This is a genomic window from bacterium, from assembly GCA_021372515.1.
Taxonomy (GTDB): Bacteria; Gemmatimonadota; Glassbacteria; order GWA2-58-10; family GWA2-58-10; genus JAJFUG01.
Window position 1 is genome coordinate 1 of sequence record JAJFUG010000134.1, and the last position, 49,574, is coordinate 49,574.

36 protein-coding genes are annotated in these 49,574 nt (G+C 65.9%); 18 read left to right on the top strand and 18 right to left on the bottom strand.

The annotated features are described in order from the left end of the window. From LLH00_12950 to LLH00_12960, 3 genes are all read right to left on the bottom strand, one after another. A partial coding sequence (locus tag LLH00_12950) for a PfkB family carbohydrate kinase (GenBank protein ID MCE5272178.1) occupies positions 1–634 on the bottom strand: 634 nt, incomplete at its 3' end. 5 nt (positions 635–639) lie between these two features. Further along, a complete protein-coding gene (locus tag LLH00_12955) occupies positions 640–1,551 on the bottom strand; it encodes a DUF6528 family protein (GenBank protein MCE5272179.1) in 912 nt (303 codons plus the stop codon). An 8-nt stretch (positions 1,552–1,559) separates the two neighbouring features. Next, positions 1,560–3,080 (bottom strand): carboxypeptidase M32, encoded by a 1,521-nt coding sequence (locus LLH00_12960; protein ID MCE5272180.1) that lies wholly within the window; start codon positions 3,078–3,080, stop codon positions 1,560–1,562. A gap of 149 nt (positions 3,081–3,229) precedes the next feature. Here LLH00_12960 and phrB point away from each other — a divergent pair, with 149 nt between their 5' ends. Beyond that, the gene (gene phrB / locus LLH00_12965) at positions 3,230–4,576 is read left to right on the top strand and encodes a deoxyribodipyrimidine photo-lyase (protein ID MCE5272181.1); all 1,347 of its coding nucleotides are present in this window, start codon (positions 3,230–3,232) and stop codon (positions 4,574–4,576) included. Between the two features lie 23 nt (positions 4,577–4,599). Beyond that, positions 4,600–6,285, top strand: a complete 1,686-nt coding sequence (locus LLH00_12970; GenBank protein ID MCE5272182.1) for a cation:proton antiporter — start codon at positions 4,600–4,602, stop codon at positions 6,283–6,285. Positions 6,286–6,405: 120 nt separating this feature from the next. On the opposite strand, the gene LLH00_12975 is transcribed toward LLH00_12970, so the two are convergent. From LLH00_12975 to LLH00_13005, 7 genes are all read right to left on the bottom strand, one after another. Beyond that, positions 6,406–8,763, bottom strand: coding sequence for a DUF4962 domain-containing protein (locus LLH00_12975; protein ID MCE5272183.1), 2,358 nt, complete (start codon positions 8,761–8,763; stop codon positions 6,406–6,408). Positions 8,764–8,829: 66 nt separating this feature from the next. Then, a complete protein-coding gene (locus tag LLH00_12980; GenBank protein ID MCE5272184.1) occupies positions 8,830–9,867 on the bottom strand; it encodes a prolyl oligopeptidase family serine peptidase in 1,038 nt (345 codons plus the stop codon). A gap of 89 nt (positions 9,868–9,956) precedes the next feature. Beyond that, positions 9,957–10,244: a hypothetical protein gene (locus tag LLH00_12985; protein ID MCE5272185.1), complete on the bottom strand. Its 288-nt coding sequence runs from the start codon at positions 10,242–10,244 to the stop codon at positions 9,957–9,959. Between the two features lie 91 nt (positions 10,245–10,335). After that, positions 10,336–12,762, bottom strand: coding sequence for an alpha-L-rhamnosidase (locus LLH00_12990; protein MCE5272186.1), 2,427 nt, complete (start codon positions 12,760–12,762; stop codon positions 10,336–10,338). A gap of 72 nt (positions 12,763–12,834) precedes the next feature. Beyond that, entirely contained in the window at positions 12,835–17,691 is a 4,857-nt protein-coding gene (locus LLH00_12995; protein MCE5272187.1) for a PAS domain S-box protein, read from the bottom strand. A gap of 202 nt (positions 17,692–17,893) precedes the next feature. Then, positions 17,894–19,963 carry a dipeptidyl peptidase 3 gene (locus LLH00_13000; GenBank protein ID MCE5272188.1) on the bottom strand — a complete coding sequence of 690 codons (2,070 nt, stop codon included), beginning with the start codon at positions 19,961–19,963 and terminating at the stop codon, positions 17,894–17,896. Positions 19,964–20,096: 133 nt separating this feature from the next. Continuing rightward, positions 20,097–21,308 carry an anion transporter gene (locus LLH00_13005; protein MCE5272189.1) on the bottom strand — a complete coding sequence of 404 codons (1,212 nt, stop codon included), beginning with the start codon at positions 21,306–21,308 and terminating at the stop codon, positions 20,097–20,099. A gap of 286 nt (positions 21,309–21,594) precedes the next feature. On the opposite strand from LLH00_13005, the gene LLH00_13010 reads away from it, so the two are divergent. The 9 genes from LLH00_13010 (at position 21,595) to LLH00_13050 (ending at position 31,889) form a co-directional block, all read left to right on the top strand. After that, the gene (locus LLH00_13010) at positions 21,595–22,278 is read left to right on the top strand and encodes a metal-dependent hydrolase (protein ID MCE5272190.1); all 684 of its coding nucleotides are present in this window, start codon (positions 21,595–21,597) and stop codon (positions 22,276–22,278) included. A gap of 71 nt (positions 22,279–22,349) precedes the next feature. Continuing rightward, positions 22,350–23,840 (top strand): aminomethyl-transferring glycine dehydrogenase subunit GcvPB, encoded by a 1,491-nt coding sequence (gcvPB, locus tag LLH00_13015; GenBank protein ID MCE5272191.1) that lies wholly within the window; start codon positions 22,350–22,352, stop codon positions 23,838–23,840. Continuing rightward, the gene (locus tag LLH00_13020; protein ID MCE5272192.1) at positions 23,830–24,687 is read left to right on the top strand and encodes a lipoate--protein ligase family protein; all 858 of its coding nucleotides are present in this window, start codon (positions 23,830–23,832) and stop codon (positions 24,685–24,687) included. The genes gcvPB and LLH00_13020 overlap by 11 nt, the downstream gene beginning before the upstream one ends. Before the next feature lie 25 nt (positions 24,688–24,712). After that, a complete protein-coding gene (gene rpe / locus LLH00_13025; GenBank protein ID MCE5272193.1) occupies positions 24,713–25,393 on the top strand; it encodes a ribulose-phosphate 3-epimerase in 681 nt (226 codons plus the stop codon). Between the two features lie 494 nt (positions 25,394–25,887). Then, positions 25,888–26,448 (top strand): NUDIX hydrolase, encoded by a 561-nt coding sequence (locus LLH00_13030; GenBank protein ID MCE5272194.1) that lies wholly within the window; start codon positions 25,888–25,890, stop codon positions 26,446–26,448. A 22-nt stretch (positions 26,449–26,470) separates the two neighbouring features. After that, entirely contained in the window at positions 26,471–27,433 is a 963-nt protein-coding gene (locus tag LLH00_13035; GenBank protein ID MCE5272195.1) for a D-glycerate dehydrogenase, read from the top strand. A gap of 86 nt (positions 27,434–27,519) precedes the next feature. Continuing rightward, positions 27,520–28,407 carry an ARMT1-like domain-containing protein gene (locus LLH00_13040; protein MCE5272196.1) on the top strand — a complete coding sequence of 296 codons (888 nt, stop codon included), beginning with the start codon at positions 27,520–27,522 and terminating at the stop codon, positions 28,405–28,407. A gap of 43 nt (positions 28,408–28,450) precedes the next feature. Next, the gene (locus LLH00_13045) at positions 28,451–29,818 is read left to right on the top strand and encodes an FAD-dependent oxidoreductase (GenBank protein MCE5272197.1); all 1,368 of its coding nucleotides are present in this window, start codon (positions 28,451–28,453) and stop codon (positions 29,816–29,818) included. A 118-nt stretch (positions 29,819–29,936) separates the two neighbouring features. Beyond that, positions 29,937–31,889 carry a hypothetical protein gene (locus LLH00_13050; protein MCE5272198.1) on the top strand — a complete coding sequence of 651 codons (1,953 nt, stop codon included), beginning with the start codon at positions 29,937–29,939 and terminating at the stop codon, positions 31,887–31,889. A 56-nt stretch (positions 31,890–31,945) separates the two neighbouring features. Here LLH00_13050 and aroE read toward each other — a convergent pair whose 3' ends face one another. The 8 genes from aroE to rho all read right to left on the bottom strand — a co-directional run bounded on the left by aroE (position 31,946) and on the right by rho (position 40,845). After that, positions 31,946–32,848, bottom strand: a complete 903-nt coding sequence (aroE, locus tag LLH00_13055; GenBank protein ID MCE5272199.1) for a shikimate dehydrogenase — start codon at positions 32,846–32,848, stop codon at positions 31,946–31,948. Further along, positions 32,845–34,140, bottom strand: a complete 1,296-nt coding sequence (gene aroA, locus LLH00_13060) for a 3-phosphoshikimate 1-carboxyvinyltransferase (GenBank protein MCE5272200.1) — start codon at positions 34,138–34,140, stop codon at positions 32,845–32,847. The genes aroE and aroA overlap by 4 nt, the downstream gene beginning before the upstream one ends. Positions 34,141–34,755: 615 nt before the next feature. After that, a complete protein-coding gene (locus LLH00_13065) occupies positions 34,756–35,901 on the bottom strand; it encodes a prephenate dehydrogenase (GenBank protein MCE5272201.1) in 1,146 nt (381 codons plus the stop codon). After that, entirely contained in the window at positions 35,873–36,271 is a 399-nt protein-coding gene (hisI, locus tag LLH00_13070; protein ID MCE5272202.1) for a phosphoribosyl-AMP cyclohydrolase, read from the bottom strand. Before hisI ends, LLH00_13065 begins: the two co-directional genes overlap by 29 nt. Before the next feature lie 61 nt (positions 36,272–36,332). Further along, a complete protein-coding gene (locus LLH00_13075) occupies positions 36,333–37,775 on the bottom strand; it encodes a glucose-6-phosphate isomerase (protein ID MCE5272203.1) in 1,443 nt (480 codons plus the stop codon). A gap of 144 nt (positions 37,776–37,919) precedes the next feature. Beyond that, positions 37,920–38,948: an endolytic transglycosylase MltG gene (gene mltG / locus LLH00_13080; GenBank protein MCE5272204.1), complete on the bottom strand. Its 1,029-nt coding sequence runs from the start codon at positions 38,946–38,948 to the stop codon at positions 37,920–37,922. A gap of 14 nt (positions 38,949–38,962) precedes the next feature. Further along, positions 38,963–39,430, bottom strand: coding sequence for a Holliday junction resolvase RuvX (gene ruvX / locus LLH00_13085; protein MCE5272205.1), 468 nt, complete (start codon positions 39,428–39,430; stop codon positions 38,963–38,965). A gap of 164 nt (positions 39,431–39,594) precedes the next feature. Continuing rightward, a complete protein-coding gene (gene rho / locus LLH00_13090; protein ID MCE5272206.1) occupies positions 39,595–40,845 on the bottom strand; it encodes a transcription termination factor Rho in 1,251 nt (416 codons plus the stop codon). A 640-nt stretch (positions 40,846–41,485) separates the two neighbouring features. Here rho and LLH00_13095 point away from each other — a divergent pair. The 7 genes from LLH00_13095 to queD all read left to right on the top strand — a co-directional run. After that, entirely contained in the window at positions 41,486–43,204 is a 1,719-nt protein-coding gene (locus LLH00_13095) for a restriction endonuclease (GenBank protein ID MCE5272207.1), read from the top strand. A 99-nt stretch (positions 43,205–43,303) separates the two neighbouring features. After that, complete coding sequence (locus LLH00_13100) at positions 43,304–43,600, top strand: hypothetical protein (protein ID MCE5272208.1); 297 nt, start codon at positions 43,304–43,306, stop codon at positions 43,598–43,600. A gap of 157 nt (positions 43,601–43,757) precedes the next feature. Beyond that, a complete protein-coding gene (locus tag LLH00_13105; protein MCE5272209.1) occupies positions 43,758–44,336 on the top strand; it encodes a zf-HC2 domain-containing protein in 579 nt (192 codons plus the stop codon). Positions 44,337–44,532: 196 nt separating this feature from the next. Then, positions 44,533–45,576 carry a DNA polymerase III subunit delta gene (gene holA / locus LLH00_13110; GenBank protein ID MCE5272210.1) on the top strand — a complete coding sequence of 348 codons (1,044 nt, stop codon included), beginning with the start codon at positions 44,533–44,535 and terminating at the stop codon, positions 45,574–45,576. Further along, positions 45,573–46,622, top strand: coding sequence for an SPOR domain-containing protein (locus LLH00_13115; GenBank protein MCE5272211.1), 1,050 nt, complete (start codon positions 45,573–45,575; stop codon positions 46,620–46,622). The genes holA and LLH00_13115 overlap by 4 nt, the downstream gene beginning before the upstream one ends. Before the next feature lie 6 nt (positions 46,623–46,628). Further along, on the top strand, positions 46,629–49,292 hold the full coding sequence (gene mutS, locus LLH00_13120; protein MCE5272212.1) for a DNA mismatch repair protein MutS: 2,664 nt from the start codon (positions 46,629–46,631) through the stop codon (positions 49,290–49,292). Continuing rightward, on the top strand, positions 49,289–49,574 hold a 286-nt coding region (queD, locus tag LLH00_13125), incomplete at its 3' end, for a 6-carboxytetrahydropterin synthase QueD (protein ID MCE5272213.1). The genes mutS and queD, both read left to right, overlap by 4 nt.

Consider the following 49,574-nt stretch of genomic DNA (forward strand, 5'->3'; position numbering starts at 1 on the left):
CGGGAAGGTCGAGGCCGCTCCAGCCCAGCAGGCTCATGACTTCGAAAACCTCTTGTGCGTTGAGCTTCAGGATATCCGCCCGACGCATGCTCGCGGTCACGGTCTGCGGGCTGTAGCAGCCTTGCCGCAGGTTGAGGTCCAGAAATTTGAGAGCCCCCACTGCGCTGTCCAGGAGTCTGTGCAGTGTTTCCCGGCTTATCTCCGTGCGCTGGACCAGTGTGCCGAAACAGACACAGCGCGCCGTGGCCGCCGCATGCTCCAGCTCGGGGGTGAATTGTATCCGGTCATAGGCCCGGTCCGGCAGGATCGTGAACTCCGGGTTACCCTCGGCGGAGAGAGCCACCTCCACCGCTCCGGTCACCTGCGTGCTGTCGCGCTGGATCAGGCTGGTGTCCAGACCCAGGGCGCGGACCTGTTCCAGCGCCCGGCGGCCCTCGCTGTCGAGGCCCACCCGGCTCACCATGCGGGCATTCACCCCGAGGCCGGCCAGGCGCAGGGCCAGGTTGAGCGGCGCGCCGCCCAGCACCGCGCCGCCGGGTAAGCGGTCCCAGAGCACCTCGCCGTAGGAGAGGACAGTCGGATTCTTACGGCCTTTTGTTATCGTCGCTTTTACCTGGCGCCAGCAGCAGGGCATCGGCGCTACTCCTGCGGGCTGACCCAGCGGGCCTTGTACAGGTGCTGCCCGGGAAGCTCGATCTGTCCGGGCGGGTTCTGCAGCCGCACGACTGAGGTCCACCAGTCGGGGCTGTCGGCGCGGGTCCAGGAAATGCGACCGTTCACCGGGTTCACGCTGATACTTTTCACATCCGCACTGTCGGCCAGCAGGGGGTGCGGCTCGAGGCTCCAGTCATCGCGGTCGAACAGCCAGCAATGATTCGAAGTGCTGACCGCGAGGAACGGTGTCCCCGGCACGGGCTGCATCTCGTGGCCGATCCCCTCGGGCAGGGAGATCAGGGCCTGACGGCTCAGATGATCGAATCTGTTGCCAGAGAATATAAGTTTATATATACGAATATCCTTTCCTGCCAGAGCATACAGTTTCTGCCGAGTGCTGTCCCAGACCACTCCGTGCCCCCAGGGGAGGCTATCCTCAGCCAGAATTCGGCCCGGTGTGGAAAGATCGAACACGAGCAGGCGGTCCCCGCGGCCGGACTCATCCATCGAGGCGGCCACAGCCAGCAGCCCGCCGGGAAGAATATCGGCCGAGTGGGCGTTGGCTACAGTGGCGTAGAACAGGGCCTTGCCTGTCGCGCGCTCCACCAGCGCCACGCCCTCAGCCGATGAGGTGACAACGAATTCCCGTCCACCCTCCACCGGCTTGCAGTCGGAGGTGGTGGCAAATCTGGCCCGTATGGAGTCGGGCAGGCCGCTCGCCTCATCCGCGCGCCAGGACCAGATTTTTTCGGGCGCTCCCGCACCCAGCCGCAGCACGAACACCTCATCCCAGCCGCAGAGAACGATCTCCGGGGCGGCATTCTGCGCCCTTACCCCGGGGGCGGCTGTCGCGGCCAGGGCCAGCGCCAGGACTGAAATCCAGCTCTTGCCAAACATCATTTTCCTCACAGGTCGAGGTTGAACAGCTCGCCGTATTTACGGCTGAGGTAGGCGAAAAACGGCTCCGGGCCCAGGGGCGCGCCGGTCACCACCCGCACCAGCTCGGGGGCGCGGTGGCGCATGCCCTGGCTGTGGACTTTCCGGTGCAGCCAGTCACGCAGGGGCCCGAAATCCCCGGCGCCAAGCCGGCGTTCCAGGCCGGGAAGCTCGCGCTCGGCCGCGGCGTAGAACTGGGCGGCGTAGAGGTTGCCCAGGCAATAGGTGGGGAAATAGCCGATCAGGCCGCTGGCCCAGTGGGTGTCCTGCAGGCAGCCCTCGGAATGGGAACTCACGCTCAGGCCCAGCAGCTCACGGAAGCGTGCGTTCCAGGCCGCGGGCAGGTCGGCCACGCTGAGGTCGCCGCGCACCAGGGCGCGCTCCAGCTCGAAGCGCAGCACGATATGCAGGTTGTAGCTCACCTCATCCGCCTCCACCCGGATGAACGAGCGCCGCACCCGGTTGACCGCGCGCAGGAACATGTCAAGCTCCATTCCCTCCAGGCTGCCGTGGAACACCCCCTTGGCCTTGGGCAGGAAATGGGTCCAGAAAGCCCGCGAGCGCCCGACAATATTTTCCCACATCCGCGACTGCGACTCGTGGATGGCAAGGGAGACCGCCTCGCCGCGCGGAGCGCCCCAATGCTCACGCTCCAGACCCTGCTCGTACAGGCCGTGCCCGGCCTCGTGCAGGATGCCGAAAAAGGCCGGGGCGAAATTGTCCCGCTCGAAGCGCGTGGTGATCCGCACATCTCCCGGGCCGATCGTGGTGCAGAACGGGTGCACCACCTCATCCAGACGCCCGGCGGAGAAATCGAAGCCCATGGCCGCGGCCGCCATTTCGCCGAACACGCGCTGGCGCTCCAGCGGGAAATCCGCCTCCGGAAGCTCGGCGCCCGCTCTGTCGCCGGCCTCCTCTATCCGCGCGACCAACGGGGGCAAACTTTGCGCCAGGGCTGAGAACACGCGCTCCAGGTTGGCCTCGCTCTCGCCCGGCTCGTAGTCCTGCAGCAGGGCCGTGTAGGGCGATTCCCCCGAGCCGTAGCAGGCGGCCTGCTCGCGCTTCAGGGCCAAGATCCGCTCCAGGTGCGGGGCGAAACGCCCGAAATCGCCGCTGCGGCGGGCCTCGACCCAGTCGGCGTGGGCCAGCGCGGTCACACGGGCCAACTCCTCGACCAGGCGCTTGGGCAGCCGTCGGCGGCGCTCGAAACGCAGGCGAATCTCCCGCAGGTTGACCGCCCGGTCCGAAAGCGGGTCATCACCCGCCGCAGCCGACTCGCAGGCGGCCAGAAGGTCGCCGGTCTCATGGGCGGTCAGGCGCTCGTGCGACAGGCGCGCGGTCAGGGCGAGCTGCTCGGCCCGGTGCTGTGCACCCTGGCGCGGCATGCCGGTCTCCTGGTCCCATTCCAGCAGGCAGCTGATCGAATCCAGCAGCGAGGCCTCACGGACAATTTCCAGCAGCTTGTCGTAATTGTTGTCTTTATCTGCCATTACAATGTCCCCGTTCAGGGTGTAGGCTTGATTGGCCGCGGCTGATACACGCGCGGCCCGTTGTGTTTCTCTCTTTTGACAGGCAGGCATCTCCTGAGGTAATATAATGGCAGATGGCTGTCTCTTTCCACCAAAACGGGGGCTGGCCGATGGAAACCGAGCGTATTTTCCGCCTGAACCACGCACGGCCCGGACGCGGACCGGTGATGTACTGGATGAGCCGCGAGCAGCGCGCCGCGGATAACCACGCCCTGGCGGCCGCGCTCGAGCTGGCCCGCGAGCGGCGAGTCCCCTGCCACGTAGCTTTCTGCCTGGCGCCCGCGTTCGCCGGGGCGGGCCTGCGGCATTACGCTTTCATGCTGGAGGGCCTGCGCCGCACAGTCGAGGAAATCAATGAGCACGGTTTGCCGTTTCACCTTCTGGAGGGGGAGCCGGGAGACGAGGTGCCGCGCCTGGCGCGCGAGCTGGAGGCCGGCGCCGTGCTCGCCGATTTCGACCCGCTGAGGCTCAAGCGCACCTGGCAGGCCCGTACGGCCGAGGCCCTGGCTGTCGAGTTCCTGGAGCTGGACAGCCACAATACCGTGCCCTGCCGCTTTGTCTCCGGCCACCAGGAGTGGAGCGCGTTCACCCTGCGGCGCAAGATTACCCGCTGCCTGGACAGTTTCCTGCACGAGCCGCCGCCGTTGACCCCGCAGAACTGGGCGCGGCCCGAGATTCCCGTGCTGGACTGGGACTCCGCGCTGGCGAGGCTGGCCCCGGACCCGACAGTTCCAGTGCTGGCTGAACCGCGGCCTGGAGCGCAGGCGGCGCGGCTCTGTATGGAGACATTCATCCGGGAGCGCCTGCCGCGCTACCACCTGGAGCGTAACGACCCGAACGCCTGGGTGCAGTCGGGATTGTCGCCCTACCTGCATTTCGGCCAGCTCGCCCCGCTGCGCGTGGCGCTTGAGGTGAGCCGCTCAAGCGCGCCGGCTGCGGCGAGAGATGCGTTCCTGGAAGAACTTATCGTGCGGCGCGAGCTGGCCGACAACTATTGCCATTTCAACCCGGACTACGACCGCAGGGAGGGCCTTCCCGACTGGGCGCGCCGCAGCCTGGACCAGCACCGGTGCGATGATCGCGAGTACCTCTACACCCCGGAGGAATTCGAGGCCGCCCGGACCCACGACAGCCTGTGGAACGCCGCCCAGCTACAGATGGTAAAAACCGGCCGGATGCACGGGTTCCTGCGCATGTACTGGGCCAAGAAAATCCTGGAGTGGAGCGAAAGCCCGGAGACGGCCCAGCAGACCGCGATCCGGCTCAACGACAGATATTCGCTGGACGGCCGCGACCCGAACGGTTATGTTGGAGTGGCCTGGAGCGTGGGCGGCCTGCATGACCGTCCCTGGGGACGGCGGCCCGTGTTCGGCACTGTGCGCTACATGAGCCGGGCCGGCTGCGCGCGCAAGTTCCAGGTGGAACGGTTCGTGGAAAGTATATATAAGCTTGTATAATTAAGAAGCGGAAAGGGGCATGTATGGGCGCCTGGGAGACACTGCTCAGCCTGTTGATCCTGTTCGCCGCGGCCCTGGTGCTGGGCACCCTGGCCCAGGAACTGCGTCAGAGTTCGATAGTGGGGTACCTGGCCGCCGGGATGCTGGTGGGCCCGCACGCCCTGGGCTGGGTGGGCGAGGCCGGGGCGGTGGAGGCCATCGCCGAGCTGGGCGTGGCCCTGCTGCTGTTTTCCATCGGGCTGGAGTTCTCGTTCAAGCGCCTGCTGGCCCTGGGTCCGGTGACATTCGTCGGCGGGACGGCCCAGGTGGTGCTGACCGCGGCGGCGATAGCCCTGGTGGGACGCTGGTGCGGCCTGGGCTGGCCAGTGGCCGTGGCCCTGGGCGCGATGGCTTCGCTTTCCAGCACGGCCTGCGTGGTGCGCATCCTGATCGACAACGCCCAGATCGACAGCCTGTGGGGGCGCGGCTCGATCGGGGTGCTCCTGCTGCAGGACATAGCCGTGGTGCCGCTGGTGCTGCTGGTGGCGGCCCTGGGCGGGCAGCATTCGCCGCAGCAGTCGCTGCTGCTGCTGGGCCGCACCGTGCTGCTGGGCGCGGTGATGTTCGCTGCGTTCTACGCCGCAGTCAACTATCTGGTCCCGCGCCTCCTGACCCGCGAGAGTTGGGTGCGCAACCGTGAGCTGCCCGTGCTCCTGGCCATGGTCTCGGCCACTGGCTCGGCCTGGGCCGCGCACGCGGCGGGGCTCAGCCCCTCGTTCGGCGCTTTCCTGGCCGGGCTGCTGCTGGCCGGCTCACCTTACGCCGTGCAGATCCGGGCCGATATCAGCCCCTTGCGTTCCCTGCTGGTGACTCTCTTTTTCGCCGGCATCGGCATGCTGGTCGACCCGGCCTGGGCCGTATGTCACCCGCTGCTCATCCTGGGCACGGCGGCCCTGGTGCTGGCACTCAAGCCGCTCATTGTCATGGCTGTGCTCAAGACGCTGCGCTACAGCGCCGGGATCGGCCTGGCGACCGGCCTGTCCCTGGCCCAGGTGGGCGAGTTCTCTTTCGTGCTGGCCGGGATCGCCGCCGCCGGTGGGCTGCTCCAGCCGGACCTGTTCCGACTGGTGATCTCGGTCACAGTGCTGACCCTGTTTGTCACCCCGTACCTCGTGCAGGCCGCCCCGGTGTTATGCCGCGTGGTCGAGGGCTTCGGTGGCCAGTTCGGGCGGGGGCCTCAGGACGCCGGTGCGGAGGGAGCGGAGGGCCGGTCAGCCACGGAATCCCTCGCCGGGCGGATCATCATAATCGGGTTCGGACCGGCCGGACAGCGCGTGGCCGAGGGACTGTACGCCCGTCACAAGGACGACCTCCTGATCCTGGACCTCAACCGTCGCAACGAGAAGATCGCGCTCAGCTACGGCCTCAAGTTCATGCTTGGTGATGCCAGCCTGCGCGAGGTTCTGGAGCATGCCCATATCGGCCAGACCCGGGCTGTGATTGTGGCCCTGCCCGACCCGGAGACCTGCCGGATGATCATCCACCTGACGCGGACCCTGGCTCCCGCGGCCCGGATTTTCGCCCGCGCGCGCTATCATGTGGTCCAGTGGGACCTGCTGCTATCCGGGGCCGAAGCCGTGGTGAGTGAGGAGGACCAGGTGGGCGAGCGCCTGGCCCAGGAGGTTCTGTCCGCTTTGCACGGCCAGGACCTGCCGGTCGAAAGCGGATAGGGTGGAGAGGGACGCGACGGGATCTGAGACCGGGCCGGCCGGCTCAAAGAAGGCTTATATAAATTATAATAAAAAAGGGCTGCCCGGAGATTCGGACAGCCCCTTGAAAAATTCCGCTGATTATTTTGCCTGCCAGACGATCATCCGCACCACGAACGCAGCCGCACGACGCTTATCTTTGGTCGAGACAGTCAGGTGCCACTGGTTGGGGTAGCCAGGCCCGGGGCTCTCGCTGAACTGGTCGGTCTGCGAGAAAGTCAGTCCCTGAGGCTCCAGGAATTCCACGGTCAGACGCGCGCGGCCCTTTTTCACGGTCACGGTGCGGGCCCTCTCGTCGATCTCCATTTTCTCCAGGGCGTGCAGCAGCCAGTCAAAGCGGACATCTTTGGGCGCCTGGAGGTCATCCAGGATCAGGAACTCGTCCGGGCGACGGTAGAACACCCGGCGCACGAACTTGTCCAGACGGCCGGCGTAGGACGGGGTGGCATCCGCGGCCGCGTAATCCAGCGAGCCCTCCGCCCCCGAGCCGAACGACCACTCGATTATTTTCCCGTTGGCGGCGCGATCACGGCCCGTGGTCTGGCCCTCACCGTCCACCAGCACCGAGTTGTGCGCCCGGGTCTGCCAGGTCCAGGCTTTGTGGTGCGGGTGGCCGTAATGAGGATAATAGCCGCTCTGGATAGCCAGCGCCTCGCCGAACCCTTGGATGTAGAACGAGTTCTGGTCGGCGTAGGTGTGGCTCCAGGCCCCGTGCGGCGAGCTTTTGAGCAGGAAATAGATTTCCTGCGGGTCGGCCGGGTCCTGGTGGAACGCCACCAGGCCGATATCACGGAACACCCAGCAGCGCGGCAGGTCCGCGGGCGGCAGTGCGGCCACGTGGCCGGGGCCCTCATCCAGCCAGAGGAAACTGAATATCCCGCTCGGGACCTCGGTCTCGTTCACCGGCAGTTCCCCGGGCCGGCTCATCTCGGCGCGCCAGCGGAAATAGGGGTTGTCGAACAGCGTGGCCAGATGGTAGAGGTTGAGCTTGTCCGCCGGCCAGTAAGAGCCGATCCCGGTGTCGCCGAACGGCAGCATGGCTCCGAAATACGGGTAGCCGTAGAGCTTGAACCAGCCGTTGTTCCGGTAGAACGGCTTTTTCAGGATATCCAGGCCCGTGGCGCAGCGGATTGCGTCCGCCGACTGGAGCATGTAGTTGAAATACATCATCCAGTAGCTGGGGCCCTCCGAGTAGCCGCCGTCACGCCCGCCCCAAGGCGGGTAGAACGTGGTGACCATGGGCAGGACATAGGCCAGCCACTTGTCCGCTTCGGGACTTTCGCCGTGGAGGACTATGCCCGCCTGCGAGATGTAATTGACCAGCCGGGTCTCGTGACTGGCGAAAGGTTTCAGGTGGTAGGGCCGTTTCTGCCAGCGCTGGTAGGCCTGGTCGGCGCGCAGGGCGAGCATCGCGCGGATACTGTCGCGCTCGGCCGGGGCGAGGCTGCCGTAGATCCAGTCCCAGGCGCGCGCGCCGTTCAGCAGGATCGGCATCGCCACCTCGTCGTTGTACTCCATGTTGCTGGAGCCGTCCGGGTCCCAGGCGGTCAGGTGAAGGAGCCACTCGCGGGCGCGGTCGGCGTACCTGGCCTCGCCGGTGACAAGATAGCAGAACCCCAGGAAATCCAGAGTCTGCCCCATCTTGCGCGCCTGGTCGTAGTAATCGCGCCAGAGGGCGTAGTTGAACGGCCCCTCGGGGAAACGGGGCGGCTCCTGCATCAGCGGGCGGGTGAGCAGCGAGTCGTCGGTGAAGCGCTGGATGCGCTCCCAGAGACGCCTGTGGGGCTCGGAGGAGACTATTAAACTTTTAATACTGTCCAACTGCCCGGCCCGGACCAGAAGGCGCGGGTGGCCGGCGGGGATGCGGGCCAGAAGCTCACTGATTTTCGGCACGGTGTACTCGATCGCCTCGGCGGCCACCGTGAAACGCCGCACCGCCGCGGGCGGGGTCAGGCTGCCGTCCGGCAGCACGCAGCGCCAGCGCCAGAACCACTGGCCCGGCCCCAGGCCGAAGCTGGGGTGGTAGAGCGGCAGCGGCAGCCCGGCCACGAGCCAGGAGCGGCCGCCCTGGGCCGGGAGCGGGTCCGCGCCCGGGGAAGCGGGCACCAGGGGGCCCTGTCCGCGCGCCTTTTCCAGAAGCCCATCGCTCTCCAGGAATTCCGGGTCACGGGAGACCTCGAACACGAAGGCGCGCGCGCTGTCCTCGGGCTGCCAGTTGAACCCCGGCGGGTCGTTCAGCACGGTGTCGCCATCCGCCGGGGCCGGGCGCAGCAGCTCGGGATCAAAGTCCGGCGCGGGGCCGAGGTATTTGAACTCGCCCTGGGCCAGGCGCGGGCCGTCGCCACCGGCCGGGCCGGGTTTACAGCCGCTGCAAACCAGCAGAGCCAGGAAGGATGCGGCTAAAACCAACCGGATCAGGACTGCCGACACGTGCTCCACGCTCCCTCCTTTCGCCGCAACCTCAGAAGGCCGGTATATCGGGAAGCAATATAAAAATTATGACAATCACTTGCTCCAGCGCGCCAGCCAGGCCAGGGCCGCACGGTAGACTATCTCGTGGCCGCCCTCGAACAGGGTCACCCGGGCCGGGCCGGCGCTGCGCCGGAACAGGACTGTCTTTTCTGCATAGAGGCTGTCCGGCTCGGCCTGCCCAGTCAGCTCGGGCGGCAGGCTCTGGTTCGCCACGACAGAGTCGATCTGCGAATCGGTCAGGTATTTCTCGGGAGCGCCGTTCACCCGGGCCAGAAGGTTGAATGCGCGCAGGCTGTGGCTTACAGGCACCGACCCGCTGTGCCCGTCATGTATGCCGGCGTTGATATCCAGCGGCAGAGCGGCGGCCTGAGCGAGCCAGGTGAGAGCTGAGCGCCGCGCGTACTGGCTGTCCACAGCGGCCGAGGAGCCGGGCGCTCCGCCGCAGACCGCGACGAGGTTCCCGGCGTAGCCCTGGTTCGGGTTGCCGGGCGCGGAGCACTGGGCCTGCCAGGCGGCCAACTCGCTGATCGGCACCCAGGCCGAGGCCGCGGTCCAGGTGGACCGGCTGCGGCCGGCCATCAGCAGGGTGAGGTAGCCCCCGCCGGAGCAGCCGACCAGGTAAATCCGGCGGCTGTCCACCTGGGTGTTGGCCTTGGCGTACTCCACCGCGTCCAGGACATCCTGCACCACGGCCTCGCTGCCGCAGGCCTCGGGCTGCACGTTGGGGCCGCGGAAATTGGGGTGGATGAAGACCCAGCCCCGCTCGCGGCAACCCTCCCAGTAATTGATGCTTTCGGCCTGACGGTAGTCGCCGCTCCAGGTGTGAAGGGCCACCAGCAGCGGGTGCGGCCCGGCGCCCTCCGGCGTCCAGAACATAGCCGGCTGCGCGGTCCCGTCCAGGCTGCTCGTGATCGCCACTTCCTGCACCTCGGCCGGCCAGGACGGGGCCTGACTTCCGGCTGTCGAATCGGCGGCGCTGACCGGTGCGGCGGGCTTGTCACCGGCGCCGGAGGAGCAGCCGCACAGCAGTGACAGAATCACAATCAACTCCTTGTACTCAAGTTTGAGCATCACGCGCTTAATCCTCCGTCGTTCCTGAAACAATGATCAACCTGAAATTCGATAGTTACATGGACTCATTCAGAGCAATCCGGACCGGTTCAATCGGGGGTCCAGATTTTTCCGGCGGTCATGAGTTCGCAACGGCTGTCCAGCCTCAACGGGTTGACTGATATGGTGTAAAACAGGAGCCCGCGATAAGCCGTGAGGTATTTGTGTTTGCGGCCGAGAAAGCCGCCGGGGGCTGTGACCACGAGCGGCGAGTCGGTCCGGGCGAGGATCGACTCGAACGCCGCTGGTTCCACCTGAACGATCGCTCCCGAGGCTTTTATCGCCCGTGCGGCGGCGGCAGCAGCGGCGGCAGCGCCGGCAGCGGCTCCATAGCTCATGACAAGCCTCCCTCTGGACACGGAATACAGCCGCGAGGAAAGGATTCGTCCTTTCCCCGCGCGAATTGGCAGCGGCTGCGTGGCTGCAATCTTACTTGTTCTTGCCCGGCAGCTCGATCTTGTTTACACCCGGCACGAGGCCGTACTCCACGCCGTCCCAGACGAACGCCCCGCGCAGCGCGCCGGGCAGCTCGATCGACGCGCTCAGGCCGCGGGCGCCCTTGCGCTCCAGGCTGACCGCGAGCGTGCCCTCCGGGTGCGGCATGCTGGCCTTGACCTGTTTCAGGGGGCCGAGGGCGGGCTCGATCCGCACCGTGCGGAAACCGGGCGAGGCCGGGCGGATGCCGCAGACCGAGGAGAGCAAGCCCCAGGCCGGGCTGGCGCTCCAGGCGTGGCAGTCGGAGCGGGTGGGCTCGGGGGTCTCGGCAAAAGTAGTCAGGCCGTAACGGATCATGTCGCGCCAGGGCTCCAGCCGGGCCACGTAGTCCTGGCCCAGGCCGCAGTGGCGCATGGCCTCGAGCACGTAGAACTGGAAATAGAAAGTCGCCCGGACAACATCCGGCTCGGTGGAGATCCGCTCGAACACCTTTTTCTGCTCCTGCGGCGGAATAATATCGAGCAGGATCGCCAGGGCGTTGGCGTGCTGCGAGAACAGCTTTTTCTCGGGGGTGTTGGCCACGAGGCCGCGCTCGGCGGACCAGCAGGCGGCGTAGGTCGCCCGGGCGACACGCTCGGACAGTTCGCGGTAGTGCGCCGCCTCCCAGTCGCGGCCGAAAGCCAGCGACATCTGCGAGGCGCAGCGCAGGGCGTAGGCGAACTGGAGCGAAACCACGGCCGAGCCGCCCTCGGCCGCCCCGGGCGGCACGCCGTAGGGGTACTGGTCCACCCAGTCCACGAAATTCCACCAGGGCAGCGGCCCCAGCACACCGTCCTGGCCCAGGCGGTTTTCGAACCATTCGAGCACACCCCGCACGCCGCTCAGGTGCGCCTGGACGAAGGCTTCATCCGGGCGGTGCATCCAGTAGTCGTGCAGCATCAGCACCCAGAACAGCGAGAACGGCGGTATGACCTGGGCCACGCGGCTGGGGTAGCGGCTCTGGGTCAGGCCCTCGGGCAGACGGGAGTCGTCGTAATGGTTGATCGCCTGGCGCATCAGACGGTCATCGCCGGTGAGGTAGAGCGAGATGAGCGCCTGGATGCGGGTGTCGCCCACGTACTGGAACTGCTCGTAGTAGGGGCAGTCAAAATAGTTTTCGCCTGCGCACAGACGGGCCGTGCGCCAGGCCACGTTCCAGATCGAGGTGAGCGAGGGGTCGTCGCTGGCGAAAGTAGCGTTGAGCTTGAACGGGTAGCCGGTGAACGGGTTCTTGAGCGAGTTGAGCGTGAGCGGCTCGCCGGCGGTGATCACATCCCTCTGCAGGTAACGGAACGTGCGGAACCAGAGGGTGAAAAAGCGCCTGTCCGCACCGCCGTCCGGCAGGAACTCGTCATAGTTGCCGAACACGTGCATGCCGTCGATCTTGTCCCGGTTGTGCTTGGCGCCGGCGGAATCGACCAGGGCCTCGGCCCAGACCAGTCGGACCAGCGCGCCCTTGCCGCCGGAGACACTCAGCTCGGGGTAGGCATTGGTCAGGTAGCCCTGGTCGATCAGCAGGCTGACCCGGCTGTTGGCCGGAACATTTAAAGGCTTGCCCCCGTTAAGGAAACCCTCGTCCGCGGCGATCCCGGCCGCGCGGCGGATGTGGCCCGGCGCCTCGGGGCGTTTCTCCATGGGCGGGATGGGACGCGGGATGAGGTTCCAGGGCGAGCCGCCGTCCAGCATGCCACGCGGGGCAGGATTGCGGCTGCCCGCCACGACCGGGGCCAGCCAGGCGGAATCATCGAAATCGAGGCCGGTCCAGCCCCAGGGGTGAAGGCCCGCCTCTACGTGGTCGCCCGGGCCCACGACCCGGAAATCGAAAATCCCCTCGGCCTTGTCCAGCGCGGCATCCCAACCGGAGGGGATTGTGGTGAACGCCTTGTCCTGCATCACTTTCCAGGTTTCGGTCCCGCTGTTGACCAGTTGTTCGGCCAGGCCGTCGCCCTGCAGCACGAAAGCACTGCGGCAGGACATCTGGGCCCAGGGCCGCTGCTCGCCGTAGTTCCAGACCAGGGCGGCCAGCACGTTGCGGCCGGCTTTGAGGCGCGGGGCCAGGTCCACCGTCTCGTAACGCCAGTGGTCTGGGTCGCCGCGCGAGGGGCCCTCCGAGACCTCCTCCCCGTTGAGGTACAGGCGGTAGCGGTTGTCGGCGCTCACGTGGACAATGAACTTCTCCGGCACGCCGGCCAGCTCGAAAGTCCGGCGGAAAAGGCTCACCGCGCAGCCCTGCGCCTCCACGCCCGGGCAGGCGATCCAGGACGAGGGCCAGGACTGGTTGAACAGGTCGGGTGCGGTCTGGGCGGCGAGCGGCGTTGAATCGAGCAGACAGAGGAAAGCCAGGGCGGCGGAAAGGCTCAGAAAGCAGGAGGATTTTTTCATCGCTGCGCCTTCGATGGAAAATGTGAGAGTTGGAAGCGGGATAGGCCGGGATGCCTGCTCGGAACCGGTGCTTCAAGGCTCGTACAGGACCCGGTTCATGACAGCTTTCAGTTCCTCGAGACGGTAGGGCTTGGTCATTATACCACTGAAACCGTATTTGCGGAAGTCTGAAAGCACCTGTTCGTTGGAGTATCCGCTGGAGACTATGGCTTTGACTTGAGGGTCGATCTCGAGCAGTTTCTGCACCGCCTCGCGCCCGCCCATGCCGCCGGGGATGGTCAGGTCCATGATGACCGCGTCGAACGGCTTGCCCTGGGCCAGCCGCTGGATGAAAAGCTCCACCGCCGCATCCCCGTCCGCCGCCTGCTCCACCCGGTAGCCCAGCTTTTCGAGCATGCCCTGAAGCACCTTGCGCACCGCGGCCTCGTCATCCATCACCAGTATGGATTCGCCGCGCCCGGCACGGACCGCCGACTTTTCCTCCAAGGCAGTCTGTTTCTGACTGGAGGCCGGGAACCAGAGCTTGAAAGTGGTGCCTTTCTGCAGTTCGCTTTCCACAACAATGACGCCGCCGTGACGCTTCACGATCGAATAGACCGTGGCCAGGCCCAGGCCGCTGCCTTTCTGCTTGGTGGTGAAATAGGGGTCGAAGATGCGCGGCATGAGTTCGGGGGCGATGCCGATACCGCTGTCCGAAAGGCTCATCCGTACATAGCGTCCCGCCTCCAGGCCCGGGACCTGGTTTTTGCGCAGACGGCAGTTGTCCAGGCTGATCCGGATTGTCCCGCCCTTGGGCATGGCCTGGTCCGCGTTGATTATCAGGTTGTTCAGCACCTGGTTGATCTGGCCGGGATCGACCTCCACCGCCCAGAGCTGCGGCTGGAATTTCAGCTCGTAGCTGACACTCGATCCGCTGAGGGCGAATTTCACCGCCTCCTGCACCAGGTCGGCCAGCGAGGCGATGCGCTTGACCGGCTGGCCGCCGCGGCTGAAAGTCAGCAGCTGCATGGTCAGCTCGCGGGCGCGCAGGCTGGAGTTCTCGATCGCGCTCAGCGGCTCGGTCACGCTGTCCTCCGGCTTGACCATCATCCGGGCCAGGGAGGCGTTGCCCAGGATGGAGGTGAGGATGTTGTTGAAATCGTGGGCGATCCCCCCGGCTAACAGGCCGATCGATTCGAGCTTATCCGAGCGCAGGCGCTCCTGCTCGAGCAGCTTGAGCTCGGAGATGTCCTTGAAGCTTTCCACGATCCCCAGCAGCTTGCCCTCCGGGTCGCGGAAAGGCGTGACAGTCAGGATGCAGGGCAGCTTGCTGCCGTCCAGCAGTCTCTTTTCGATCTCCAGCTCGTACTTGTCCAGGCCGGAGCGTATCTTTTCGAGCGGGCAGTTGGCCGTATTGCAGCGGGTGCCGGACCACAGGTCGCAGCACTGCTGCCCGACCAGGTCCTCTATCCTCTGCCCGAAAACCTCGATCCAGCTGCGGTTGACCCGCAGGACCGACTTGTCGGCCCCGATCACCGCAATGGGATTGGTGGCGTTGAAGATCTGGTCCAGCTCGGAGTGCGCCTGGGCCAGTTGAGCCGCGGCTATATGGCGCTCGGTGATGTCGCGCACCAGCGCCAGCACCTGGGTCGGATCGATGGCGACCATCCTGCATTCGTAAAAATGCATCCCATCGGGCATCGCCAGCTCGTACTCGAACCACTCCATGAGGCCGGACTGCAATGTCTGCTCGATTTTACGCATCAGGGTTTCGGCGATATGCCCGGGCATCACTTCACTGATGGATTTTCCAAGGAACTGATCCGGCTGCAGATAGAGCCAGTCCTTGTGTCCCTTGTAATCCAGGAACATGCCCTGCCTGTCCAGCCGGAACATCAGGTCGGGTATGGCCTCCAGCATGGCCCGGCTGCGGGCCTCGCTTTCAAGCAGGAGACGCTGGGCTTTCTTGCGTTCGGTGATATCGCGCACCTGGATCATGATCATATTCCGGCCCTCGAGCTGGAACAGGGTGCCGAAAACCTCCACCGGCACACTGCTGCCGTCTTTCCGGAAATTGGTAATCTCCTGAAGGTGGAACTCGCAATCCTTGAGCAGCCGTTCGAAGTTCTTTTCCGTAAGCTCCGGGTCATGGGTCATCGCGTAGGGTGTCAGGCCGATGAACTCCTCCCTGGAATAACCGTAAAGCTCCAGGGCCGCACGGTTGGCCTCGATGAAGGTCTGGTCCTTCAAATCAAAAACGCAGAGGGCTTCCGAGGAGGTGTCGAACAGCGCCCGGTAGCGGCGCTCCCGCTCGCGCAGCGCCTCCTCGGCGCGCTTGCGCTCTGTGATGTCCCGCGCCTGGGCCAGGATGTACCTGTGTCCGTCGAGCGAAAAGGGGGCGGCATAAATCTCGACCGGGATGCGGGTCTTGTTCTTGTGCAGGTGGATCATCTCGAAGCGGTGGACCTTGTCACTGGCGATTATGTCCTTCATGTGCTGCAGGGATTGCTCCGGCTCCGGGTTCAGGTCCTGGGGCTTTATATCCTCGAGGAATTCCTTTCTGGTATAGCCGAAAAGTTCCTGCCCGGCACGGTTGACCTCGATATAGCGCCCGGTTTCGACGTCGATAATTGAGAGGGCCTCGGAGGAGGTATCGAACAGCACCCGGTACTTGCGCTCGCTGTCGCGCAGGGCGGCCTCGCCGCGCTTGCGCGCGGTGATGTCGCGGATGACGCTCTGGACGGTCCGGGTTTCCAGGTCGATCAGCTTGGAGCTGATTTCCACTTCGATCCGGCTGCCGTCGGCACGCAGGAGCCGGGACTCGATCGATATGCCGCCTTGCAGGCCGATGCCCTGGAGGTGACGCTGGCCGGATTCGCGGTCCGCCTCGGGATGCAGGGAGACGACATGGCGGTCCAGAAGTTCCGCGCGCGTGTAGCCCAGCATGCGGCAGGCCTGGCGGTTGACATCCAGGGTGCGGCCCTCCAGGTCGTGGATGAAGACCGCGTCGTTGGAGTGCTCGAACAGCTCGCGGAAACGTTTTTCGCTGCGGCGCAGCGCCTCCTCGCTCTGACGGATGGCGGTGATGTCGGTGCTGACCCCGAATATCCGGCAGACTTTGCCCGCGGCATTCCGCTCCGCGATCTTGACCGTGTACAGACGGTGAAGCTGTCCCTTGCGGTCCCGCACGTTCTGCTCCAGGACATGTTTGTCTTTCGAGCCCTCGAGCAACTCCCGGTCGGCCTGCCTGGAGTTCAGGCCGTCCTCACGGTCCAGGAAGAACTCATCGGAGTATTTTCCGGTTATCTCCTCCGGCCCGACCCCCAGGAAATGCCTGAAAGTCTCGTTCGCCAGAATGTTGCGGCCCTCTTCATCCAGCACGTAGATCATGCTGGGGTTCATGTCGATCACCTGCCGCAGGAACTGGTGCTGCTCCTCCTGGACCTTATGGGAGCGTATCCGCTCCTCGATCCCCCGGATGGCCGCCAGGTGCACCGGCAGGCCCTGCCAGGTGAAATGCCGGGCGTTTATCTCCACCGGGAACACGGCACCGTCTTTGCGGCGGTGCCAGCGCACCGGGATGACGGTCAGCCTGCTCAACGTGGCGGCGTGGGTTTGGTCCGGCTCACCTGAGAGGTCGAGGTTACGCAGGCGGAGCAGCTCGCTGCGGCTGTAGCCGTACATTTCCACCGCCGCCTGGTTCACCTCCAGTATCCTGCCGTCCACGTTGGAGATCAGGAACAGGGCGTCCGATTCCATCTCGAACAGGGCGCGGTACTTTTCCTCGCTGAACCGGATTTTCTCCGCCGAGCGTTTCTGCTCGGTGATGTCCTCGAACATCAGGGTCCAGCGCAGCCCGTCGTGCACCTCCCGGCCCATGCGCAACTTGAACCGCCGCCCGTTCATGCCCTTGAGCCCCACCTCCACCTCGAACGGGATACGGAAACGGTTGACCCGGAACAGTGACTTGCGGGTCAGGACGCGTATCCCGAAGAAACGGGCCTGGCCGGCGAAGGTGGTGAACCCGAGGTAGGGGCTGCGATCATAGACCGCGTCGGAATCGATAGTCTCCAGCAGTGGCATCTTCCGGCCGGTCTTAAGGTCGGTCATCCAGCGTCTTATCCTCCCGCCCGTGCGCTCGACCACGATCTCGTAATCCCGGTCCGAAGCCAGGACCTCGTGCCGGAGCACCAGGTCGGTGGCCTGGCGCTGGATGCGTGTCTGCGTGTTGTAAAGCGAGGCGACGCAAACCGTGTAGCCCAGGCTGTCGCAGAGCATTTCCTCGTTGCCGAGCGCCCCGCCGATCACCAGGGAGAAGTCGCGCATGCGGTTGTGGGCGTGTCCGGTGTGGATGCGGTAGATCACTTTAATGTCCCGGTCCGGACGGTTCAGGGACCGGTCGAGCATCAGATAGCAGTCCGCCTCGCTCTCCGGGTGGAAACGGTGCTCGAGCTCCATGCGGCCGTCGCGCCGGACCAGGCGCCAGTGGCTCGGGTCGCAGGAGCGCGAGACCCGCCAGTCCCGGCCGATCCGCTCTTTGTCATCCGGGCCTTCGTATTCCACCACCCAGGGCTCGTCGTTCCGGTCGAAGGGCAGGCCGGCCAGGGCCTCGATCTGGGAGAAATGCGCCTCTATTTTCTGGAAATCACCGTCCTGGAGAAGTTCGCTCAGGGGGGCCTTTTTGGCGGCCAGTTCCGAAACCCATTCGCGCAGGGTGCTGAAATTGCCCCAGTAGCCGGTCAGCCGCCATTGGCTGTCGACACTGACACCGGGCATGTTGATTGCGGACAGGAGCGAGTAGTAGTTGCGGGCGAGCGTGTCGCGCTGTTCCTGGGATTGGGCCAGCTCAGTTTCGAGCTGTGCGATGCGATGGTGGGAATTGTCCTGGCTCCGTCCGCCGGGGGCTGAACCGCCTGGCGTCCGGTTGGGCCGGCCTGAGCGAGAGGGCATCTTAAATCCCGATCATTTTAGAGCTATCCGGGAACGGTAAATCCAGAATCGCCCGCGATGGAAACTCAATCTTGGGCTCTTAAAATGTAACTGTTTCAATACGAAAAAGTAAAGACAGGACCCTCTACAAACCGTGGCGGCTCCGGGGCTTAATATCCCCCGGCCGGAACCGTTCCGGCCGGGGGACTGGTCTGCGGGCTTCTCAATTCGTAACGGGCAGGAACGAATAGGTATCGGCATAGTACAGCATCTGGGCCGTGAAATCCTCCGGGTACTCCACTTGCACGTCCACCACGTTCCCGTCCTGCAGCACGGGCTTGAGCAGCGGGTTGATGAAACCCGAATAGGGCGCGATGTTCAGCTTGGCGTAGCGCGCCAGCACCTCCTGGTGCAGCGCCGGGTCCACCTTGACGCCGTAGTTTTCCACCAGGGCCTGCCCGCCGGTGTAGTCGCCCTCGCTCTCAATGCGCTGTATCTCGCGCAGGAGCGCGCCGAACAGCACGCGCAGCTTGTCGTAGTCGTTCACCACGTAGTAGGTCTTGCCGTCCTGGGTGACCGGCTCCACCACCTTGTCCGGGGCGCCTTTTTCCAGCACCCAGCGGCAGACCAGGGCCCGGTTGCGCATGTGGGCCTCCTCGATCTGCTCGCCGGGCTTGACCCGCGCCAGCTGCACCAGCAGGCCGTTGGTGATGTAGTCGTCATAGGCGGCCTTGCCCACCTCCGGCGTGGAGATCACGCCGATCTCGACCATCTTGGGGTCGGGCAGGTAGTACAGGGCCACCAGGTCGGCGCGGGCCTCCTCCAGGGTGCTGCCGTAGTTCTTCAGCGTTTCCTTGGGCTGGCCCACGCCCGGGTTTATCTGCCCGCTGGCGTGTCCGATCACCTCGTGCAGGTCGGTGTGCAGGTTGTCGGCCAGGTCGCCCCACTGGCGCTGGCGCTCGATGCTCTCGGGCCGGAGGTTGAATTCCTCCAGCACGCCGCTGGTGCGGGCCACCTCATCGTAGGCATGGACCAGGTTGCTGATAGTGATGCTCTTGGAGCCGTAGCGCGTCCGGATCCAGTTGGCGTTTGGCAGGTTGATCCCGATGGGCGTGGAGGGGGTGACATCCCCGGCCTCGCCGGCCACGGCGACCACCCGGCCGCTGATCCCGGTGACTTTTTTCTTCTTGTGCTGGTCCAGGATCGGCGAGTGGTCCTCGAACCACTGGGCCTGGCCGGCGATGGCCTCCATGCGCCGGGTGGACTCCCGGTCCTTGAAATAGACCAGCGACTCGTAGGTGGCCCGGAACCCGAGGGCATCGCCGTAGGTCTCGATGAACCCGTTTATCACATCCACCGTGGCGGTGGAGTCCTCGACCCAGAGGATACTGAACTGGTCGAACTGTTTCAGGTCGCCGCTGCGGTAGAACTGTATCAGCGCCTCCAGGGCCTTGCGCTGGCTTTCGTTCTCGGCCACGCCGGCGGCTTTTTCCAGCCAGAACACGATCTTCTCGATGGCCGGGCCGTACATCCCGCCCACTTTCCAGACCCGCTCCTCGATCTGGCCGTTCTCTTTGACCAGCTTGGAGTTGAGGCCCCAGGAGACCGGTTCCGGGTCCTGGGGGTTCATTTTCGCCTTATAGTAAGCCTCGGCCTCGGCCTGGGTCACGCCCTCGTAGAAATTGTTGGCGCTGGAGGTGACCAGGTCCACGCTTGAATCGAGGTTCACCCGCTTGGCCGCCACCGCGGGGTCGAACAGCACCGGGGTCAGGCGCGCGGCGAGTTGGGCCACGCTCTCGCCGTCCTGCAGCGGGAAACCGGCCGGGTCGGAGCCCTCGGCCAGCTCGGCGAAATATTCGGCCGGGAAACCGGGCATGATCTTGTTGTTCGAGTAGTGATGGTGGATTCCGTTGGAGAACCAGACCCGCTTCACGTAGACCATGAAATCCTTCCAGTTCTGGCTCTCGCGGTCACCCTTGTAAGTGCGTACGATGTTCTCGAGGCTGTGGCGCACCGTGAGGTTGTACTTGCAGTTCTGGTCCCAGAGGATGTCGCGGCCGCTCAGGCCGGCCTCGTACAGGTAGTAGACCAGCGCTTTCTGCTGCGGGCTGAGCTGCTCGAAAGCCGGAATCTGGTAGCGCAGGACTTTCAGGTCGGCGAACTGCTCGGCCAGGTACTTGAACTGGGGTCCGGTCTGGGTTGCGGATTGCATACGGTCTTTGTTCTCCCCGCCGCGGCAGGCTGTCAGGGCAAGGACAGCTGTCAGGGCCATGAACGCCACGTTTCTGGTCAGCAAATGTCCTCCTTGAGGAAGGGTTGATGTATGGATGAATAGTACCGTATCCGGCGGCCGGAGTCAATCCACTTGCGCAGTATGGCCTTGGCCTCGCAGCATATGCGGGGACTGCGTGCAGTGTGCGGAAGGTTCAGAACACAAGACGGAGCCACAGCGCGGCGATAAGGAGCGTGGCCAGGGTGACCGGCACCCCCACCCGGGCGTGCTCGCTCCAGGTGATCCGGACCCCGTAGCGGCCGGCCTGGTCGGCCACGATCAGGTTGGCGATGGAGCCGACCAGCAGGAAATTGCCGGCCAGGGTGGAGGACAGGGCCAGCACCGCCCCGGCCTGTGGCTGCGTGGCCGAGGGCAGAAGGAGCATCACCGCGGGCACGTTGGAGACCAGGTTGCTCAGGGCCGCGCTCAGCACGAACAGCCAGCCGGGGGCGGCCGGGTCCATACCCCGCTCGGCGGCGCCCTGCAGAAAGACCTCCAGCCAGCCGCTTTGCTGAAGGGCGTAATTGACCACGAACAACCCGCAGAACAGCACGATCAACTGCCAGTCCACCAGGGCCAGCATCTCGCGCGAGCGCATCCGCCGCGAGCAGAGCAACAGGCCGGCCGCAGCGAGGGCCGCCGCCTCGCGCGGCCAGGGGGCCAGCAGGAAAAAGACCACCAGCGCCACCAGCACGGCCAGGCCCTTGTAGGCCTGCCAGCGGTTGATCGGCGGCCCGTCCACCGGAGCGCCGCCGCCCGGACGGCGCCATTTCTTGCGGTAGAGCAGGTACACCACCGCCCAGACCACGGCCAGGCCCAGGGCCACCGGCGCGAACGCGGTCAGCAGGTAGCCGCGGAACGACAGGTGCAGCACCTGGCCGATCAGCATGTTCTGCGGGTTGCCGATCAGCGTGGCCGCGGAGCCGACGTTGGCCGAACAGGCCAGGGCCAGAAGGAACGGCAGCGGGTCCAGCCCGCGGGCGCGGCAGCATTCGATCAGCACCGGGGCCACCGCCAGGCAGACTATGTCATTGGCCAGCAGGGCGGAAAGCCCCGCCACGGTCAGGATCACCAGGGCCAGGAGCCACGGCGGGCTCACCCGCGCCGCTCCCACCCGCCGCACCAGCCAGGTGTAGAACCCGGCCAGGCGGAACTGCGCCGAAACTATCATCAGCCCGAACAGAAGGGCCATGGTGGGAAGGTCCACCGCCTGCGCGGCCGAGCCGGTGCCCACCCGTCCCAGGGCCAGCAGGGCGATCGAGCCCAGCAGAGCCACCCCGGTGCGGTCGAGCGCCAGCGGCGGTATCCCGCCCAGGAACATCCCCAGGTACACCAGCAGAAAGATTGCCAGGACCGAATAATCCACTGTCGCCCCGCCGCAGGAGAGTATTTCCTGGGCCCGACCCGATCGGGCCGGCCCAGCGGAACATGAATAATATCTTGAAGCGCCCCGCCTGGCAACAACCTGCTTCCACAGTCGGACCGGAGCTCCCGTCCGGCGGTCCCGCCCGTGGCGCGGCCCCGGCGGCGGCTTCGCCTCTCCCTTGAACATATGGGGCCATGGATTTATATTGGAACTCCGGGCTGGCCCCAGGGAGCAGGCAGCTCCCTCGCCCCCCGCACCCCCCAACACAACCAGGGAGCGCCACCCAATGGCAAGCCTTACCTATTACGGACACGCCGCGTTCCGGATCGACACCGGGCGGCACAAGGTTCTGTTCGACCCCTACCTGACCGGTAACCCGCACGCCACGGTCAAGGCGGAGAGCGTGGAGTGCGACGCGATCCTGCTCAGCCACGGCCACAGCGACCACCTGGGCGACACGGTCGCCATCTCGCGCCGCACCGGCGCGCCGGTGGTCACCACCTACGAGCTGGCCGGGTTCCTCGCCGAGAAGGGCGTTTCGGTCCACCGCATGCACATCGGCGGAAAGTACGAGTTCGAGTTCGGCACGGTCAAGCTCACTCCGGCCTTTCACGGCGGCGGAGTGGAGGGGGCCCCGGGGGTCTACTGCACGCCCTGCGGTTTCCTGCTCAAGTCCGAGGGCCACACGGTATATTATCCCGGCGATACGGCCCTGACCATCGAGTTCGACCTGATCGGGCGGCTCAACCACATCGACACTGTCCTGCTGCCCATCGGCGACAATTTCACCATGGGACCGGAGGACGCCCTCGAGGCGGTGCGGATGCTGCGGCCCAAGACAGTGGTGCCCCTGCACTACAACACCTGGGAGGTGATCACCCAGGACCCGGAGGCTTTCAAGCGCCGGGTGGAGGCCCTGACCCCGGCTCAGGTGACCGTGGTCCGGCCCGGCGACACCGTGGAGCTTTGACCCGGGCGGCAAACGCCGGCCCTGAATGTAAACGAACAACTTCAGTCTTTATGGACAGAAACGACCGTGCCATGGATTCCAGCCCGAACAGCACCATTTTCAACCTCTCCCGCGAGGGACGCCGCGGGGTGCGTTTCCCGGAGCCGGATGTGCCGGTGCGCCCGTTGACCGAGCTCCTGCCGGCCTGGGCCCGCCGCGCCGCGGCGCCCGAGTTGCCCGAGGTGGACGAGGTGGACGCCGTGCGGCATTTCGTGCGCCTTTCCACGCTCAACTACCACGTGGACAAGGGCCTCTATCCCCTGGGTTCCTGCACGATGAAACACAACCCCAAAGTGAACGAGGCCGCGGCCCGTCACCCGCGTTTCGCCGGCCTGCACCCGCACACGCCCGCGGCGGCGAGCCAGGGCGCGCTGCAGGTGATGCACGAGCTGGCCTCGTACCTGGCCGAGATCGCCGGGGTGTCGCGGGTGACTCTCCAGCCCTCGGCTGGAGCGCAGGGCGAGTTGACCGGCATGCTGGTGATCCGCGCCTGGCACCAGGCCCAGGGCCATCCCCGCAGCAAGGTGCTGATCCCGGACAGCGCCCACGGCACCAACCCGGCCAGCCTGGCCATTGCCGGCTACCAGCCCGTGGTGCTCAAGAGCGGGCCGGACGGGCTTATCGACCTGGAGCGGCTGGCCGCCCTGACTGACAGCGACACCGCGGCCATGATGATCACCAACCCCAACACCCTGGGGCTGTTCGAGAAGAACCTGCCCAAGGCCGCCGGGATCCTGCACGCGGCCGGGGCCAAGCTCTACATGGATGGGGCCAACCTGAACGCCCTGCTCGGGCGCGCCCGCCCCGGGGATCTGGGGGTGGACGTCCTGCATTTCAACCTGCACAAGACATTCAGCACGCCCCACGGCGGCGGAGGACCGGGCGCCGGGCCGGTGGGAGTGAGCGCAGAGCTGGCTCCGTTCCTGCCCGTGCCGGTGGTGGAAAAGGGCGAGGTGGGCTACTACCTGGACTACGACCGCCCGCAGTCCATCGGCAAGCTGCACGGGCTGTACGGCAATTTCGGGGTGCTGCTGCGGGCCTGGGTCTACATCCGCATGCACGGGGCCGCGGGCCTCAAGCGCGTGACCGAGATGGCGGTGCTCAACGCCAACTACATCAAGAACCGGCTTCTGCCGCATTTCGACCTGCCCTACAGCGGGGACTGCCTTCACGAGTGTGTGTTCAGCGGCACGCGCCAGAAAGCCCAGGGCGTGCGCACTCTGGACATGGCCAAGCGCCTTCTCGACTACGGGTTCCACGCGCCCACGATCTATTTCCCGCTGATCGTGCAGGAGGCGCTGATGATCGAGCCGACCGAGACCGAGAGCCCGGAGAGTCTGGACTCTTTCTGCGAGGCCATGATCCGGGTGGCGGCAGAGGCGCGGGAGAACCCCGATCTGCTGCAGAAAGCGCCCGTCACCACTCCGGTGGGCCGTCTCAACGAGGGCAAGGCCGCCCGTGAGCTGAATGTCTGCTGCCGGATCGACCTGCCGGGCTACGGGGACACGCCGGATGAGCCCTGAGTTTGGCCGTCCCTGGCGTTTCCTGGACAGCGGTCCGGGCGGGGCTGCGTTCAACATGGCCCTGGACGAGGCCATTCTACGCGCGGTGTCAGCGGGAGAATCGCCGCCCGTGCTGCGGGTCTACCGCTGGAGCGGTCCCGCTGTCTCCCTGGGCTATGCCCAGCGCGCCGGGCGCGAGCTGGACCTCGCCGCCTGCGCCGCCGCCGGGGTGAGCGTGGTGCGCCGCTTGACCGGCGGGCGCGCCGTGTGGCATGATGATGAGCTGACCTACTCTTTCGCCGGGCCCTCCGGCACGGAACGCCTGGGAGGCTCCATCAGCGAGAGCTGGTGGCTGATCGCGCAGGCTATCGCCGGGTCGCTGGAGGGCCTGGGCGCACGCACCGACCTGGCCGCCACTGGCTGGCCGCGCAAGGCCGCCTCGCACCCCGGCTCGGCCAACCCCTGCTTTTCCAGCGCCACCCGTCACGAGATCGCATTCCAGGGCCGCAAACTGGTTGGCAGCGCCCAGCGTCGGGTGGAGGGCGCGTTCCTGCAGCAGGGCTCGCTCCTTCTGACCAACTGCCAGGGCCGTTTCCTGGATTTCCTGCCCGCCTGGGTGGATGAGGACTCCCGCGCCCGGATGCGCCAGGCCCTGGAGCAGGGCGTGACCGGCCTTGACCGGGCGGCCGGACGGTATGTATGCTATGAGGAGGCCGCCGCGGCGTTCCACCTCGGGTTCGCGCAGTCGTTCGGGACAGCCCTGGAGCCGGATACGCCGAGCGATTTTGAGATGAGCCTGGCCCGGCACCTGGCCCGCAGCCGCTACAGCGACCCGGACTGGCCGAACCGTGAGCGTAAAAATCAATAACTGAGAACCCGAACCGGACGGAAGCATGCCGATACAGATACATCCCTCGATCCTGAACGCCGACCACGCGCACATGCAGAGCGAGTTCGACCGGATCAAAGCGGCCGGGGCGGATGGCATCCACCTGGACATAATGGACGGCCGTTTCGTGGAGCCGGTCACGTTCGACCTGGACACGATCCGGCGCTACGTGCAAATGATCGACTTGCCGTTCGACGCCCACCTGATGATCGTGGAGCCGGAGCGTCACGTGGATGAGTATGTGGACGCCGGGGCGAGCCTGGTCAATTTCCACCTCGAAGTGACCGACAATCCCGGAGCGATAATCGACCACCTGCACGGCCGCGGGGTGAAAGCCGGGGTGACGATCAACCCCGACACACCGGTGGACGGCGTGCTGAAGCTGGCGGGCAAGGTCGAGCTGGTGCTGTTCATGAGCGTGTTTCCGGGCTACGGCGGACAGAAATTCATCCCCGGCGTGCTGGACAAGGTGCGCGAGCTGCGCCGCCACTATGAAAAATCGGGCTTGGAAACGCCCATGGTCCAGATCGACGGGGGGATCAACCTGGAGACCGCCCCTCTGGCCGTGGCCGCCGGGGTGAACAACCTGGTGGTCGGGACGTTCATTTTCCGCAGCCCGGACTACGCGGCCACTATCGGCTCGCTGCGCCGGGCGTGCGAGGGCGTGGCTCTGGACTGGAAATGAGCTTTGATGAAGGGGCACGGCATACCGAGCCAGATTTATAAGATTGAATCCCCTCGCTCCCAGCAATGTCCGGTTAGGGAGTTGCAGTGAGAAGACGAAAGACTCTGTTCTGCTTTAGTTTCGGCCAAAGCAGCAAAGCCAGCGGGGGCCGGTACAGGCCGCTTGCCTCGTCCAAACCGCGACATTGTTTCTGACTATGGTGTTCACGAAGTATCGATTTCGCTGCCGCGATGCAGCGGCGGAGCTGCCGCGAATCGCCGCCGGGCTGTGCGGCAATTACATCCCTGGCCGTTTCAGGCTCGATTGCACGCTGCCCTGGCGGGAGGCTCAGACAGGTGCGGCCCCCAAAGGCAACAACCGCGGCGGCCTGACAGCCGCAGGCGGGTTTACTCTTCTGGGATGCCGGGCGGTGTCGTAGGGGCGAACCTTGTGTTCGCCCGTGAAACTTTGCCGTTGTGGCCGGACTGAAGACCGGATAAGGGAGTGTGTTTGAGATGAGCGATCCCACAGGCAAGAAAGTCTCCGGCGAGCGGGTGCTGGACGGCTGGCTGCTGAAAGTCGATGTGGACCAGGTGATCGAGCCGGGGCACACGGACGCGGTCCGGCGCGAGGTGGTGCATCACCCGGGGGCCTCGGCTGTGGTGGCCTGCCTGCCGGGGGGCAGGATCGTGCTGGTGCGCCAGTACCGCTACGCCCTGGATGAGTATGTCTGGGAGGTCCCCGCCGGCCGTCTGGAGCCGGGCGAGGACCCGCTGGCCGCCGCGCGCCGCGAGCTGGCCGAGGAGACCGGCTATGTCGCGCGCGAGCTGACCCTGCTTGCCCGCCTCCACAGCTCGCCGGGTTTCAGCGACGAGGTGGTCTACCTCTACCGCGCCGAGGGTCTCGTTCCGGGCGAACCAAGCCCAGACCCGCAGGAGCGTCTGGAGGTCCGCGAGTTCAACCTCCTGGAGGCGCTGGACCTGATCGACGCGGGCCTTATCACCGACTCCAAGACCGTGAGCGCCATCCTGCTGGCCGGGCGGGATATCTGCCCAGTGGCTGGCCGTCATTCCTGATCCCAGAGACGGAAATCCGCATATGTCCTTCAAAGTCCTGGTCACCCGCCGGGTGCCCGGTCCGGCCCTGGATGAGCTTTGCTCCCGTTACGCTGTGACGCTCAACCCCGAGGACCGCGACCTGGACAGCGCGGAGCTCGACAGTCTGTCGCGCGGCTGCAGCGGCATCCTCAGCATGCTGAGCGACCGGATCGACCGGGAGTTCATCGCGGGCCACCCCGAGTTGCGCGTGGTCTCGAACTATGCCGTGGGTTACAACAACATCGACCTGGCAGCGGCCAAAGAGCACGGTCTGATAGTGACCCACACCCCCGGCGTGCTGACCGAGGCCACCGCCGACTTGGCCTGGGCGCTGATCGTCTCCGCCTGCCGCCGCGTTCCCGAGGCCGACCGATACACCCGCGAGGGCAGGTTCCAGGGCTGGGCCCCGGAGATGTTTCTTGGCCAGGACATCCACGGCCGCACCCTGGGCGTGGTCGGCCTGGGGCGGATCGGGCTGGCCGTGGCGCGACGGGCCGTGGGGTTCGGGATGAAAATCCTCTACTGGGGACGCAGCGCCCACCCGGAGGCGGAAGCGAGCCTGGGCGCGCGCCGGGTCGAGCTGGATGACCTTCTGCGCGAAAGCGATATCGTGAGCCTGCACGTGCCGCTCACCCCGGCCACCACGCGGCTCATCGACCGGCGGCGGCTGGGGCTTCTCAAGCCTACGGCCGTGCTGATCAACACCGCCCGCGGCCCGGTGCTGGATGAGGCCGCCCTGGTGGAGGCCCTGCGTGAACATCGTATTTTCGCTGCCGGGCTGGATGTCTACGAGGCCGAGCCGCAGTTACATCCCGGCCTGGCCGAACTGCCGAACGTGGTGCTGCTGCCGCACCTGGGCAGCGCCACCCTGGCCACCCGCAGCCGCATGACCCGTCTGGCCGTGGACAACCTGGTCGAGGCCCTGGAGGGCCGCGCCCCGGCCCATCCGGTGCCCTTGCCCTGAGCTGGACCGCCCTTCCCGCCGATATTTCTTGCGCCTCAGTATGTTCACTTTATTTTCATTCAGTTGTAAGTGGAGATTGTCAGCACGTGAAAACACACCCCGAATGCATACCCTGCTTTATCCGCCAGACTTTGGACGCCGCCCGTCTGGTGAGCGATGACCCCGCGCTGCACGAGCGCGCCCTGCTCGAGGCCTGCGCCGTTGTCTCGGGCATGGACACCAGCGAGCCGCCGCCGGCCATGGCCGGCAGGATACAGAAAATCATCCGCCGCCTGAGCGGGGTCGCCGACCCCTACAACGGGGCCAAGTCGCGTTTCAACGGTTTCATCCTGGCGCGTGTTCCGCACCTGGAAAGCCTGATCCGGGGCGCGTCCGACCCGTTCGAGACCGCGCTGCGCCTGGCCATCGCGGGCAATATCATCGATTTCGGCATCCATATCGGCCTGAGCGAGGCGGATGTGGAGGCGGCGATAGAGCACTCGCTCTCCGTCGAACTGGACCGCGACTCCGTGCACAGCCTGCGCCGCGCGCTGGCCGGGGCCCGGCGCCTTCTGTACGTGGGCGACAACGCCGGCGAGGTGGTGTTCGACCGTCTGTTCCTGGAGCAGATCAAGGCCCTGAACCCGGGCCTTACGGTGACATTTGCCACGCGCGGCGCGCCGATCCTGAACGACATCACGCGTGAGGACGCCCTCCAGGCGGGGGTGGACCGTTTCGCCCGGGTGATCGACAACGGGGATGACTCGGCCGGTTGCGTTCTCTCGCTCTGCGGGGCGGAGTTCCTGGAGGAGCTTGGACGGGCGGACCTGCTCATATCGAAGGGCCAGGGGAATTTCGAGACATTGAACGAGACCACGCTGGAGGCGTTTTTCCTGCTCAAGGCCAAGTGTCCGGTGATAGCGCGGGTGGCCGGCGCGCGGCAGGGCGACCTCCTGGTGCTGCACCGTCCGGCCGCGCCGGATGAATCGCGTTGAATTGAACGAGTGCCAATACTTAATTCAGAGCGAGGAGCATATCATGACCCAGGGACGACGCGGATTCCTGCGCAGCCTGATCGGCTCGGGCGCGCTGCTGGGGGCTTTCGGCGGGCGGGCCGTGGCCGCGGGCAGTGAGCCCGCCGCCGAGCGGCACTACGACATCCTGGTGGCAGGCGGAGGCCCGGGCGGGGTCTGCGCCGCCGTGGCCGCCGCGCGCGCGGGCAAGAAAGTGCTGCTTGTCGAGCGCTACGGGTTCCTGGGCGGCATGGCCACCGCCGGGCTGGTCGAGCCGTTCATGCCGTTCGAGACCGCGGGTGCGCAGGTCAACTCCGGGCTGTTCGAGGAGGTGCGCCAGGGCCTGATCAAAGCGGGCGGCTACGGCTCGCCGATGCACAAGGACGCCACGGACAGCGAAGTGCTGAAGATGGTCGAGCTGGACCTTCTGCTTGCCAGCGGTGCGGATGTGTTGTTCCACTCCTTCGTGTTCGGGGCCACGGTGCGGCGCAAGAAAGTGAGCGCGGTCAAGGTGGCGACCAAATCGGGCGAGATGCGCTTTTCGGCGGACTATTTCGTGGACGCCACCGGGGATGGCGACCTGGCCTGTTTCGCCGGAGCGGACTGGGAGCTGGGCCGCCGCGAGGACGGGTTCACGCAGCCCTCGACGCTCTTTTTCAAAATGAGCGGGGTCGACCTGGACCGCGCCATGAAAGCGATCAAGAAAAACAAGTGGGACCGCAGTTTCAAGGCCCTGACCGAAAAAGCCCGCGCCGCGGGCGAGTTCAGCTCGCCGCGCGAGGACACGCTCTGGTTCTGCACCCCGCGCGAGGGCGTGATCGCGTTCAACACCACCCGTCTGGTCAAGTATGACGCCACCAACCCCTGGGACCAGACTCAGATGGAGATCAAGGGCCTGGGCCAGGTGCGCGACACCGCGCGTTTCGCCGTCAAATACCTGCCCGGGTTCGAGAAAGCCTACCTCTCGCAGGTGGCCTCCCAGGTGGGCGTGCGCGAGAGCCGCCGCGTGGTCTGCGACTATCAGGTGACCCAGGATGACCTGCTCAGTTGCCGCGAGTTCGAGGACAGCATCGCCCGCGGCTGCTACCCGATCGACATCCACAACCCCACCGGCAGCGGCACCACGATCATCGGGATCCCGGAGGGCAAGAGCTACGGCATCCCCTACCGCTCCATGACAGTCAAGGGCCTGGACAACCTGGTCATGGGCTGCCGGGCGATCTGGGGCACCCACGAGGCGCACAGCGCCTACCGCGTGCAGCCGATCGTGATGTGCATCGGGCACGCCGCCGGGGTGGCTGCCTCTGCCGCGCACACGGGCGGCAGTGGCCTGCGGGATATCGATATCGCCAAAGTCCGCGCGGACCTCAAAGCCCAGGGCGCGGTGGTCTGACCGCCCCTCTTTCCGAGGAGGACGTATCGCAACCCAGGCGAACAAGCCCGCGGCGCGACAAGACAAGGGCTTTCCGGGCTACCTTTTTCTCCTGCCGCTGCTCTGGTCGGCCCTGACAGTGCTGCCGCTGACCGGCGGCCCCTCCTGGCTCTGGGGCCTTATCGCGGGCCAGGCCGCGGCTGCGGTCTGGCTGCCCGCCTGGCTGACCGTTACGCTCCTGGCGCTGGCCGGCCTGGCCGGCAAGAGCGGCTGGTTCGAGCGCGAGCCGCCTGGGCTGACCAGTAGTGTGAACAGTGTCTGGGAGGGGTTGGGCACGCCAGGCCGGAAATGGTTCTGGCCGTCGCTGGCGGTTGTGGCGGTGGGCTGGGGCCTGCGCGAACAGAACTTTTTTATGGGAGATGGTTGGGCGCTGATCGACAATGTCCGCAAGCCGTTCTACCTGCATCCCAACGAGCCGCTCGACTTTTTCACCCACCAGCTGTTCCAGCGTCTGCTCACGCTGCTCGGGATAGCCGACGGGGCCGTGGCCTACGCCCTTCTGGCCGTGCTGCTGCTGCCGGTGCTGCTGTGGCTGACCTGGCGTATGGCTGGGCTGCTCTGCCGGGACAGCCGCGAAAGCCGGACAGCCGTGTTCCTGATCCTGGCTTTCGGCGGTACGCTCCAGCTGTTCCTGGGATATGTTGAAAGCTACACCCTGGTCAACCTGTTTGCCTGCCTGTTTCTCTACCTGGGGATCAAGGCTCTCTCCGGGGAGGGAAAAGGCCTGCCTTGGGCTCTGAGCATCGCGGCGGCCCTGGCGTTGCTGTCGCACCTGAGCGCCGCGATGCTGCTGCCGGCCCTGCTTTTTGTCTGGCTGCGCGGACGGGCTCCGGCGGGGGACCGCGCTGTCAAGACCGCCAAGCGGGATTTCGGTGTCATCCTCACACTCTGCGTTCTGGGAGCGCTGGCCGGCCTGCTGTTTTTCAACCCCCCGGGGCTGACACCGCTCTGGCCCTCCCTCTTGAGCGAGCAGGCCCCGTTCACCCTGTACGATCCCCGTTATCTGCTGTTCAAGCTCAATCTCCTGCTGCTCGTCGCCCCGGCGGCGTTCCTGCTGCTGTTGGCGGCCACGTTCGGCGGGTGGCGCCGCATCGGTCGGCAGGAGCGGCCCGTATTCCATTTCCTGCTGCTGAGCGCGGCCGGGACCCTGTTTTTCTTTTTCAGCGCCAACGCCATGCTGGGCATCCGCGACTGGGACCTGCTCTGCCTGCCCGCGCTGCCGTTCACTGTGCTGGCCGCCTGGGTTTTCCTGCGCCTTCGCCGCAGCGGGCCGGGCCGCACTCTCTGGCTGGGCCTCACTGCCCTGGCCGCAGCGGCGCAGACCCTGGCTTTTGTCTGGGTCAACTCCAGCCAGGACAGCGGGGTGGCGTTCCTGGACCGGATGCTGCCGCACGAGGTGTATGTCGGGAGCAACGTGCTGCAGCTGGGCTTCTTATTTGAGGAAAGGGAATATCGGCAGGAGGCCCTGAACCAGTACCGCGCCATGAAACGGCACGAGCTGAGCGCCACCCGGGCGGTGAATTTGGGGGTGATGCTGGTTCAGTTCGGAAAGCCGGACAGCGTGATCACTGTAACGCGCGAAATACTGGACGGCCTCAACGCCAGCCCCAGCGCCACGGGCCTGACCCTGCTGTATTCGAACCTCTCAATGGCTTACGACATGATCGGAAAGCCTGACAGCGCTTTGGTTTATTTTATTCGCTGTTCGGAGTGTGGAGGGACTATCAAGGCGGCTTATGTCGGGATGTGGGTCGACTGCCTGCGTCAACGCGTGGTCCAGCAGGGCTGGCTGCGCGGGGGGTTGGACAACCTGAGCGATTACGACGCCCTTCAGCTGCTGGTGCGCTTGTACGCCCTGACCAAGGACACGGCCAACATGAAACTGATCTACAACCGGATTTTCCAGTGCCATTTCGACTGCGGGCAGTGGCGGACCCTGCTGGCGCTGACCCGCAGAGTGGTGAACCCCGGGTTCGCCGATCGTCTGGCCGCCCGGGCGGCCCTGGAATGCCCGGAAATGGCCGCGCAATAAAAACCGGCAGACAGGGGTTCCCGCCGGCCGGATCTCATCCTGTCTCTATGAGCTTATCAATCCCGCTCGTCCAGGGCCTCGCGCAGAAGCTCTCTCAGTTCCCAGAGCATCCCGCGCCAGGGCACCGTCTCGCCCAGCCACCAGCCCAGAGATTCCATCCCCTGAATTATCAGCATGTCCAGCCCGCCCACGCAGGTGCAGCCGGCCATTTCCGCGCGCTCGAGCAGCAGGGTGGGTTCCGGGTTGTAGATCGTGTCGAACACCACGCTGCCCTCGCGCGGGGTGAGCGCCTCCGGCAGGGGTGAATCCTCCACGTGCGGCTTCATCCCCAGCGGGGTGACATTCACCGTAAGCTGGGCCGCGGCCAGGGCCTCTTCCAGCTTGGCAGTCTCGCCCAGCCCGAACGAGCGCACCCGCACGGAGGAAAAGTGCGGCAGGAACCAGCGCAGCAGCTCATCCGCCTTGGCGAGCGTGCGGTTGGCCAGACTGATCTGGCGCACCCCGGCCAGGCCGAGACCGTAGAGGATCGCCCGCGCCGCGCCGCCCGCACCCAGCACCAGGGCGGATTGCCCTTCCAGCGGCTCTTTTAGCCCGCGCAGCTGGAGTGCGCCCAGAAACCCGGCGACATCCGTATTGTGCCCGGCCAGACGGCCCTCCGGGTCGAGCCCCAGGGTGTTGACCGCGCCCACGGCGGCGGCCTCCCGGCTCAGCACCTCGGCTTGCGCCGCGGCGGCCTCCTTGTGCGGCAGAGTGACATTCAGGCCGGACAGGCCCAGGGTGCGAAGGGCGGAGCCCACCTGCGGCCCCAGCTCGCGTTTCACATGGAATGCCATGTAGCGCGCATCCAGGCCCAGGCGCTCCAGCACGAAATTGTGCAGCACCGGGCTGAGGCTGTGCTCCACCGGGTCGCCGATCACGCCGAAGGTGCGCGTGCGGCTGGTTATATGCGGGCGGCTCAAGCTTTTTTCTCCCGGCATAGTCCGCGCAACAGGTCGTAGAAACCGGGGAACGAGATGTCGGCGCAGCCGGCGTCCTGGATCACGGTCTCACCCGAGGCGATCAGGCCCGCCACGCTGAACGCCATGGCGATCCGGTGGTCGCCGTAGCTCTCCAGCGCGCAGCCGGTCAGCGGGGTGGGGCCCTCGATGTCCAGGCCCGCGGCGTGCTCCTCCACGGAGGCGCCCATGGCGCGCAGGTTGTCGGCGATGGCGCGGAGGCGGTCGGTCTCCTTGACCCGCAGCTCACCGGCGTCGCGGATACGGGTAACGCCGTGGGCCTGGGTTGCCACCACGGCCAGGATCGGTATCTCGTCGATCAGGCTGGGCACCTCGGCCCCCTCCACCGTGGCGGCCTTGAGTTCCGAAAAGCTCAACTCCAGGTCGGCCACCGGCTCGCCGGCGGAAAAACGCTCCTCCAGGCGGTCCAGGTGCGCTCCCATGCGCGCCAGCACCTCGTAGAACGCGGCCCGGGTGGGGTTCAGGGTCAGGTTGGGAAGACACACCCGGCTGCCCGGCACGAGCGCTGCCGCGGCGGCGAAAAACGCGGCCGAGCTGGGATCGCCGGGGACCACTATATCGCAAGCGGAAAGCGTGCTCCCGCCGCGTACGCACACCTCCAGGGCGTCCACTGTCACTGTCACCCCGAACAGGGGCAGCATGCGCTCGGTATGGTCACGGCTGGGCACGCTCTCCACCACGCGGGTCTCGCCGGAGGCGAACAGCCCGGCCAGCAGCACGCAGGACTTGACCTGGGCGCTGGGCACTGGCAGGTAGTAGGTGATCCCCTCCAGGTCGCCGCCGTGGATGGTCAGCGGGGGATGCCCGCCCGGGGCGCTCTCCACCGTGGCGCCCATCATCTCCAGCGGCTCGATCACCCGTTTCATCGGGCGGCGGACCAGATACTGGTCGCCGCTGATCGTGCTGGTGAAACGCTGCCCGGCCAGGACCCCGGAAAGAAGGCGGATCGTGGTGCCGGAGTTGCCGGCGTCCAGTTCGGCGGAAGGGGCGGCCAGGCCTTTTTTCCCGGCCCCGTGGACTTTCAGCGCGCCGGCCTTGCCTGTCTCAATATTGGCGCCGAGCGCGCGCATGCAGGCGCCAGTGCTGGCCACATCCAGCCCCGGCGAGAGGCCTTCGATACGGGAGGTTCCCGCGGCCATACCGGCCAGCATCAAAGCCCGGTGGCTGATCGATTTGTCGCCCGGCACGCGGACCTCGCCCGACAATGGCTCTGCGGCCTTGAATTTCTGGATCATTTCCTGTCTTTCCGGATATTTGATTCAGCGTGCGTTCGGGGCAGGCCTCGAACGGAAAGTCGCCTGGGCACCGTGCAGCGTGACCCTACGAAAGACTACTTGTATCCGCGCCATCCGTGATGCAAATGTAGCGGAGCGTCAAGGGGCAGAGGCTGCAACCCCCTGGTTTCCGTTAATGTCCGGTCAAGAGCTTGCAGTGATAAACCCTAAGACTCTATTTTGCTTTGGTTTCGGCCAAAGCAGCAAAGCCAGCGGGGGCCGCAAACTCGTCCCAGCTACACCTCTGCTTCAGCCGATTGTGTGCCCGGTACTTCGATTCCGCTGCCGCGATGCAGCGGCGGCGCTGCCGCGAATCGCCGCCGGGCAGTACTGCATTTTCAGCCCCGGCCGTTTCAGGCTCGATTACACGCTGCCCTGGCGGGAGGCTCAAACAGGTGCGGCCCCCAAAAGCTGAACAGCGGCGGCCTGACAGCCGCATGCGATTATTTGCTACGAGACCCCACACGGTATCGCAGGGGCGAACCTTGTGTTCGCCCGTAAACCTTGTAACAACCTAAAGAGGCTTCTAAATTCCCCCTTAAAAAAGGGGGTGCCCGCTTCAGTGGGCGGGGGTTGTCACTCCCGTTCGCGGCAGGGGAACCCCAGGCCGCGCAGCACCTGCTGCGCCGTATGGCGCTCGGTCTGGCTCGCGAATCCCAGCAGGATCGTGCCGCCCTCGCCCTCGCGGACTTTGAGCACCTCGATGTCCTTGATGTTGATCCCGGCCCCGGCCAGGCCCTGGGCCAGGCGCAGGATCACGCCCACCTCATCCGGCGCGGTGACCACCACCTGCCAGAGCCTCGTGAGGAAACCCTTGCTGTCGCGGTGGATCAGGGCGCGCGCCCGGGCCGACTGCGAGAAATCATCAGCCAGGGATTCGCTCCCCACCTGTTCGCGCAGCTTGCCCAGACGGGCGATGAACAGGTCTATCAGCGTTGTGATCTGGTCGGCGTTGGTGGCGCAGATATCGCGCCAGATGTCGAACGGGCTGGAGGCGATCCGGGTCAGGTCGCGGAAGCCCCCGGCGGCGAGCTGCAGCGTGGCGCTGTCCTGCGCGTTCTGTTCGGCTGCCAGGTCCATCAGGCTCACGGCAAGCATCTGCGGCAGATGGCTGATCGTGGCCGCGATGCGGTCGTGCCGCTCGGGAGTCATCAACACCACCCGCGCCCCGATACGGGCGACCAGCTCGCAGTAACGTTCCGCCGCCGCGCTGTCGCCGGCCCGGGAGGGCGTGATCACGTAGACCGCGTTCTGGAACAGGAACGGGTCGGCCTCATCCACGCCGGTGTTCTCGGAGCCGGCCATCGGGTGCCCGCCCACGAAATGCACGCCCTCAGGCAGGTGCGTGCGGGCGGCCTGCACGATGGCGCGCTTGGTGCTGCCCACGTCGGTCACAGTGGCCCCGGGGGCGAAAAGAGGCCCCAGGTGGCCCAGTTGCTCCACGATCACCGAAACCGGCGCGCCCAGCACTACTAAATCAGCCTGGGCCAGGGCGCGCTCGGCCTGCTCGCGCGGGAAACCCTCGTCGATCACCCCCAGCTCCAAGGCGCGCTCGATAGTGGCCGGACGGCTGACCCCCAACACCCGGCGCACCGCGTGCGCGCGCTTGAACGCCAGGGCCAGCGAGCCGCCGATCAGGCCCACGCCCAGCACGGCCACGGTGTCATACAGCGGGGGCGCGGCCTTGGATGTCTCAGCCTTTTCCGTAGGTCTCGGCCTCATCGAAGACTTTTTTGCCCACCACGGTCAGCTCGCCCTCGGGCGTGGCCTCGCGGTAGAAACAACTGCGGTAGCCGGTGTGGCAGGCCCCGCCCACCTGTTCGATTTGCATCACCACGGCGTCCATGTCACAGTCGAAAAAGATGTGGCGCACTTTCTGGAAATGCCCGCTGGTCTCGCCCTTGACCCAGAGCTTGCCCCGCGAGCGGCTCCAGTAGCAGGCCACGCGCCGTTCCAGGGTGTTGCGCAGGGCCTCGCGGTTCATGAACGCCACCATCAGCACCTGGCCGTTGTCACAGTCCTGGGCCACGGCGGTGACCAGGCCCTTGTCGTCGTACTTTACCGCGTCCAGCAATTCCTCGATCTTCGACATGCAGCACTCCAAATCTGGCGTCCCCAGCTCGGCTTACAGCCCGGCGGAGGCACGGTTAACCTTAAAGAATGAATTTCTCGTTGCGCGCCTTGCGCGAGGCCAGCTCGCCTCTCACGCTCTCGAAACCCTCGCGGCCCATCAGGCCGTAGGTGAGCTTCTTGCCCAGCTCCACTCCCGGCTGGTCGAACGGGTCGATGTTGTACAGGCCGCCGGTGAACGCGGTCTGGACCTCCAGCATGTACAGGAGCTGGCCCACGGTGAACGGGTTCACCTCGGGCAGAGTGAGGGTCATGCTGGGACGGCCAGCCTGCAGCATGGCGTCCTCGGTGGCCAGGCGCTCGGCCTGGAACAGCTCGGCCAGGCTATGGCCGCCCAGGTAGGCCAGGTCGGGCAGGTCGCTGTAGAGCTTGGGGATCGGGCACTGCTCGGCGAATTTCTCGACCGCCAGGAACACGGTGGACTTGTCGAACGGGCCCTCCATATAAAGCTGGGTCTGGCTGTGCTGGTCGGTCACGCCGAGGGCCTTGACCGGTGTCAGGCCGGTGAACACCTCCTGGCCGCCGAGCGAGTTTTTCTTGCCCAGGGATTCGGCCCAGAGCTGACGGAACCAGTCGGCGATGTCGTAGAGGCTGTCGCTGTACGACATCATGACCGTAATGTGCCGTCCGCGTAGCTTGTCGGCCAGGAACAGAAGCGCCCCCGCCACGTAGGCCGGGTTGCTCATCAGGTCCGCGCCGCTCGTGCGGCTGTCCATGTACGCCGCGCCGTCCAGCAGTTCCTCCAGGTCGATCCCCATCAGGGCCGCGGGCAGCAGGCCCACCGGGGTGAACACGCTGAACCGTCCGCCCACGTTGCCCGGGATGATGAAATCCTCCAGGTCCTCGCGTTCTGCGATAATGCGCAGAAGGCCTTTCTGGCTGTCGGTGACCGCCACCAGGTGCTGGGACACTTTCTTGCGGCCGACCTCTTTTTCCAGCAGACGGCGCACGATCAGGAACTGGCTCATCGTCTCGGCCGTGGTGCCGCTCTTGGTCACCACGATGAACAACGTCTTGCTCGGGTCCACGGCGCGCAGAAGGCGGCTGAACCCGTCCGGGTCGATGTTGTCGGCGAAGAAGAAACGCGGTACGCCGCCGCGCTGGCGGCGGGTGGCCAGGTTGGCCCACATCCCGCCGATCAGCGAGCTGTGCAGGGCCTTGGGCCCCAGGCTGGAACCGCCGATGCCCAGGATCACCACGTTCTGGAACGAGCGGCGCGCTTTCTTGGCGAACGCCTCGATTTTGGCGCTGGTGGCGCGGTCGTGGGGCAGGTTGTAGAACCCGATCTTGCCGCCCTCGCGCTTGGCTTTCAGGTCGGCGTGGATACGGGCGGCGATCTCGCTCAGGCCCGACAGGTCCTCCACGCTCAGGCCGTGGCGGGGTCCGACATACTCGCTCAGCATGTAGTTGAAATCGAGTTTCAGGGCCATGCGGCGCTGCCACTTGGCCGTACGCCGGTTGAACATTTGCGCCTCCTTCCGGCCGCGGAGCGCTCCGCCGGCACGGTGGTTGAACAGGGTCAGGTCAGGCTGGAATGCATCCGGGTCGCGCCCGCTACGGGCTAAACTTACGCCGCCCGCGGCCGGGCTGTCAAGACAGAGGCGGCGGGCTCAGCCGCCGGGGCCGCGCCGCCCGATACGGTTCTTGGCGTTGACATGCTCCTCAAGCGAGCGGCTGAACACGTGGCTGCCGTCACCGCGGGCCACGAAATACAGGTAATCGGTGCGCGAGGGGTTGAGCACGGCCTCCAGGCTCTTGCGCCCCGGGTTGCAGATCGGTCCAGGGGGCAGGCCGCCGTGGAGGTAGGTGTTGTAGGGCGATTCGATTTCCAGGTCGGTGTAGAGCAGGTGCGACTTGTGCTTGCCCAGCACGTACAGCACTGTGGCGCAGGATTCGAGGGGACGTCCCAGCTTGAGGCGGTTTAGGAACACCGAGGCGATCACCGGGCGCTCGCTGTCGCGCACGGCCTCGTTCTCGACAATCGAGGCCAGGATCACGTTCTCCCGCTCGCTCAGGCCGTTGGCCGGGGAGGAGCTGCCGCAGACCTGGCGCCAGACCTCCTGGAACCGCCCGACCATCAACGTAAGCATCTCGCGCTCGCCGATCGAGGGCGGGACGAGGTAGGTGTCCGGGAACAGATAGCCGATCAGGGCCTCGCTGCCCAGGCCCAGCTCACGGGCGAATGACGGGTCGCGGGCGAGCCGGCGCAGCTCCAGGCTGTCCAGGCTTGGGATCGAGTCGGCCAGGCGGGCGAACATCTGCATGTCGGTCAGGCCCTCGGGCAGGGTGACCCGGGTCAGCTCGCCCTGGCCGCTGGCCAGGATGTCGATCACGCCCCAGGGGGTGATCCCGGGCGGGATCTCGTAGTCACCGGCGCGCAGGTTCCCGCCGCGGCCGCGCAGGCGGACCAGCAGTCCGAACGTGAGGCCGTCGTTGATCACCCGCTCCTGTTTCAGGATACGGGCGATCTGGCGCACCCCGGAGCCGGAGGGCACATGCACCCGCACGGCCTGCTGGCGCGAGGGGGCAAAAGTGAGGTAGAAAGCCAGCAGAAGGACCGCATCCACGGCCAGGAATGCCGCAAAAAGCGGCCCGAGCGTGCTCCAGTAGCTTTTTTCGCGAGACACTTCCTCCGGCATCGCCGGCCTCCGTATCAGTCGGGATCAGCCTCGTTCAATCCACCACCGCCGCGCCGCCAGGCCAGGTAATTCTGCAGCAGGATCACCGCGGCCAGCGAGTCCACCTTGCCCTTGTCGCGCCGTTTGGTCAGCGGAATCCCCAGTTCGGCGCGCACACGCTGGGCGGCCACGCTGGTCAGGCGCTCATCCCAGGTGTTGACCGGCACCCCGCCCAGGGCCGCCTTGAGCAATGCGCCGAAAGCGATCACTTTCTGCGCGGCCTCGCCCTGGCTGCCGTCCATGTTGATCGGCAGCCCCAGCACCACCTCGGCCACCTCCCACTCGGCCACGACCCGCGCGATGGCCGCTTCCAGAGTCTGCCCGCGGGGCAAGGCCTTGCGGTCGAGGGTCGGGGGCGTGGCGGACACCAGGATCGCGTTCTCATCCGAGAGGGCCAGGCCCACCCGGCGCTCGCCGTAGTCCACGGCCAGGATTCTTCCCATATGCAAACCTGCCATTCAATATAAAAGGCCGGGGAGCGCTTTGTAAACCGCGGCTCGCTCTGACCGGCCGTCCGCCTGCCCGGGAGAGCGCGCCGTGCCCGGCCCCGCTCTCCCGGTGTGATAATATAACCTCTGTACACCCGCCGCTGTCCTGCGCGGCCGGCTCAGGCGTTCATCGAGTCCAGGAAATCCCGGTTGGTCTTGTTGTCCTTGAGCTTGCCGATCAGGAACTCCATCGCCTCGGTGATCGCCATGTCGTCCAGGTACTTGCGCAGGATCCAGACCCGGTTGAGCACATCCGGCGGCAGCAGAAGGTCCTCGCGGCGGGTGCCGCTCTTGTTGATCTCGATGGCCGGGAAAATGCGGCGGTTCGAAAGCGTGCGGTCCAGGGCCAGCTCCATGTTGCCGGTGCCCTTGAACTCCTCGAAGATCACTTCGTCCATGCGGCTGCCGGTCTCGACCAGGGCCGTGGCGATGATCGTGAGGCTGCCGCCCTCCTCGATGTTGCGCGCCGCGCCGAAGAAGCGCTTGGGCTTGTCCAGCGCATGGGCGTCCACACCGCCGGAGAGGATTTTGCCGCTGTGCGGGACCACCACGTTGTGGGCGCGGGCCAGGCGGGTGATGCTGTCGAGCAGGATCACCACGTCGCGCTTGTGTTCGACCAGACGCTTGGCTTTCTCGATCACCATGTCGGCCACCTGCACGTGACGGTCGGCGGGCTCATCGAAAGTGGAGCTGATCACCTCGGCCCCGATCACCGAGCGCTCCATGTCGGTCACTTCCTCCGGGCGCTCGTCGATCAGCAGGATGATCAGGATCACCTCGGGATGGTTCTCCTTGATGCTGTTGGCGATTTTCTGCAGCAGCACGGTCTTGCCGGTGCGCGGCGGGGCCACGATCAGCCCGCGCTGGCCCTTGCCGATCGGGGCCATCAGGTCGATGATCCGCATCGAGATATCGCCAGCCTTGTTCTCCAGGTTCAGGTGCTCGTCCGGGAACAGCGGGGTGAGGTTGTCGAACAGGATCTTGTGCTTGGCAACCTCGGGGTCCTCGAAATTGACTTCCTCGACCTTGAGCAGGGCCAGGTAGCGCTCGCCCTCCTTGGGCGGACGGACCCGGCCGTGGATCGTGTCCCCGGTGCGAAGGTCGAAACGCTTGATCTGGCTGGGGGAGACATAGATGTCGTCCGGGCCGTAGAAATAGTTCCAGTCCTGCGAACGCAGGAACCCGTAGCCCTCGGGAAGAATCTCCAGCACGCCCTCGCCGCGCAGGACATAGTTGTTGTCCAGCAGGTTCTGCTCGATCAGGAAAATCAGGTCCTGCTTACGCAGACCGGCGTAGTTCTGAAGACTTAGCTTTTCTGCCATTTCGTGCAGATCGGTTATTGACTTGGACTTCATGTCCCTGATTTCAATCACTTCCTCCAAGGGTGTCGCTCCTTCAAAAAGGTTTGAATATGACGGCCCGGCCCGTCAACCGTTCCGCGTGATAAACGTCATATTGAATTAGGGTTTCCCGCCGTGCGGGAATCCATTTCAACTGTAAGATGGAGATTTTGGTCCGATCGTCTGCTCGATTGCTGCAGGGCGGAGTTCCAAACTGCTGCCGGGATCAGCCATCAACGCGGCGCGGTGATTTCTGGACGCGCAGGCCGCGGAAATCAAGACTTGCGGCTTCGGCAGAGTTAAAACAATTTCTCTGAGTGTATTCAAAGGGGGCGGAAAAACCGCTGATTCTCCAACAGGGCGATCCGGCCGGCCAGAAATACGGCGGCAAACTCGAATGCATGCTCTCAAGCTGAACAGTATCGGGAGTTACGGGATAAATGGCGTGTAGCGATACTATCTGAAAAGCTTCTGTGAGCGGACATTGCACATCTTAAAATACAGGGATTGAGAAAAACTGTCAAGTATTTGTTGAAAAAAAGTGGCCTGCCGCAATCAGCAATTATACATTATGTTATATTGAGCTTAAGCCGCCCCTGTCCGGCCATACCTGTCCGGGAGTGGCGCAGGCGCGGAATCGCGGTCCCGGGAGGACCGGAGAGAGCACACGATGGGTGAGAAATCGCCGTTGTTCAACCGTCTTGAGCTTACGGCCCTGGCGGTCTGCGGTTCCTTGGTGGCTCTGCACGTGCTGTTCTGGCGTCAGCTCCGGGGCCACCCGGCCATATCCCTGGCGCTGCTGGGCGGTATCCTGGCCGTGGCGGGCGGGGTCTGGGTCTACCGCAATTACCGCCTGGTAGCAGTGCGGGCCAAACGGGTCAAAGCGATCGAGGAGAAGCTGGAGGGCATAGTCTACAGCCTGTTCTTCCCGCGCGGCTACGACCTGCTGGAGCCGCTGCGCGTGGACCAGCAGGATATCGGCTGGGCCTCGTTGCGCGACAGCGGGGGCATCCCGGTGTCGCTGGAGTACCTGGACGTGGAGATGAACCGGGCCGTGGGCGGCGAGCAGGTCCGGCGGCTGCTGGAGCGCATGAACGTGAACAACGCACCCAAGGGCATCTGCCTGACCACCGGGTCGTTTGACCAGGAGGCCCTGGAGCTGGCCAAGCGGAGCAATGTGCTGACCCGGGACGGCCAGCAGCTGGTCGAAATGGTCAAGCGGGCCGAGGCGGAGGCCGCGGGCGCCCAGGAGCACCTCTGCCCGCACTGCAGCTCCAAGCTGATCGAGAGTTCCGAGATCATCGGCCTGTGGCGCTGCCCCAACCCCAACTGCCGCAAGGAATTCAAAGTCGAGGACCTGGAGTCGTCCGAGGAGGGGGCCGGTCATAAAGGCCCGCGCAACGTGAAAGCTTTCACCATTTCCTGCTACGGCTGCGGCCGTCCGGTGGAGCTGGACACCACGATGAGCGGCCTGATGGAGTGCCCTTACGATGACTGCTCCTGGATCATCAACGTGGACAACGAGCTGCTGGCCCTGCGCGGCGGCCTGGACAAGCGGGTCTCCGAGCGCCTGACCGAGATCAAGTGCCCGCGCTGCGAACGGATGATCAAGGTGCCGGCGGATGCCGAGGGCCTGATGGAATGCCCCTGCGAGGAGAAATGGATAATCGACGTGGGGGCGGCGTTGGGTGAGCGCGCCCAGGCCCAGATCGCCGAGGGTTCACCGGAGGTCGAGGCCGAGAGCCGCGCCCCGGTGATCCGCTCGGTGCAGGCCGTCGATTACCCCCATCCGGTCGCCGGCAATCCGGCTCCAGCCTTTGCGCCTGCACCCGCACCCCCGGCGGTCGAGCTGCCGGTCGAGCCGGAGAGCGGCCGCCGGATCGACCGTGCCCTGATCCGCGCCCAGCGGATTATAATACTCAGGAAACAGCAGGAGGCGGCCCGGAGCGCGCCGACGCAGACGGCCCCGATGTTCGAGCTGGTCCGGGAGCCAGGTGCGGTGTTCTCGGCGGCCGCTTCAGCCGCTGCGGCCGGCATGTCGCCCCCGGCCGTCCCCGAACCGCCTCTGTCGACCCCGGAGGCGCCGGTCCTGGAAATCCAGGCCCATCCCGCTGCGGAACCGTCCCTGGTCGACTGCCCCGGCTGCGGAGCGGGTGTCCCCGGCGACCTCGCGGCCTGCCCGGTCTGCGGCGCGGCCCTGCATCCGGCGGTGGAGGAGGCGCTGCCCGCAGCCGAGGCCACGCTCAGCGTCGATACGCCGCCGCCCGTGGCGCAGCCCGAAGTGACTCACCGTCGGACATTCTTCGCCCTGAGCACCCCGGCGCTGATCTTTTTCTTCGTGTTCTCGGTGGCCGCTTTCCTGCTCTTCGTCTATTTCATCGCGCGCTGAACGGGTGGGCGGATTTATATCTTGCGCCGCGGCGTGGTTGGACTAAATTTGGTATAGGGAGCGCGGGTTGCGGCCACGCTCCAACCTTGGGGAAAACTCATGCAGGACAACAAGAAAGTCATCAAGGCCGATAAGGTGGCCTCGGGCGAGGTGCACGTGGAAACCGTGCGCCTGGGGATGCGCCGTTTCCATGATAAGGTCTTCAGGGACCTGCCGGAAGAGGGCCGGGTGGAGTTGGGCGAGGCCCCGTACGCCAGGGACGCGGCGGAGGACGGGCACGGCGCAGGCGGCGAGGTGGAGGTCCAGAAGACCTACGACGACCGCGGCGTGCTGCAGAGCGTGCGCCTTGTCTGCCGCTGCGGCGAGGTGATCGAGCTCGAATTCTCGGAGGAATGAGGCCGCCCCGGATGGCCCGGCCCCAGCCTCCGAATGTCCCGGCAAGAAAAGCGGAACATCATCCGGACGATGCAGGTATTTAACAGCAAAGCCCTGGAAGATAATCGGCTGACAAAAGGAGCCCGCCAGGATAATTTTCTTGTGAGGAATGCCCCCCATGGATTGTCGTGCCTTCAAAAAGCTGTTTTCCCTTTTTGTTGACGGGGAACTGGATGAGCGCCGCAACGAGCGCGCCCGCAAGCATCTGGCGGTCTGCCCGCTCTGCTGCCGTCTGGTGGCCGCCTATCGCGCCGGTGCGGACAGCCTGGAGCGCCAGGCCCGGCTGGAGCCGCCCGCGGACCTGTTCGAGCGGGTGATGGGTGCGGTGGGGCAGGCCCCGGCAACGGCTGTGCGGCCGCGGGTGCGCCGGGAGAGGCCGTCCCTGTCGCTGCTGCGTCCCCGGGTGATGCTGCCCGGTCTGGCCGCCGCGGCTGCAGCCCTGTCTTTCGGGATATTCCTCTTGATCGGCGGCGGCGCTCAGCCCGAGCCGGCGCCGTTCATGGTGCAGGTCGATTCGACCATGGACATGATCAACTATCAGGTGGCCGAGCAACTGGCGCGCAAAGAGAACTCGCAGCGGGCCAGGGCGGTCCAGCTGGCCTCTTACGCACGGGTGGAGGATGAGTCCTCGCAGAAATCCGGGATCAGCCGCAGCCCGGTGATCGTGCTCTCCGGAGTCTCCGATTTCGCTGAATAGCTGGTCTGTAAGAGCGCGAACAATGTCGAAACAAACGAACCCGGCCCGGCCGGGTTTTTCTTTTTGGGGCCGTGCCGCGGGCGCGCCCGGATTTGGGCTTTGACTCTGTCGCGCCTCTCTTTATATTATATTGCGCCTTTGCAGCCGGCGGCCGTAAAAGGCCGCCGCCATGAATTCAACTATCCGGAAAACCGCCATGCCCCCTGTGAGCCTGAGCCTGAACGACATAATCTCCCAGAGCCGCCAGGGACGGTTCCATGCGGTGTATTTCCTGCACGGGGACGAGAGCCGTCTGACCCGCCAGGCGGTGGAGGTGATTCTCGAATGCGCGGTGGACAAGGCCACGGCCGATTTCAATTTCGACCGTTTCCACGGCGGCGACCTGAACCTGGAAAAGCTGGTCACTGTGCTGGACACTCCGCCCATGATGGCCCCACGAAGGGTGGTGCTGCTGCGCGACCTCGAAAAGGCCGCTCTTCCGGCCAAGGAGTTCCTCTCCAACTGGGCCGTGCGCCCGGGAAGCGGCACGCTGCTGGTGCTGGCCGCCGGGGAGAGGGTCCGGATCGACCGTAAGAAAGCCTCGCCCAAGTGGGCCGCGCGCCTGGAGGAGCATGCCGCCAGCGCGTTGTTCTGGCCGCTCAAGGAGCCGGAGCTGATGCGCTGGCTCGGCTGGCAGGCCGAGCGGCGGGGCAAGAGCCTGGACAGCCGAGCGTCTTTCGAGCTTTACGCCCGCCTGGGCGGCGACCTCGACCGTCTGGCCGATGAGATCGAGAAACTCTCTGTCTACTGCGGCGCGCGCCTGGAGATCACCCGTCAGGATGTCCTCGACCTGAGCGCCTACCAGACCGGGGGGACGGTGTTCGACTGGCTGGACGCCCTGGCCGGGGGGGAAACGCTCAAGGCCATTTCCCTGGCCCGCCACCTCCTGACCGCCGGAGAGTCGGCGGTGGGTGCGCTGGCTCTGGCCACCGGGCACTACACCACGTTGCTCAAGGTCCGCCGCATGAACGCGGCCCGTATCCCGGCCGAGCAGATCAAGCGCAGCCTGGGCCTGGCCCAGCGTCCGCCCGAGGCGGTCAAGGCCGTGTTCGCCCAGGCCGCCGCCCGCAGCCAGGCCAGTCTGGAGCGCGCCCTGGCCCTGCTGCTGGAGGCCGACCGCCGTCTCAAGACCAGTTCCCTGCCCGACAATATCCTGCTCGAAAGCCTGATCATCGATTTCCACCGGGAGGTGAACGCATGACCGCCCGAATCTGCGCCCCGGCCATATTCTTCGCACTGCTTGCCGCTCTTGTCCCGCCGCGGTCCGCCGCGGCCCAGGACATGCTGACCGTGGCCCGCACCCAGATGGCCGCCGGAATGACCGCGGATGCCCGGGTGATCGTGGAGTCGAGCCTGAATAGCAGCGCCGACCCCGAGCGCGCCCGCCTCTACCGCGCCCTGCTCACCGCTCCGGCCGACTCCGCCCTGGGCCGTCTGCTGGAGCTGGCCAGCCAGGGCGGCAAGAGCGCCGCGACCCAGGAGGCGCTGGAGCGCCTGGGCGATCTGGCCTACATGCGCGGCCAGTATTCCGAGGCGGCCACGCGCTACCAGAGCGCCGCCGACCGCGCCGCCGACCCGGAGGCGAGCCGCCGCGCCATGGCCAAGCGCGCCCGCGCCGAGCTGCACCTCGGGCAGGCCAAGTCCGCCGCCCGCACCCTCCGTCAGGCCGCAGCCCTGGGCGAGGAGGCCAACCGCGGCATGCTGCGGTTCAGCCTGGGCTGCGCCAAAGAGCAGGACGGTGACACGAATGGCGCGGCCGAGGACTACCTGGCCCTGTACCTGGACAGTCAAAGCCCCTACCAGCTCGCCGCTCTGACCCGCCTGACCCGTATCTACGGCGGCGGGACCAGCGAGCGGGCGGGCCAGTGGCGCACCCGTCAGGCCGAGGCTTGCGACGGCACGGTGTTCGACCCGGCCTGGGTCCGTCCCGAAAGCGCCGTTTCGGCTAAATCCGGGGCGCATTCCGCCAAGCCGGAACCCGCCGCCTCGGCTCAGGCGCCTGCCTCGTCAGCCTCCGGCGGCTGGAGCCTTCAACTGGGGGCGTTCTCCGGCGCCGCGCGCGCCAACACCATGGCTGAGGAAATCCGCCGCCGCACCGGCCTGTCGCCGGTGGTCGTGCAGGTGGCCGGCAGCCGCCTCTACCGTGTCCGCCTGACCGGCTTCGGCTCCAAGGCCGACTGCCGGTCCTCCGAGGCGACCCTGAAAAAGCAGCGTATCAAGTACGAGGTCATCGAACCGGGAGACTGAGCCGTCATGGCCGATGAAACCCCGCTCATGCAGCAATATCAGCGGATCAAGGCCGAGCACCAGGGCGAAATCCTGCTGTTCCGGATGGGCGATTTCTACGAGATGTTCTCGGAGGACGCCAAGCTGGGCTCGAAGATCCTGGGGCTGACCCTCACCTCGCGCAACAACGGGGCGGCCGGGCGCGTGCCCCTGGCCGGGGTGCCGGTCAAGGCCGTGGAGGGCTATATCGCCAGGCTGGTGGCCGCTGGCTGCAAGGTGGCGATCTGCGAGCAGATGGAGGACCCCAAAAAGGCCAAGATAATAGTCAAGCGCCAGGTGACCGAGGTCCTCACCCCGGGCACGGTGATGACCGAGAACCTGCTCGAGGCCACCAGCAACAGTTTCCTGGCCTGCGCCCAGCGGGCGGGCGAGCGCGCCGCCCTGGCCTGGCTCGACCTGACCACCGGGGAATTCTTCCTTGCCAGCTTGCCACTGGCCCGCCTGGGGGATGAGCTGCGGCGGATCGGGCCGCGGGAGATTCTGCTGGAGGGGGTGAACGGCCTGCCCGAGGGCCCGCGCGGGGCCCAGGCCAATGTGCCCCTGCTGGAGGCGGCCTGCGAAAAACCGGGAGGCCTCGGCTGCCCCTGCACCTGGCTCGAGGACTGGCGTTTCGACCGCGCCACCTGCGTGGAGGGCCTGAAAAAGCATTTCGGCGTGGCCACGTTCAACGGTTTCGGGATCGAGGACGATGACCCGGCCCTGGTGAGCGCCGGCGTGCTGCTGGATTACGCCGGGCGGATGCAGCCGGCCGCCCTGGCCCATATCGTGCGCCTGCAGCCCTATTTTCCGGGTGACTACATGGTCCTCGACCGGGCCAGTGTGGCGAACCTGGAGCTGGTGAGCAATTTCTCGGGCGGACGGGGCGGCACCCTGCTCGAAACTCTTGACCGCACGCTGACCGCCATGGGCGCGCGCACCCTGCGGCGCTGGGTGCTGGAGCCGCTGCAGGATTTCCCCCAGATCGAGAAGCGCCTGGACCGCGTGGCAGCTTTCCACAGCGACAGCGCCCTACGCCGCGGTGTCCGCGACCTGCTGGCCGAGGTGGCCGACATCGAGCGCCTGGTGGGGCGTATCTCCAGCCAGCGCGCCGGGCCGCGCGAGCTGGCCTCGCTGGCCGCCTCGCTCGGACGGATCCCGGAGCTCAAGGCCGGCCTCGCGGACAGCGGCAACCCGGCCCTGGCTGGACTGGGCGAATCTCTACGGGAGTATCCGCAGCTCGTGGCTGAGATCGGCCGCGCCCTGAGTGATGACCTGCCGGCGTTGCTGGCGGACGGCAACGTGATCCGGGCGGGCTACAACGCCGGACTGGATGAGCTGCGCAGCTTTCAGACAGAGGGCAAGGACTGGCTCGTGCGCCTGGAGGCGGACCAGCGCGCGCGCAGCGGGATCGGCAACCTGAAAGTCAAGTACAACCGGGTGTTCGGCTATTTTATCGAGGTGACCCGTAGCAACCTGCACCTGGTCCCGGCGGACTACATCCGCAAGCAGACAATCTCCGGGGGCGAGCGTTTCATCACCCCGGAGCTCAAGGAGTACGAAAACAAGGTGCTGGGGGCGGAGGAGAAAATCGCCGCCTTGGAGTACGACCTGTTCTGCGCTCTGCGCGAGCACGCGGCCACGTTCAGCGCCGAGCTGCAGGAAACCGCCGCGGCCCTGGCCTGCCTGGATGTAGCCGCCGCGCTGGCCGAGGTGGCCGCGGACCTGGGCTATGTGCGTCCGTCCATGGTGGAGGGCGACCGGATTTTTATCCGCGAGGGCCGTCACCCGGTGGTCGAGCGCATGGTGCAGGGGCACAAGTTCGTGCCCAACGATATCGAGCTGGACAACCGCGAGAACCAGATCATAGTCCTCACCGGCCCCAACATGGCGGGCAAGAGCACCCTTCTGCGCCAGGTGGGGCTGATCGTGCTCCTGGCCCATGTCGGCAGCTTCGTCCCGGCGGCCGAGGCGGCAGTCTGCCGCGTGGACCGCATTTTCACCCGCGTGGGGGCGAGCGACAACCTGGCCCGCGGCCAGAGCACGTTCATGGTGGAGATGAACGAGACCGCCAATATCCTGAACAACGCCAGCCCCGCGAGCCTGATCCTGCTGGATGAGATCGGCCGGGGCACCAGCACGTTCGACGGTCTGTCAATCGCCTGGTCGGTGACGGAATATCTGCACGAGCAGCCCTCGCGCGCGGCCAAGACAATTTTCGCCACACATTATCACGAGTTGACCGAGCTGGAGAGCCTTCTGCCACGGGTGAAAAACTTCAACGTGATGGTCAAGGATTACGGCGAGCGGGTGATATTCCTGCACAAGATACAGCGCGGCGGGTCGGACCGCAGCTATGGGATACAGGTGGCGCGTCTGGCCGGAATCCCGCAGACCGTGCTCGAGCGGGCGCGCGAGGTGCTGGCCAATCTGGAGGGCGGCGAGTTCAGCGCCGGGCACGTGCCGCGCCTGGCCAGCGGCAGTCACGCCCCGCGTGCGCAGCGGCGCGACCTGGACCAGCTCAGCCTGTTCGCCGCCGCGCCCGGGCCGCCGAACCCAGCCGTGGAGCGGCTCAAAGACCTGGACCCCGACAGCCTGACGCCCATAGAGGCGCTCAAAATATTGTACGAGCTTAAGAAGGACGTCGACAAATGAGCTACCGCATCTCGGCCGAGGCCGAGTTCTCGAGTGCGCACCACCTGCGCGACTATCCCGGCAAGTGCGCCTCGCTGCACGGCCACAACTGGAAAGTGCGGCTGACCGTGCGCACAAGCACGCTGGACGAGCGCGGGATGGGCCTGGATTTCGGCAGCCTCAAGCGTATCCTGGCCGCCCTGGTGGCCCGGTTCGACCATGTCGACCTGAACAGCGTGCCGCCGTTCGACCGGATAAACCCCACGGCCGAGAACCTGGCCCGCACGATTTTCGAGCAGTCCG

Coding starts and splice junctions, on each gene's coding strand:
- LLH00_12955 (MCE5272179.1), bottom strand. CDS start 1,551: ATGTTTGGCAAGAGCTGGATTTCAGTCCTGGCGCTGGCCCTGGCCGCG.
- LLH00_12960 (MCE5272180.1), bottom strand. CDS start 3,080: ATGGCAGATAAAGACAACAATTACGACAAGCTGCTGGAAATTGTCCGT.
- phrB (MCE5272181.1), top strand. CDS start 3,230: ATGGAAACCGAGCGTATTTTCCGCCTGAACCACGCACGGCCCGGACGC.
- LLH00_12970 (MCE5272182.1), top strand. CDS start 4,600: ATGGGCGCCTGGGAGACACTGCTCAGCCTGTTGATCCTGTTCGCCGCG.
- LLH00_12980 (MCE5272184.1), bottom strand. CDS start 9,867: ATGCTCAAACTTGAGTACAAGGAGTTGATTGTGATTCTGTCACTGCTG.
- LLH00_12985 (MCE5272185.1), bottom strand. CDS start 10,244: ATGAGCTATGGAGCCGCTGCCGGCGCTGCCGCCGCTGCTGCCGCCGCC.
- LLH00_12990 (MCE5272186.1), bottom strand. CDS start 12,762: ATGAAAAAATCCTCCTGCTTTCTGAGCCTTTCCGCCGCCCTGGCTTTC.
- LLH00_12995 (MCE5272187.1), bottom strand. CDS start 17,691: ATGCCCTCTCGCTCAGGCCGGCCCAACCGGACGCCAGGCGGTTCAGCC.
- LLH00_13010 (MCE5272190.1), top strand. CDS start 21,595: ATGGCAAGCCTTACCTATTACGGACACGCCGCGTTCCGGATCGACACC.
- gcvPB (MCE5272191.1), top strand. CDS start 22,350: ATGGATTCCAGCCCGAACAGCACCATTTTCAACCTCTCCCGCGAGGGA.
- LLH00_13020 (MCE5272192.1), top strand. CDS start 23,830: ATGAGCCCTGAGTTTGGCCGTCCCTGGCGTTTCCTGGACAGCGGTCCG.
- rpe (MCE5272193.1), top strand. CDS start 24,713: ATGCCGATACAGATACATCCCTCGATCCTGAACGCCGACCACGCGCAC.
- LLH00_13030 (MCE5272194.1), top strand. CDS start 25,888: ATGAGCGATCCCACAGGCAAGAAAGTCTCCGGCGAGCGGGTGCTGGAC.
- LLH00_13035 (MCE5272195.1), top strand. CDS start 26,471: ATGTCCTTCAAAGTCCTGGTCACCCGCCGGGTGCCCGGTCCGGCCCTG.
- LLH00_13045 (MCE5272197.1), top strand. CDS start 28,451: ATGACCCAGGGACGACGCGGATTCCTGCGCAGCCTGATCGGCTCGGGC.
- aroA (MCE5272200.1), bottom strand. CDS start 34,140: ATGATCCAGAAATTCAAGGCCGCAGAGCCATTGTCGGGCGAGGTCCGC.
- LLH00_13065 (MCE5272201.1), bottom strand. CDS start 35,901: ATGAGGCCGAGACCTACGGAAAAGGCTGAGACATCCAAGGCCGCGCCC.
- hisI (MCE5272202.1), bottom strand. CDS start 36,271: ATGTCGAAGATCGAGGAATTGCTGGACGCGGTAAAGTACGACGACAAG.
- LLH00_13075 (MCE5272203.1), bottom strand. CDS start 37,775: ATGTTCAACCGGCGTACGGCCAAGTGGCAGCGCCGCATGGCCCTGAAA.
- mltG (MCE5272204.1), bottom strand. CDS start 38,948: ATGCCGGAGGAAGTGTCTCGCGAAAAAAGCTACTGGAGCACGCTCGGG.
- ruvX (MCE5272205.1), bottom strand. CDS start 39,430: ATGGGAAGAATCCTGGCCGTGGACTACGGCGAGCGCCGGGTGGGCCTG.
- LLH00_13095 (MCE5272207.1), top strand. CDS start 41,486: ATGGGTGAGAAATCGCCGTTGTTCAACCGTCTTGAGCTTACGGCCCTG.
- LLH00_13100 (MCE5272208.1), top strand. CDS start 43,304: ATGCAGGACAACAAGAAAGTCATCAAGGCCGATAAGGTGGCCTCGGGC.
- LLH00_13105 (MCE5272209.1), top strand. CDS start 43,758: ATGGATTGTCGTGCCTTCAAAAAGCTGTTTTCCCTTTTTGTTGACGGG.
- holA (MCE5272210.1), top strand. CDS start 44,533: ATGCCCCCTGTGAGCCTGAGCCTGAACGACATAATCTCCCAGAGCCGC.
- LLH00_13115 (MCE5272211.1), top strand. CDS start 45,573: ATGACCGCCCGAATCTGCGCCCCGGCCATATTCTTCGCACTGCTTGCC.
- mutS (MCE5272212.1), top strand. CDS start 46,629: ATGGCCGATGAAACCCCGCTCATGCAGCAATATCAGCGGATCAAGGCC.